This is a genomic window from Pseudothioclava arenosa, from assembly GCF_002358085.1.
GTDB lineage: Bacteria > Pseudomonadota > Alphaproteobacteria > Rhodobacterales > Rhodobacteraceae > Pseudothioclava > Pseudothioclava arenosa.
In genome coordinates, this window is record NZ_NTJD01000005.1 from 167923 (window position 1) to 222679 (window position 54757).

The 54757-nt window shown below is 63.9% G+C and carries 54 protein-coding genes and 2 tRNA genes (1 of these 56 cut by a window edge); 30 read left to right on the forward strand and 26 right to left on the reverse strand.

Translation table 11 applies throughout. The features are described from left to right. Positions 1-9 carry the start of a class I SAM-dependent methyltransferase gene (locus CLN94_RS08505; RefSeq protein WP_143598892.1) on the reverse strand. It extends 1734 nt beyond the left edge of the window, so the window shows 9 of its 1743 coding nt (coding positions 1-9); the start codon lies at positions 7-9; its stop codon lies beyond the left edge, outside the window. Between the two features lie 62 nt (positions 10-71). On the opposite strand from CLN94_RS08505, the gene CLN94_RS08510 reads away from it, so the two are divergent. The 4 genes from CLN94_RS08510 to CLN94_RS08525 all read left to right on the forward strand — a co-directional run bounded on the left by CLN94_RS08510 (position 72) and on the right by CLN94_RS08525 (position 5093). After that, positions 72-2336 carry a glycosyltransferase gene (locus CLN94_RS08510; protein ID WP_096433171.1) on the forward strand — a complete coding sequence of 755 codons (2265 nt, stop codon included), beginning with the start codon at positions 72-74 and terminating at the stop codon, positions 2334-2336. Beyond that, complete coding sequence (locus CLN94_RS08515; protein ID WP_096433173.1) at positions 2333-4042, forward strand: hypothetical protein; 1710 nt, start codon at positions 2333-2335, stop codon at positions 4040-4042. The genes CLN94_RS08510 and CLN94_RS08515 overlap by 4 nt, the downstream gene beginning before the upstream one ends. Further along, complete coding sequence (locus CLN94_RS08520; protein WP_096433175.1) at positions 4039-4605, forward strand: hypothetical protein; 567 nt, start codon at positions 4039-4041, stop codon at positions 4603-4605. The genes CLN94_RS08515 and CLN94_RS08520 overlap by 4 nt, the downstream gene beginning before the upstream one ends. A 173-nt stretch (positions 4606-4778) precedes the next feature. Then, positions 4779-5093, forward strand: a complete 315-nt coding sequence (locus CLN94_RS08525; RefSeq protein WP_096433177.1) for a hypothetical protein — start codon at positions 4779-4781, stop codon at positions 5091-5093. 80 nt (positions 5094-5173) lie between these two features. Here CLN94_RS08525 and CLN94_RS08530 read toward each other — a convergent pair whose 3' ends face one another. The 6 genes from CLN94_RS08530 to CLN94_RS08555 all read right to left on the reverse strand — a co-directional run bounded on the left by CLN94_RS08530 (position 5174) and on the right by CLN94_RS08555 (position 10816). Continuing rightward, positions 5174-5689, reverse strand: a complete 516-nt coding sequence (locus tag CLN94_RS08530) for a hypothetical protein (RefSeq protein WP_096433179.1) — start codon at positions 5687-5689, stop codon at positions 5174-5176. Next, entirely contained in the window at positions 5686-6657 is a 972-nt protein-coding gene (locus CLN94_RS08535; protein ID WP_143598893.1) for a hypothetical protein, read from the reverse strand. Before CLN94_RS08535 ends, CLN94_RS08530 begins: the two co-directional genes overlap by 4 nt. A 481-nt stretch (positions 6658-7138) precedes the next feature. Next, a tRNA-Thr gene (locus CLN94_RS08540) sits at positions 7139-7214 on the reverse strand. Positions 7215-7290: 76 nt separating this feature from the next. Then, positions 7291-8787, reverse strand: coding sequence for a heme biosynthesis protein HemY (locus CLN94_RS08545; RefSeq protein WP_096433183.1), 1497 nt, complete (start codon positions 8785-8787; stop codon positions 7291-7293). Positions 8788-8797: 10 nt separating this feature from the next. Beyond that, a complete protein-coding gene (locus CLN94_RS08550; protein ID WP_096433185.1) occupies positions 8798-10033 on the reverse strand; it encodes a COG4223 family protein in 1236 nt (411 codons plus the stop codon). Positions 10034-10102: 69 nt separating this feature from the next. Continuing rightward, entirely contained in the window at positions 10103-10816 is a 714-nt protein-coding gene (locus tag CLN94_RS08555; protein ID WP_096433187.1) for a uroporphyrinogen-III synthase, read from the reverse strand. A gap of 71 nt (positions 10817-10887) precedes the next feature. Here CLN94_RS08555 and tsaD point away from each other — a divergent pair, with 71 nt between their 5' ends. The 6 genes from tsaD to phoB all read left to right on the forward strand — a co-directional run bounded on the left by tsaD (position 10888) and on the right by phoB (position 15382). After that, positions 10888-11982, forward strand: coding sequence for a tRNA (adenosine(37)-N6)-threonylcarbamoyltransferase complex transferase subunit TsaD (gene tsaD, locus CLN94_RS08560; protein WP_096433189.1), 1095 nt, complete (start codon positions 10888-10890; stop codon positions 11980-11982). After that, the gene (locus CLN94_RS08565; RefSeq protein ID WP_096433191.1) at positions 11979-12935 is read left to right on the forward strand and encodes an NAD(P)H-dependent glycerol-3-phosphate dehydrogenase; all 957 of its coding nucleotides are present in this window, start codon (positions 11979-11981) and stop codon (positions 12933-12935) included. The genes tsaD and CLN94_RS08565 overlap by 4 nt, the downstream gene beginning before the upstream one ends. 3 nt (positions 12936-12938) lie before the next feature. Beyond that, on the forward strand, positions 12939-13208 hold the full coding sequence (locus CLN94_RS08570; protein ID WP_096433193.1) for a YciI family protein: 270 nt from the start codon (positions 12939-12941) through the stop codon (positions 13206-13208). Beyond that, positions 13208-13627: an EVE domain-containing protein gene (locus CLN94_RS08575; RefSeq protein WP_096433195.1), complete on the forward strand. Its 420-nt coding sequence runs from the start codon at positions 13208-13210 to the stop codon at positions 13625-13627. The genes CLN94_RS08570 and CLN94_RS08575 overlap by 1 nt, the downstream gene beginning before the upstream one ends. Positions 13628-13975: 348 nt before the next feature. Next, positions 13976-14686 (forward strand): phosphate signaling complex protein PhoU, encoded by a 711-nt coding sequence (phoU, locus tag CLN94_RS08580; RefSeq protein ID WP_096433197.1) that lies wholly within the window; start codon positions 13976-13978, stop codon positions 14684-14686. A 3-nt stretch (positions 14687-14689) separates the two neighbouring features. Continuing rightward, on the forward strand, positions 14690-15382 hold the full coding sequence (gene phoB / locus CLN94_RS08585; RefSeq protein WP_096433199.1) for a phosphate regulon transcriptional regulator PhoB: 693 nt from the start codon (positions 14690-14692) through the stop codon (positions 15380-15382). Here phoB and CLN94_RS08590 read toward each other — a convergent pair. Then, a complete protein-coding gene (locus CLN94_RS08590) occupies positions 15371-16261 on the reverse strand; it encodes a ribokinase (protein ID WP_096433201.1) in 891 nt (296 codons plus the stop codon). The two genes, phoB and CLN94_RS08590, sit on opposite strands and share 12 nt — an antisense overlap. A gap of 57 nt (positions 16262-16318) precedes the next feature. Then, positions 16319-18586: an NADP-dependent malic enzyme gene (locus tag CLN94_RS08595; RefSeq protein ID WP_096433203.1), complete on the reverse strand. Its 2268-nt coding sequence runs from the start codon at positions 18584-18586 to the stop codon at positions 16319-16321. Positions 18587-18704: 118 nt separating this feature from the next. On the opposite strand from CLN94_RS08595, the gene mutS reads away from it, so the two are divergent. After that, positions 18705-21350, forward strand: a complete 2646-nt coding sequence (gene mutS, locus CLN94_RS08600; protein WP_096433205.1) for a DNA mismatch repair protein MutS — start codon at positions 18705-18707, stop codon at positions 21348-21350. On the opposite strand, the gene CLN94_RS08605 is transcribed toward mutS, so the two are convergent. After that, positions 21351-21899: a nucleotide exchange factor GrpE gene (locus CLN94_RS08605; RefSeq protein ID WP_096433207.1), complete on the reverse strand. Its 549-nt coding sequence runs from the start codon at positions 21897-21899 to the stop codon at positions 21351-21353. 5 nt (positions 21900-21904) lie between these two features. Then, positions 21905-22969, reverse strand: a complete 1065-nt coding sequence (gene hrcA, locus CLN94_RS08610) for a heat-inducible transcriptional repressor HrcA (protein ID WP_096433209.1) — start codon at positions 22967-22969, stop codon at positions 21905-21907. A 118-nt stretch (positions 22970-23087) separates the two neighbouring features. On the opposite strand from hrcA, the gene rph reads away from it, so the two are divergent. From rph to CLN94_RS08635, 5 genes are read left to right on the forward strand one after another with little or no spacing between them, the layout of a single operon-like run. Next, entirely contained in the window at positions 23088-23801 is a 714-nt protein-coding gene (gene rph, locus CLN94_RS08615) for a ribonuclease PH (protein WP_096433211.1), read from the forward strand. Then, a complete protein-coding gene (gene rdgB / locus CLN94_RS08620; protein WP_096433213.1) occupies positions 23798-24406 on the forward strand; it encodes an RdgB/HAM1 family non-canonical purine NTP pyrophosphatase in 609 nt (202 codons plus the stop codon). The genes rph and rdgB overlap by 4 nt, the downstream gene beginning before the upstream one ends. A 2-nt stretch (positions 24407-24408) precedes the next feature. Beyond that, positions 24409-24792 carry a RidA family protein gene (locus CLN94_RS08625; RefSeq protein ID WP_096433215.1) on the forward strand — a complete coding sequence of 128 codons (384 nt, stop codon included), beginning with the start codon at positions 24409-24411 and terminating at the stop codon, positions 24790-24792. Between the two features lie 2 nt (positions 24793-24794). Continuing rightward, positions 24795-25949, forward strand: coding sequence for a radical SAM family heme chaperone HemW (hemW, locus tag CLN94_RS08630; RefSeq protein WP_096433217.1), 1155 nt, complete (start codon positions 24795-24797; stop codon positions 25947-25949). Beyond that, positions 25949-26302 carry a YbaN family protein gene (locus tag CLN94_RS08635; RefSeq protein WP_096433219.1) on the forward strand — a complete coding sequence of 118 codons (354 nt, stop codon included), beginning with the start codon at positions 25949-25951 and terminating at the stop codon, positions 26300-26302. The genes hemW and CLN94_RS08635 overlap by 1 nt, the downstream gene beginning before the upstream one ends. A 1-nt stretch (position 26303) precedes the next feature. Here CLN94_RS08635 and CLN94_RS08640 read toward each other — a convergent pair whose 3' ends face one another. From CLN94_RS08640 to CLN94_RS08670, 7 genes are all read right to left on the reverse strand, one after another. Further along, positions 26304-27194 (reverse strand): ParB/RepB/Spo0J family partition protein, encoded by an 891-nt coding sequence (locus tag CLN94_RS08640; RefSeq protein ID WP_096433221.1) that lies wholly within the window; start codon positions 27192-27194, stop codon positions 26304-26306. A gap of 1 nt (position 27195) precedes the next feature. Then, positions 27196-28011: a ParA family protein gene (locus tag CLN94_RS08645; RefSeq protein ID WP_096433223.1), complete on the reverse strand. Its 816-nt coding sequence runs from the start codon at positions 28009-28011 to the stop codon at positions 27196-27198. Next, positions 28004-28624 (reverse strand): 16S rRNA (guanine(527)-N(7))-methyltransferase RsmG, encoded by a 621-nt coding sequence (gene rsmG, locus CLN94_RS08650; RefSeq protein WP_096433225.1) that lies wholly within the window; start codon positions 28622-28624, stop codon positions 28004-28006. The genes CLN94_RS08645 and rsmG overlap by 8 nt, the downstream gene beginning before the upstream one ends. Next, positions 28621-30492 (reverse strand): tRNA uridine-5-carboxymethylaminomethyl(34) synthesis enzyme MnmG, encoded by a 1872-nt coding sequence (gene mnmG, locus CLN94_RS08655; protein ID WP_096433227.1) that lies wholly within the window; start codon positions 30490-30492, stop codon positions 28621-28623. The genes rsmG and mnmG overlap by 4 nt, the downstream gene beginning before the upstream one ends. A gap of 3 nt (positions 30493-30495) precedes the next feature. Beyond that, positions 30496-31779 carry a tRNA uridine-5-carboxymethylaminomethyl(34) synthesis GTPase MnmE gene (mnmE, locus tag CLN94_RS08660; protein WP_096433229.1) on the reverse strand — a complete coding sequence of 428 codons (1284 nt, stop codon included), beginning with the start codon at positions 31777-31779 and terminating at the stop codon, positions 30496-30498. A 33-nt stretch (positions 31780-31812) separates the two neighbouring features. Then, positions 31813-33081: a transcription termination factor Rho gene (gene rho / locus CLN94_RS08665; protein ID WP_096433231.1), complete on the reverse strand. Its 1269-nt coding sequence runs from the start codon at positions 33079-33081 to the stop codon at positions 31813-31815. 138 nt (positions 33082-33219) lie between these two features. Next, positions 33220-33684: a CopD family protein gene (locus CLN94_RS08670; RefSeq protein WP_096433233.1), complete on the reverse strand. Its 465-nt coding sequence runs from the start codon at positions 33682-33684 to the stop codon at positions 33220-33222. Positions 33685-34069: 385 nt separating this feature from the next. Between CLN94_RS08670 and CLN94_RS08675 the strand changes: the two genes are divergently transcribed. From CLN94_RS08675 to nadC, 7 genes are all read left to right on the forward strand, one after another. Continuing rightward, entirely contained in the window at positions 34070-34669 is a 600-nt protein-coding gene (locus tag CLN94_RS08675) for a Maf family protein (protein WP_096433235.1), read from the forward strand. Next, positions 34666-35505 carry a shikimate dehydrogenase gene (locus CLN94_RS08680; protein ID WP_096433237.1) on the forward strand — a complete coding sequence of 280 codons (840 nt, stop codon included), beginning with the start codon at positions 34666-34668 and terminating at the stop codon, positions 35503-35505. The genes CLN94_RS08675 and CLN94_RS08680 overlap by 4 nt, the downstream gene beginning before the upstream one ends. Continuing rightward, positions 35502-36089: a dephospho-CoA kinase gene (gene coaE / locus CLN94_RS08685; protein WP_096433239.1), complete on the forward strand. Its 588-nt coding sequence runs from the start codon at positions 35502-35504 to the stop codon at positions 36087-36089. Before CLN94_RS08680 ends, coaE begins: the two co-directional genes overlap by 4 nt. Position 36090: 1 nt before the next feature. After that, on the forward strand, positions 36091-36786 hold the full coding sequence (gene dnaQ, locus CLN94_RS08690; protein WP_096433241.1) for a DNA polymerase III subunit epsilon: 696 nt from the start codon (positions 36091-36093) through the stop codon (positions 36784-36786). A gap of 134 nt (positions 36787-36920) precedes the next feature. Further along, positions 36921-37973 (forward strand): quinolinate synthase NadA, encoded by a 1053-nt coding sequence (nadA, locus tag CLN94_RS08695; protein ID WP_096433243.1) that lies wholly within the window; start codon positions 36921-36923, stop codon positions 37971-37973. Between the two features lie 2 nt (positions 37974-37975). Further along, positions 37976-39526 carry an L-aspartate oxidase gene (locus CLN94_RS08700; protein WP_096433245.1) on the forward strand — a complete coding sequence of 517 codons (1551 nt, stop codon included), beginning with the start codon at positions 37976-37978 and terminating at the stop codon, positions 39524-39526. Position 39527: 1 nt separating this feature from the next. Further along, complete coding sequence (gene nadC / locus CLN94_RS08705; protein WP_096433247.1) at positions 39528-40373, forward strand: carboxylating nicotinate-nucleotide diphosphorylase; 846 nt, start codon at positions 39528-39530, stop codon at positions 40371-40373. A 3-nt stretch (positions 40374-40376) separates the two neighbouring features. Here nadC and CLN94_RS08710 read toward each other — a convergent pair whose 3' ends face one another. The 6 genes from CLN94_RS08710 to rsfS all read right to left on the reverse strand — a co-directional run bounded on the left by CLN94_RS08710 (position 40377) and on the right by rsfS (position 45863). After that, a complete protein-coding gene (locus CLN94_RS08710; protein WP_096433249.1) occupies positions 40377-40865 on the reverse strand; it encodes an RNA pyrophosphohydrolase in 489 nt (162 codons plus the stop codon). Between the two features lie 10 nt (positions 40866-40875). After that, a complete protein-coding gene (locus CLN94_RS08715) occupies positions 40876-42240 on the reverse strand; it encodes a S41 family peptidase (RefSeq protein WP_096433251.1) in 1365 nt (454 codons plus the stop codon). Positions 42241-42252: 12 nt separating this feature from the next. Then, positions 42253-43386 carry a murein hydrolase activator EnvC family protein gene (locus tag CLN94_RS08720; protein ID WP_096433253.1) on the reverse strand — a complete coding sequence of 378 codons (1134 nt, stop codon included), beginning with the start codon at positions 43384-43386 and terminating at the stop codon, positions 42253-42255. After that, positions 43383-44906, reverse strand: a complete 1524-nt coding sequence (gene gpmI / locus CLN94_RS08725; protein ID WP_096433255.1) for a 2,3-bisphosphoglycerate-independent phosphoglycerate mutase — start codon at positions 44904-44906, stop codon at positions 43383-43385. Before gpmI ends, CLN94_RS08720 begins: the two co-directional genes overlap by 4 nt. Before the next feature lie 129 nt (positions 44907-45035). Next, entirely contained in the window at positions 45036-45503 is a 468-nt protein-coding gene (gene rlmH / locus CLN94_RS08730) for a 23S rRNA (pseudouridine(1915)-N(3))-methyltransferase RlmH (protein ID WP_096433257.1), read from the reverse strand. 3 nt (positions 45504-45506) lie between these two features. Then, positions 45507-45863 carry a ribosome silencing factor gene (gene rsfS / locus CLN94_RS08735; RefSeq protein ID WP_096433259.1) on the reverse strand — a complete coding sequence of 119 codons (357 nt, stop codon included), beginning with the start codon at positions 45861-45863 and terminating at the stop codon, positions 45507-45509. Between the two features lie 440 nt (positions 45864-46303). Here rsfS and leuC point away from each other — a divergent pair, with 440 nt between their 5' ends. The 4 genes from leuC to CLN94_RS08755 all read left to right on the forward strand — a co-directional run bounded on the left by leuC (position 46304) and on the right by CLN94_RS08755 (position 50566). Beyond that, on the forward strand, positions 46304-47731 hold the full coding sequence (gene leuC, locus CLN94_RS08740) for a 3-isopropylmalate dehydratase large subunit (RefSeq protein ID WP_096433261.1): 1428 nt from the start codon (positions 46304-46306) through the stop codon (positions 47729-47731). Positions 47732-47820: 89 nt separating this feature from the next. Continuing rightward, complete coding sequence (gene leuD, locus CLN94_RS08745) at positions 47821-48426, forward strand: 3-isopropylmalate dehydratase small subunit (RefSeq protein WP_096433263.1); 606 nt, start codon at positions 47821-47823, stop codon at positions 48424-48426. Between the two features lie 302 nt (positions 48427-48728). Then, on the forward strand, positions 48729-49529 hold the full coding sequence (locus CLN94_RS08750; RefSeq protein ID WP_342744540.1) for a hypothetical protein: 801 nt from the start codon (positions 48729-48731) through the stop codon (positions 49527-49529). After that, positions 49415-50566, forward strand: coding sequence for an endonuclease/exonuclease/phosphatase family protein (locus tag CLN94_RS08755; protein ID WP_096433265.1), 1152 nt, complete (start codon positions 49415-49417; stop codon positions 50564-50566). The genes CLN94_RS08750 and CLN94_RS08755 overlap by 115 nt, the downstream gene beginning before the upstream one ends. Here CLN94_RS08755 and CLN94_RS08760 read toward each other — a convergent pair. After that, on the reverse strand, positions 50563-51444 hold the full coding sequence (locus CLN94_RS08760) for a Rossmann-fold NAD(P)-binding domain-containing protein (protein ID WP_096433267.1): 882 nt from the start codon (positions 51442-51444) through the stop codon (positions 50563-50565). The genes CLN94_RS08755 and CLN94_RS08760 overlap by 4 nt on opposite strands. Positions 51445-51660: 216 nt before the next feature. Here CLN94_RS08760 and leuB point away from each other — a divergent pair, with 216 nt between their 5' ends. Then, complete coding sequence (leuB, locus tag CLN94_RS08765; RefSeq protein ID WP_096433269.1) at positions 51661-52767, forward strand: 3-isopropylmalate dehydrogenase; 1107 nt, start codon at positions 51661-51663, stop codon at positions 52765-52767. A 139-nt stretch (positions 52768-52906) separates the two neighbouring features. After that, positions 52907-52983 (forward strand) — tRNA-Pro (locus tag CLN94_RS08770). A 1072-nt stretch (positions 52984-54055) separates the two neighbouring features. On the opposite strand, the gene CLN94_RS08780 is transcribed toward CLN94_RS08770, so the two are convergent. Next, complete coding sequence (locus CLN94_RS08780) at positions 54056-54283, reverse strand: hypothetical protein (RefSeq protein WP_096433273.1); 228 nt, start codon at positions 54281-54283, stop codon at positions 54056-54058. A gap of 327 nt (positions 54284-54610) precedes the next feature. Between CLN94_RS08780 and CLN94_RS08790 the strand changes: the two genes are divergently transcribed. After that, positions 54611-54757 (forward strand): transposase (locus CLN94_RS08790; RefSeq protein ID WP_143598895.1); only part of this gene is annotated, 147 nt, incomplete at its 3' end.

A 54757-nucleotide genomic window follows, 5' to 3' on the forward strand; every position in this document is an offset into this window, starting at 1 on the left:
GGCGGTCATAGTTAATTCTACCTATTAAATCTCGGAAGGTATTCTTGCTTTACGATAGTTCGGCCCCCTCAGTGGCGCAAGTTCGCTCGCGGATTCTGCAGCTCTGTCAGAAGGGCGATCATCTTCTGGCTTATGCCGCGCTGTCGGGATCGCCCTATGATGCCGAGAACCACCCTGGACTTTGGGAGCTTCTGGCCCGCCAATGCGAAGCTGCAGGCGCCGGCGATCTTGCGCGCCGTGCGCGCGAGGCGCTTTTGTCGGCCGGAACCCTGCACGGCGGGCAGGCCCTGGCGCATACGGCCTACCTGATCGAAATCGGGGACTTCGTCTCCGCCACAACCCTGATCGAGGCCCAGTTCGGCACCGACCCGCAGGATGAAACCGCCCGGATCATCTATGGCAAGGCCCTTCTGGGAACGGACCCCGCGAAGGGCCTGCGCCTGCTTGAGGGGCTCGAGACCGACGATCTTATCTTGTCGCTACGCATCGTCGATGCCCTGCGCCAGAACAGCCGGTTTCAGGCCGCCGCGCGCCGGCTTGCGGATCTGGCCGAACGTCATCCCGGCGAAGCCCGGATCGCCACGCGTCAGGCACGCGTTCAGGAACAGCAAGGCGGCTGGGCCGAAGCGATCCAGAGCTGGCTGAAGATCGTTGACGAAATCCCCTCGCAACGCGTGCCCGGTCTGCTCAAGGTCGCCTTCCTGCAAAAGCGGTTTGAGAACACCGAGAACGCAACCGAAAGCGCGGCGGAACTGCTCACGCTAGAAAATCCCACGCGTTCAGCCAGCGAGTTGGCGGCCCAGATCGAGTTGCTCGACATGCTTGGACAGGAACGCGCGATGCTTGCTGCGATGCACCGGCTGGCCCGAGAAAGCGCGCACGGCACGGTTTCACCAGCCCTTTGGGAACAGATCGCGGCAAGCCAGGTCGATGCCGGGCGGATCGGCCTCGTCGACTGGATGGCGAAGCTCGGCCTGCCGATCGGCGTAACGGCGCACGCCCTGCTGGAGGCCGCGCGCGACTACCTGCCCGATCTTGGCCGCGCCGCGCGCGATATCCATGCGGCGGCACAGATCAAGAGCCCCGAAATCCTGTTGCCCGCCTTCAAGGCCATGGCGCCCGAGCGCGCCCGTCCGGTTTCCGGCCTTGGCAATATCCTTCTGGTCAATGCGACCCTTGCCGCGGGCGGGGCGGAGCGGCAGTTCGTGATGCTGATCCGCGCCTTGCTGAAATCCGGCCTCCCGGCCGATCGGATTTCCGTCGCGCTGTTTTCAACAGCGGAAGAGCGCGGGCACGCGCATTTCCTGTCGGAGCTGACTGCGCTGGGCGTGCGCATTCACGATCTCGACGCGATCTCCGACACCCCGACGTTGCGCCCCGAGGTGCAGCAAGTGCTGGCGCTTCTGCCCGCGCGCATCCGGGCCGACCTGCTGCCGCTGATTACGCTATGCCAATCCGAGCGACCGATGGCCATTCACGGCTGGCAGGATCGCTCCTCCGTTGCCGCCGGTCTTGCCGGTCTGCTGACCGATATCCCGCGCATCGTGATGAGCGCGCGCAACATGGAACCCGCCAAACGCGCAGATCCGAACCTGCCTATGCTGCGAGGTCTGTATCGCACGCTCTGCGCGATGCCGCAGGTAACGCTTACGGTCAATTCCGAGGCCGGCGCGCGTGGCTACGAAGACTGGCTGGATCTGGGGCACAATCAAGCGAAAGTCATCCATAATGCGATCGACGGCGCGGCCTTTCCGCTCCTGCCGCAGGCCAATGATGCGCAATCCGCGCCGCTGCGCATTCTGGGCGTCTTCCGCTTTGCCGCGAACAAACGGCCCGAGCTATGGCTGCGGACGATCGCGGCCCTGCGCGCAAAATCCTCTCGTCCGATTCAGGCGCGGCTTGTCGGTAGCGGCCCGTTCCTCGACCGGATCATCGAGCTGCGCAATGAGCTTGGCCTGCACGACATCGAGATCGCGCAGAGCCTTTCGCGCCCCGATGAAATCTATTGCGAGGCTGATGTCCTGCTCTTGATGTCGCGGGTCGAGGGCACGCCGAATGTGGTGATCGAGGCGCAGTGCAGCGGGCTTGCCGTTGCCGCCTGCGATGTCGGCGGTGTGCGCGAGGCGCTGCATGATGACGGTCTGGCCCTGCCTGCCGAGATCGGGCCTGACATGGCCGCCGATCAGATCCTCGACTGGCTCGACACGCGCGCCCTTTCGAACCCTGAGGTTCGGCGCGCGGCGATCCTTGGAAAATACGATATGGCGTCTCTGGCAATGCTGACCCTCGGGCTTTACGGGGTCGTCGAGGCCGAAGGCGAGGAGCCCGACGCATGACGTTTCCCGAGAAGACCGTCGCGATCGGCGCCGAGCCGAACGACCCGCTGGCCACCATTCTGGGCTGCGATCTGGCCGCCGAGGGCTGGAACCCGATGCCGCTTGAGCGGGCCGAAGCGCCCGCAAGTGTGCTGTTCACCAGCCAGACCGCGTTTCTTGGCAGCCTCCTTTTCGACCTGCCCGAAACCGCCCCGATCGAGATCGTTCTGCGCCGTGCGACCGCGACCCAAAGCGCCAGCGAATGGGCCACCGGCCTGCATCTGCTGCGTCAGGTTCTGCGCAGGCATGGTGACCGGCCGATCACCCTCAGCGCGCTCAGCGACACCGCCGCGCGTGAGGCAGGCGCGATCCTGCAAAGGGATGTGGGCCTGCGCAGCGACGGGCTCGACCCCGAGATTCGCCTGGCTCATGGCGTAATCCACGAAGCCCGCGACGAGATCGTCTTTCCGCAGGGCCGCATGCAGGCCAGCGCGTGGAACTGGGCACGGCTGCGGCGCCGCGCCAATCTGAATGTGGCAACCGGCGCCTCGGACGACCTGCATGATCTGGTCAGCTTCATGAATTTAGCCCGGTCCGAACCGGAGCCGCGCGCGCCGCGCTTCCTGTTCGTCGTGCCGAACGGGGTCGGGCTTGGGCATCTTACGCGGATGCTGGCCATCGCCGACAGCCTGCGTGCGCAAGGCGCGGGCGAAGTCCGGTTCTGGTGTTTTTCGCAGGGCGCCGGGATCATTCAGGCGGCCGGCTACGGGGTGCATTACCGGATGACCGCCCGCCACCTGCAATGCCCGCCGGGCGACTGGCACGGCTGGGAAGTCGCCGCCTTGCAGGCGGTGCTCGAACAATTGCGCCCCGAGGCCGTGGTGCTGGATGGCAGCGCGATTGACCTTGCCGTGACCGAGGCGCTGCGCGGCACCCTCTGTTGCGCGCCGGAGCTGATCTGGATCCGCCGCGCGATGTGGCAAAAGGGCGGAGCGGCGGAGGGGCTCGAGGGCGGGCAGTTCGCCTCCCTCATCCTTGAACCGGGCGATCTCGCGGCCGAGGATGATACCGGCGCGACCGTCACCTACAAACCCGCGCGCACTGGCCTCTCGAAGTTCAGCGTGACACCACCCGTCACCCTGACCCTCGGCAACACACCGCTACCCCGGCGCGAGGCGCGGCGCGCACTTGGCCTGCGCAGCTTCACGCGCAAGCTCTGCCTCGTCAGCCTCGGTGGCGACGCCTTCAGTCGCCAGCAGACCGCGGTCGAGCAGATCCTCGCCGCCGCCCGGCGTGCGAATGTCCGGCTGATCTGGGCCCGCTCACCGCTTGCGCGGATCCCGAGCGACCTAATCGACGATACCGATATGCTCCATGTCTATCCGCTTGGCCGGTTCTTCGAGGCCTTCGACGGCGCGATCTCGGCCTGCGGCTACAACAGCTTTCACGAGCTGCTGCAGAACACGACCTACCCGCTGATGTTCGTGCCCGTGCAGCACCAGAAGCTCGACGATCAGGCGGCGCGCGCGCGATATGCGGCCAAGCAAGGCTGGGCCGACTGTCTTGAGGCCGAGAGCCCGCAGGCCATGGCCGCGCAGCTCGACGCGTTTTTCGCGCAGTTCAAAGCCTCGGCAACGGCAACGACCCGGCCGCGCGTGCGCAACGGTTCGGTCGAGATGGCCGAGCGGATCATGGCGCTGGTCGAACCCGCGGAGGTGCTGGCATGAACGCAAAGGGACCTCAGGACACCGCATCGCTCAACCTGCTCCGGGAGTTGGCGGATGAGCTGACGATCGTCGGGCCGCGTCTGGCGATTTATGAATATCGCGCTTTTTGCAGCGAGCTGCGTTCGGGCAAGGCTTTTGCCCTCGATTTGCGCTTTGGCCCCCGCGATACAGCCCCGGCCAAGCCCCTGATCGCCCCCGAATGCCTTGCGGACGCCTGGGGGCTGCCCGAGACAGCCCTGCCGCTCGGGCGGATTTCCTGGACGGAATCGCCCGAACGTTTGCCCGCAACGGCGATCTGGTTACCCGACTCATCCGACTCGAATCTGGCGGCGATTCTGCTCAAGTTCGCCGCTGAACATCATCGAGACCCGTTTTTACGTCCATTATTTCTGTGTGAAAGCTTTCGGGCGCTGCCAATTCTGTCGCGCTACGGATTTTCTGCCCTGCAATGTCAGGCGCCAGATTTAATGCTTTTGACAGAGGCACTTGCCCCTCGTTTCGGGCTGACACAGCTCCGTCACGCCGCCTCCGGAGAGCGACTTTGGCCAATAAATATTGGCTAATTCGCATCTGACGGCCGCATTTCTCCATTTCCGCGCCGCATTCGCGCCCGAATCTCAGAGCATACCCAATCACCGGGGGCAGAAGGCAGTCTTCGGGTTTCTGGACAGGCGTATGCGTGACGAGGGCCCGGTGTTTAACGCCAGAAGTCTGGCTAACTGGAATGAGGTTGGAAATGAAATCGAAGGCATGGACCGCCGCAGTCCTTATCGCGGCTCAAACGATCGGTGCAGGCTCGGTGTTCGCGGCTCAGTGCGCGAGCAGCAACCACGTGGAAGCGCGTCTGCAAGAACGGTTTAACGAAACGCTCGCGTTCGAAGGCGCGGCCCGCGAAGAGCACAGCGTGCTTGTCTACGCGTCGCCGAAAGCTGAAAGCTGGACGATGGTCGTCGCGACCCCGGACGGCATGAGCTGCCTGATGGCGACGGGTCATGGCCGTGGCCAGCTCGAAGCGAGCCTCGGCTCCAAAACGGTTCTGGCGCTCCGCTAACGCGGAGCCCCTTACTTGGCTACAGAAATTTTAATGGCGGCGCTCATCAAATGATAAGCGCCGCCATAAATCCTTAAATCCTACGGTTTGCCAGGCCCGACGCCACCACCCTCGTTCGGGGTGCCGTTGCCGCCTCCATTACCAACGCCTTCACCGCAGTTACCGCCGCAGTCATACGCACCGCCGGTTTTGTAGAGCCAATCCTTGAGATATTGCTCACGGGTGCGAGGCGCGGACATATCCATGGCGCCGCGCACTTCGAGGAACATCGCGATCATCGACGCATCGCCGCGCGCGCGGATCAGTTCCATCCAGAACGTATCGACCTCTTCGGCATTTTCCATGCCGGCGACCTGATAGCTCTGCTCGATCGCGTCACGCAGGGCGAGGTTATGACCGTCATTACCGATCCAGTGCTGCAGTGCGGCACGAACGGTGGACGGCTCACGCGATTCCATCTCGCGGCGCATGTTGGTCCAGGTGTCGCCCGAGCCCGACTTCGGATCGTGCATCGGCACCACCGAGGCCACCGCGCGGGACGCGATCACCGACCCGAGGACAACATGTTTGAAGATCGTAAAAATACCACGTTTCATTTGGACACCACCAATCCGGCAACCGAATAATCGTTGCTCGTGCCAAAGGGCGCGCTGAACACGAGCGTGTCCGCACTCACTGCCTGCGGCAGATCGCCCGAGATTTCACCGTTCGAGACGTTGCCGGTTTTCCGCAGCACCTTGCCCGTCTCCCGCAGCTTCATCAGACCGTCGCGAGTCGCGGCAACGCGCTCGACCTGGTCCGCATTGACCTTGCCGACGGCATAAAGCGTCACTCCGTCGATCAGGGCGAGCAGCCGGTCGGTTTCGACTTCATAGGTCTGAGCACCGTCGAAGATCGCGGCTTTCTTGGCCGCATCGACGCCCTCCGCGCTCGGCTGAAGCGCCGCCGAGCGGTAACCGCTGCCGCTTTGGATCGAGATCTTGCCGCTGCGCACCATCACGCGCTGCAGAAGGTCACCGTTATCCTGGAAGCGACGCGACACCATCGTGTTGAAGTTGCGCGACGGCAGCGAGGCATCGCCGTTGAGCACGAGTTGCGCAGCAGCCTTGCCATCGCGGCTCAGGGAGACCACGGCCGTTTCGCTGTCCGAACCACCCGCCGCAGCAGCACCGTAATGCGCAGCCTCAGACAGGAAGAGATCGCTGATCCAGACCGACGTGATCGCGCTCGGCTTGGCAAGCTTGACGATCAGCTGTTCATCAAAGTCGATTTCGTCATTCTGACCGCCGCCCTTCACGCCGATCCCGTCGATCGGATCCCAGTAAAGGGTCGCGGCCGAGCTGGCGCCGTCCGGCCCCTGGCGGGTCGCCGAGAGGGTAACCCCGTTCACGGTGCAGGTCGTTGCGTCGAGGCAGGCCTCGAACTCGAGCGAGCGAAAATCAATCTGGCCCGTCAGGGCATCGTCGATTTGCGCTTGTGCCGCGATCGCGGCGACCGCGGTCATTGATACGGCACAAAATGCACCGGTCACGAGCGAACTCGTGCGCTTCATAACTTGTTCCATTACGAACTCCCCTGCGCGATCTTCCCTGCGCAAACGTTCAGACTTCAAACTTGCTTTGTTCATGTGGCGCCGAATTTTCACAGCAACACACGTCTTCAATTAGGTTCATGGTCCCGCTGCGCCTTAATTTTGTCAATGAATTACCCAATTTGGCCTTAATTTGGCCAGATTTTCAATTGAAGGGCGAGTAGTTCCGCAAGGTTATACCACCTAAGGTTGCTTATGGCGCGAGATCGAGGACAGTTGCATCATACTGTCTCTCTCTGGGAACAGATGCCTCGAATCGTCTTGGCCGAGAATCGCGCGCCAGCAACCTCAAAAACGACGCCCGACGTAAAATATGACGTATTTATAACAGCTTCCCAGCAGGCGACGGAACCAGTTGCGCGATCGCCTGCAGAAAGTGCCGTTGCGAACACTCCCTTGCCGGGGAGTCGGATGCGTCAAAACACGAGATTTTCTGAACCACCCTGGAAGGGGGTGGTGCCGGTGAAGGGACTCGAACCCCCGACCCCATCATTACGAATGACGTGCTCTACCAGCTGAGCTACACCGGCGCTGTGGCGCGCCGATTAGCATGCCCGTGCAGCGATGTGTAGCCCCAAATTGCAACTATTTGGCGCGATTGGCAGACTAGTCTTTTGCCTTGTCGGCCGGCTCTTCGATCAGGTCCGCCTCAAGCGCCGGATCGGCATCCGCAGAGACCGGCACATCCTCATCCGAGACCTCGGCCTCCTCGACCGGTTCGGCAGGCACCTGCCCAACGATCAGCGGCAACATCTCGGCGCCATGCGGCAGCGGCATCGCATCCTGCGTCGGCTCGCGCCAGCTCAGCGTATCGAAGCCGCCACAGTTGTTGCAGACCGGGCTCCACTCCGACTGGATATTCTGGCATTTGTCGCAGCACCATTGCGGCCCGCGCGGCGCGCTCAGCGCGCGCGCCAGCCAGCCCCGCACAACCGCATCATCCGCGCCTTCGCCGCGCTCGATCGCCGCCATGATCGTCAGAACACGCGCGGTCGGATGAACCTCCGGCAGATCGCCCAGCGCGCGCCGCGCCTCGGGGAAATCTTCGGCGGCAATCGCGAGCTCAGCCTGCAAGAGGCGCGTTTCCTCGTGATCGGGGCGCTCTTTTAGCAGCGGACGGAAACGTTTCATCCGTGCGGTCGCGCTTTCATCGGGCTCAATCTCGGCAAAGGCGGCGGCGATTTCCGGGTGCGGCTGCGCCCCCCACGCCTTCAGCAGCACACGGCTCGCGTGGCGCTTCTTGCCTTTCAGAATATAGGCCCGCGCCGCCATCACGGCCGCCGGGATCAGGTCTGGCGAAGATTTGTTCGCGGCGATCGCCGCCTCCTGCGCCTCGATCGACGCGCCTTCGGCCAGAATATCCTTGGCCTCCTGCAGCGCCATCACCGCATCGCGGCGCCGATGCACATCCTTGGGCAGCGCACCCTGACGCATCTTGGACTGCAACACGCCGCGCGCGTCTTTCCAGTGACCCGCCTTGGTTTGCAGCTCCAGCAAAGTATCCTGAACCTCGGCATGGCGCGGCTTCAGCGCATAGGCCTTCTCGGCCAGTTTCAGCGCGGTGGCGGTATCGCCCGCGGCCAGCTTCTGCGCCATCAGCCCGCGCACACCGATAAACCGGGTCCGTTCATCACCCAAAAGGCGCTTGTAGGCCGCCTCGGCTTTCTTGGTCTCGCCTGCAGTTTCGGCCGCCTGCGCCAGGAGCAGGTTGGTCAACTCGGGGCGATGCAGGAACTTCTCGGCCCGCGCGGCCTTGGTCAGCGCCAGACGCCCCTCGCCGGACGCCACCGCCATCAGCCCCTCGGCCAGCGCCTCATAGCCTTTGCGCTCACGATTACGGTCGAAATAGCGGCTGATCGCAGTCTCGTCGCCATTGAGGAAGCGCAGGAACGCCACCGCCAGACCGATCAGCCGGATCAAAACCCAGATCGCGATGAACAGAAGCGCCGCGCCAATCACCGCCACCAGCGGCGGCGGCGTGAATTCATAACCGAAGGCCTGCAGCAAGATGCCGCCCTTCATCTCGGTCAGATAGGTGGCCCCCATCGTCGCCCCCGCAACCAGCAGGAGGAACAGAGCAACTTTCACGAATGTCCAGATCATCTCTGCCTCCTCAGTTCAGGGTTTCGGCCAGCGCCGCAAGCGCGGTGCTCGCGTCGATCCGGCGCTGCGCCAGCACGGCCCAGCCCGCCATCGGAGCCTGACCGGCCTCGGGCAAAGCCCCGATTTCCGCCAGCGCGGTCGCAAGATCGCCAGCATCTACGGCGGCCTGCGCGCGCGACAGGATCGCGTCGGGGCCATCGCCATCCTTGGCCTCAAGCGAGCGCGCTCCGGTCTGCGCCAGAAGATACGACCCGATCTTGCCGGTGATCGTATCGCCACTGTCCGCGATCCGCACGGCGCGCAGCGCTTCACGCGCAGCTTCGGCGAAGGCCGCCTGAACCGCACCCATCGCGGGGATTTCCCCGTGAAGCTCCGTCGGAACCGAGACGCCTTGCGCCGAAAGATCGTCCAGGATCGGGCCAAGCGGCTGCCCGGCATCGAAGGCCGCAACCAGACGCGTCAGACCGGCCTGTGCCTTGGTCTTGCGCGCAGCCGCTTCGGCTTCGGCGCGCATCGCCTCGGCCTGCGCCTGCACCGCCTCGAGCGCGGCGCTTGTATCTGGTTTCTCGGAGGCAACCTGATCAATCCGGCCACGCAGCGCCTCAATCTCGGCCTGCAGACCCGAGAGCGCCGCATCCGGCACGCCACCTTCGGCCACCGGGCGCGCCTCAAGGCTGGCCAGACGATCAGCCAGCGCGGCGATCTGGGCCTGCCCCCCCTCGGCCTGCGCGGCATCGGCTTTGGTTGCCTCAAGCGCAGCGGTCAGCTCGGCCAACTTCCCGTCTTGCGCCTCAAGCGCGGATTTCAGCGCAGCAATCTCGGCCTGCGCCTCGGCGCCCTGTTGCGGCAAAAGCCCGGCCAGTTGCGGCGGAAGGTTCGGCAGCGCGAAAAGCACCGCCCCCGCCCCGATCGCAGCCGCACAGACGCCACCCAGAAGCATCGCCCCAAAGCCACCACCGCGCTTTTCCGGCGCCGGCGATGCGGCCATAGGAGCCGCCGGCTCCTCGACAGAGGAGGCGGCCTCTTCGGCCTCATCCTTGGGTTCTTCAAGCGCCACGGGCATCTCGGCGTCGCCCTCATTGGCCGGATCGCCTTCGGGCTCAGTCGCCTCCTCGGCGTCTTCAACCACGGCTTCTTCCGGCGCCTTCTCCTCGGAGGTCTCCTCGATCACGCCATCAACCGGGATAATCTCGACCTTGGGCGTTGCCTCGGATTCGTTGTTCTCGCCGGATTTCGCTTTCGCCATGACCACCCCTCCAGACGTGCCGCAGAAAATGCGCTGTCTTTGGTAACTTAGTGAGCGGCGCCGAATTGCTCAACCCGGCATAGGCGTGGCAAGCTGGCGCAAAACCGCCGATGTCATCGCCTCGCCATCGGGCGACGCGGCGATCGAAACCGCCTTCATCCCCGCATCCGAGCAGATTCGCGCCACAGCCTCGCTGATCGCAACGATTTCGAGACGCGCCGACGCGCCCTGAGACTCAGCAAGAAAGTGCCGCGCGCTTTCCGGCGAGAACAGGGGCACGACAACCCGATCAGTCGTCGTCAAAACCGCGCCCGCCTCCGGCGTCAACGGCTGTGGTCTTTGGCGGTAAACCACCTGCTCATGCGTCTCGATTCCAGCCTGATTGAGCCGCTCCGCCAGCGGGAAGGCCAGCTTGTCGCCTCGCAGATGCAAAAGCGGCCCGGTCTCGCCCGCTGCGACGATCTGCGCCAGAAGCGCCTCGGCGGTGGGTGCAACCGCGCGCACCTCCAACCCCGCGCGCTCGGCCGCAGCCGCCGTGCGCGGCCCGACGCACCAAGCCGACAGGCCCGCGCCGGACGCGAGCCGCGCAACGGCATTTTGCGAAGTCAGGATAACGCTCTGTTCCGGCGTGATATGGCCCCCAACGGCCTCGATTTCGAGCAGCGGAGAGACGATTACGCGGACCCCTGCGGGAAGCCCAGCGCCCAGCGCCGCAGCAAAGCGCCGACTCGCCTCCGCAGGGCGGGTCAGCAGCAGAACGGGCGGATCATCAGGGGCGGACATGCGGGCCTCGGGATTGTCTGAGGGCTAACGTGGTGTTACCTGCGAAGAAACCCTATCGCAACCGGAGCAGCATGTCTCACACCCTGACCTTCCTCGGCCTCGAATCGAGCTGCGACGATACCGCCGCGGCGGTCGTGCGCGTTGAGGGCGACCGGGCCGAGATCCTGTCCTCCGTCGTCGCGGGCCAGACCGAGCTGCACGCGGCCTTTGGCGGGGTCGTGCCCGAGATCGCCGCGCGCGCCCATGCCGAAAAGCTCGACCTTTGCGTCGAAGAGGCGCTTGCCGCATCCGGGATGACGCTGACCCAGCTGGATGGGGTTGCGGTAACGGCCGGGCCCGGGCTGATCGGGGGCGTGATATCGGGCGTGATGTGCGCCAAGGGCATCGCCGCCGGCGCCGGGCTGCCGCTCATCGGGGTGAACCATCTGGCCGGGCACGCTCTGACGCCGCGCCTGACCGATGGGCTCGCGTTTCCCTATCTGATGCTGCTGGTTTCGGGCGGACATTGCCAGTTCCTGCTGGTGCGCGGGCCTGAAGACTTCTCGCGGCTGGGCGGCACGATCGACGACGCGCCCGGCGAAGCCTTTGACAAGACCGCCAAGCTTCTGGGCCTGCCGCAACCCGGAGGCCCTGCCGTCGAGGCCGAAGCGAAAAAGGGCGACCCCAAGGCGTTTCGCTTTCCGCGCCCGCTGCTGGACCGACCCGGCTGCGATTTTTCCTTCTCAGGGCTGAAAACCGCAATCCTGCGCGCCCGCGACGAGGTCGTGGCCGAGCATGGCGGGCTGCCGCGCCAGATCCGTTCGGACCTTTGCGCAGGCTTCCAGGCCGCCGTCAGCGATGTGCTGGCGGAAAAATCCCGCCGCGCCCTGGCGATCTACCTGGCAGAGGAACCCGCGACCCCCGCCTTTGCCGTCGCAGGTGGTGTCGCGGCAAATTCGGCCATTCGGGCTGCATTAGAGACTGTTTCGGCCGAAGTCGGGGCGCGTTTCCTTGCGCCGCCCTTGCGTCTTTGCACCGACAATGCCGCGATGATCGCCTTTGCCGGGATCGAGCGCTACCGGCTCGGCGCGCGTGACGATCTGGCGCTGTCGGCCCGGCCGCGCTGGCCGCTTGACCAATCCGCCAACCCGCTTCTGGGTTCGGGCAAGAAAGGAGCCAAGGCATGAGTATCTCGGTCCTTGGAGCCGGCGCTTTTGGCACGGCCCTCGCCATCACCCTCGCGCAGAACGGGCCCGTCACGCTTTGGGCGCGCGACGCAGACCATGCCGAGGAAATGCAGCGCACGCGCGAGAACAGCCGCCGCCTGAAGGGGCCGCGCCTGCCCGAAAACATCTCTGTTACAGCCGAAATCGCGCTTGCGGCGCGGTCCGAGACCGCGCTTCTGGCGGTTCCGATGCAACGAACCGGCGCCTTTCTGGCCGAGCATGCCGGGCTGCTTCAGAGCAAGACGCTGGTGTCGTGCTCGAAGGGGATCGACCTGCAAACCCTGCAGGGCCCGAGCGCGCTGATCCGGCAGTTTTGCCCCGATGCCGTGCCTGCCCTGCTGACCGGCCCGAGCTTTGCCGCCGATATCGCGCGCGGGCTGCCGACCGCGCTGACGCTGGCGACGCCCGAGGATGACGAGGCGCTGCAACAGGCGCTTTCGACACCGAGCCTGCGGCTTTATCGCACCACCGACCTCACCGGCGCCGAGCTGGGCGGGGCGCTCAAGAATGTCTATGCGATCGGCGCGGGTGTGGTGATCGGCGCAGGCTTGGGCGACTCGGCGCGCGCCGCGCTGATGACCCGCAGCTTTGCCGAGATGGTGCGCTTTGCCGTCGCTCAGGGCGCCCGCCCCGAGACGCTTTCGGGCCTGTCCGGTTTCGGTGACCTCGTGCTGACCTGCACCTCGCCGCTGTCGCGCAACTTCCGCTTTGGCCTGGCGCTTGGCGCGGGCGAGGCCTTTGACCCGAGCGTGACCGTCGAAGGCGTTGCCACCGCCAAAGCAGTCTCTATTCTGGCTGAAAAGCGTAAAATCGACATGCCCGTCGCCTCGATGATCGCAGCGCTGACCGAAGCCCGCATCTCGGTGCCCGAAGCCGTTCTAACCTTGCTCGCACGCCCCCTGAAACAGGAGTAACCCATGCTGTATGCCGTCATCTGCCGCGACAAACCCGGCCAACTTCAGACCCGCCTCGACACGCGCGCCGCGCATCTCGCCTATATCGAGGAAACCGGCATCGTCGCGATGGCCGGCCCGTTTCTGGAAGACGGCCAGATGTGCGGCTCGCTGGTGATCCTTGATGCCGACAGCCTCGACGCCGCCAAGGCCTGGGCTGCGGGCGATCCCTATGCGCATGCCGGGCTGTTTGAATCGGTCTCGGTGCAGGAATGGAAGAAGGTGATCGGCTGATGGCCTATTGGTTGTTCAAATCCGAGCCCGATGTCTGGTCCTGGGACGATCAGGTCGCCAAGGGCGATGTCGGCGAGGAATGGAACGGGGTGCGCAACTACCTCGCCCGGAACAACATGCGCGCGATGAAGATCGGCGACCTCGGGTTCTTCTATCACTCGAACTTGGGCAAGGAGATCGTCGGCATCGTCGAGGTCTGCGCCGAGTCGCACCCGGATTCGACCACCGAGGATCCGCGCTGGGATTGCGTGGATATCAAGGCGGTGCGCCCGCTGAAGACGCCGGTAACGCTGGCGCAGGTCAAATCCGATCCGCGCCTGACCGAGATGTCCTTGGTAAAATCCATGCGCCTGTCCGTGCAGCCGGTCACGGAAGAGGAGTGGAAGATCGTCTGCGATCTGGGCGGCGTCGATCCCTGATCCGAGCATAAATGGAGGGCCCCGGCACCCCTACCAGGACCCTCCGTCACCCACGTGCTCCCCTACGCACCACACGTGAAACTAAATCTGGGTCCTGGCCATACTGGCCGGTTCGTTATGGATACGCCCGGACCCGAGTCGCTTCAACGATTTGCTTTTGAAAATTTGACGCAAACTCAATCGTTAACGCCTGCAGGGCGGCGCTTCATGCCCCTGTCACATTTCCCTGCCAAAGCGGTGAGCCGAGCCGACAGGGTTATCTGGCCCGGTCCGACGGAAAATGGGGGCTGTAAGCCCGGCGGTGGCCTCATATGATGCCAGAATCCGGCCTCGCCCAAGGAGACACGCATGAGCAAGCATATCGTTTCATCCTACGATCAAGATCTGGAGTCGGTTCAGGCGCTTGTGATGAAGATGGGCGGGCTGGTCGAGCAACAGATCCTCGATGCCGCGCGCGCCCTTGCCGAGCGCGACGAAGAACTGGCTGCCGCCGTGCGCCTCAACGACCGCGCCGTCGATGCGCTTGAGGAAAAGATCAACGAACAGGCTGCCCTGCTGATCGCGCTGCGCTCTCCGACCGCGGGCGATCTGCGCCTCGCACTGTCGGTCATCAAGATCTCGGCCAGCCTCGAACGGGTCGGCGATTACGCCAAGAACATCGCGAAGCGATCGCTTGTGCTGATGCAGATGCCCGAGATTGCCGGCTCGACCGGGGCAATCCGGCGCATGGCGATTGCGGTGGAGTCGATGCTGCAGGACGTGCTTGATAGCTACATTCAGCGCGACGTCGGCCTTGCCGGCGATGTGCGCGAGCGCGACCTTGAGGTCGACCAGATGTATAACGCGCTGTTTCGCGAATTCCTGACCTACATGCTCGAAGATCCGCGCAACATCACGCCCTGCATGCACCTGCATTTCATCGCCAAGAACATCGAGCGCATGGGCGACCATGCAACCTCGATCGCCGAGCAGGTGATTTACCTCGTTTCGGGCGGGATGCCGGACGAGCCGCGCCCGAAAACCGAAAGCGTGCCGACCTCGGACGCTCAAGGGGCCTGATTTATGGCGACGCCCCGGCCCCCCTGTATCCTCGTCGTCGAAGACGAGGCCGCCCAGCGAGAGGTTCTGCGCTACAACCTCGAAGCCGAGGGCTTTCGTGTCGTCATGGCCGAAAACGGCGACGAGGCGCTGATGATGGTGCGCGAGGAGGAGCCCGACCTGATCATCCTCGACTGGATGCTGCCCAATGTCTCGGGGATCGAGATTTGCCGCCGCGTGAAATCCAACCCCGAGACGCGCGCGATCCCGATCATCATGCTCTCAGCCCGCTCCGAAGAGGCCGACCGGGTGCGCGGCCTCGAAACCGGCGCGGATGATTACGTCGTCAAACCCTATTCCGTGCTCGAACTGCTGGCGCGACTGCGCACACAGCTTCGCCGCACCCGGCCCGCCGCTATGGGCGAACGTCTGAGCTACGACGACATCACCCTCGATACCGAGGAACACCGCGTCTATCGCAATGGCGAGCTGCTCAAGCTCGGCCCGACCGAGTTCCGCCTGCTCGCCACGCTGATGGAGAAACCGGGTCGCGTCTGGACCCGCGAGCAATTGCTGGATCGGGTCTGGGGTCGCGATATCTACGTCGATAGCCGCACCATCGACGTGCATGTCGGTCGCCTGCGCAAGGCCCTGAAGGCGGCGGGCGGCGAAGACCCCGTGCGCACCGTCCGCGGCGCGGGATATTCACTCGGATAGGCTCTGTTCTTGCAGAAAAGCCTCGGTTTCCGCCGCCGACGGGATTGCCTCGGCGGTGCCCTGCCGCGTCACCTTGAGCGCCGCCGCCGCCGAAGCGCGCCGCATTGCGCTCGCCGGGTCGAGCCCCTGCGAAAGCCCCGCCACGAGATATCCGGCGAAGGTATCGCCTGCGCCTGTGGTATCGACCGGGGTGACACGAAACGCCGGCGCCTCAATCCGCCGCCCGGCCTCGGGCTCAAGCCACAACGCGCCTTGCGCGCCACGCGTCATGCAAATCGCGGGCACCGGCAGCGATTCAAGCGACACCTCGAGCGCCGCGCAAAGTTGCGCGGCTTCGATCTCGTTCAGCAGCAAAAGCGAGACATGCGGCAGCACCGCAAGCGCCGCATCCGCCTCGAAAGGTGCTGCGGAATAGACCACAAAAAGACCCTGTTCCTGCGCAAAGCGGGCCGTTTCGACCTGAAGCGAGGTCTCGTTTTGCAAGATCAGAACATCGCCCGGACCCGCGCCCGCCAAGGCCTCGCGCGCAAGCGCCTCGGGAATGGCACGGTTTGCACCGGGCACGATCACGATCGCATTTTCACCCGCCGCGTCGATATTGATGATCGCGTGGCCGGATACGGTTTCAAGCTGCGCAACATGACGGCAATCGACGCCCAGCGCGGTGAGTCGCTCGACCATCCAGCCGCCCTCGGGCCCGATCGCGCCAATATGGCGCACCTCGGCCCCTGCGCACGCCGCCGCAACGGACTGGTTCGCGCCCTTGCCGCCCAAACCCCGCGCATAGCTTTGCGCGGCCAGCGTTTCACCGGGCGCGGGCAGATGCGCGAGCCGATAGAAATGGTCTGTGTTGATCGAGCCCAGATTGAAGACGGTCACGGCAGCCTCCCGGAGTTTCCGGGAGACTAGCGCGTGAAACCGTTCAGGCGAAAGCGCTTACTTCGACTGGCCGATGCGGCACGCCGCCAGCGCCGCCATGTTCAGGATATCGCTGACCGTCGAGGTCTTGGAGCAGATCTGGATCGGATCGGCGATGCCGGTCAGGATCGGGCCGATCACCGTGGCGCCAGCCAGTTCCTGCAGCATCTTGACCGAGATCGAGGCCGAGTGCCGCGCCGGAACCACAAGAATATTCGCCGGGCCGGTCAAGCGGCAGAACGGATATTGCTTCATCTGTTCCATGTTCAGCGCCACGTCGACGGTCATCTCGCCATCATATTCGAAATCGACGCCCCGCTCATCGAGCACATGCGGCGCGATATGCATCTTGGTCGCGCGCTCCGAGACCGGATAGCCGAAGGTCGAGAAGGAACAGAACGCCACGCGCGGCTCGAGACCCAGCGCGCGGGCAACCTGCGCACCCCGCGTCGCGATGTCTGCCAGGTCATGCTCGTCGGGCCATTCCTGCACCAACGTGTCGCCCATCAGAACAATCCGGCCCTTGATCAGCACGGCGGTGATCCCGACCGCGCCATCTGACGGCGCCGCGTCATAGACCTTGTTGATGAGCTCCAGCACATGCGCCGATTTCCGCGTGGCGCCGGTGATCATGCCATCGGCGTGACCATGCGCCAGCATCAGTGCCGAGAACACATGCCGGTCGCGCGTCGCCAGCTTATGCGCGTCTTCACGGTCGACGCCCTTGCGCTGCAGCCGCTTGTAAAGAAAATCGCGATAGGCATCGAGATGGCGGGTGTTGGCGGCGTTGACGATGGTCAGCTCGCGATAGGCGTCGCCGATCCCGGCGGCCTCAAGCTTTTCCTTGACGTCCGTATCACGCCCGACAACCAGCGCCTGACCCATGCCGGCCCGCTGATAGGCAACCGCCGCCCGCAGCACGCGCGGATCGTCGCCCTCGGCAAAGACCATCCGGGCCTGCGCCTGACGCGCGCGGGCGTGAATGCCCTGCAGGATCGACGCCGTCGGGTCCATCCGCGCCTTGAGGCTGAGCGTATAGGCCTCCATGTCGATGATCGGCCGACGCGCCACGCCGGTATCCATGCCCGCCTTGGCCACCGCCGGCGGAATCACATGGATCAGCCGCGGGTCGAAAGGCGTCGGAATGATGTAATCGCGGCCAAAGCTGAGCTTGCGGCCATAGGCCATCGCAACCTCGTCGGGCACGTCTTCGCGCGCCAGCTCGGCCAGCGCCTTGGCGCAGGCGATCTTCATCTCGTCGTTGATTGCGCGCGCGTTGATGTCGAGCGCACCGCGGAACAGGTAGGGGAAGCCCAGAACGTTGTTCACCTGGTTCGGATAATCCGACCGGCCCGTCGCCACGATCGCGTCTTCGCGCACTTCGTGGGCCTCTTCGGGGGTGATTTCCGGGTCCGGGTTCGCCATCGCGAAGATCACCGGATTATCGCCCATCGAGGCGACCATTTCCGGCGTCACCGCGCCCTTGGCCGAGACGCCAAGGAACACATCCGCGCCCACCATCGCCTCTTCGAGGGTGCGCGCTTCGGTCACCGCCGCATGGGCCGATTTCCACTGGTTCATGCCCTCGGTGCGGCCCTGATAGATCACACCCTTGGTGTCGCACATGATGCAATTGTCGTGCTTGGCGCCCATCGCCTTGACCAGCTCGAGGCAGGCGATCCCCGCCGCGCCCGCGCCGTTCAGCACGATCTTGCAGTCTTCGATCTTCTTGCCCGAAATTTCGAGCGCGTTGATAAGCCCCGCCGCGCAGATCACCGCCGTGCCGTGCTGGTCGTCATGGAACACCGGAATGTCCATGATTTCCTTCAGCCGCTGTTCGATGATGAAGCACTCGGGCGCCTTGATGTCTTCGAGGTTGATACCGCCGAAGGTCGGGCCCATCAGGCTCACGGCCTTGATGATTTCCTCGGGGTCCTCGGTGTCCAGCTCGATGTCGATGGCGTTGACGTCGGCAAAGCGCTTGAACAGCACCGCCTTGCCTTCCATCACCGGTTTCGACGCCAGCGCGCCAAGGTTGCCCAGCCCGAGGATCGCCGTGCCGTTCGACACAACCGCCACCATGTTGCCCTTGACCGTGTAGTCATAAGCCGTCTCGGGATTGGCCGCGATCGCCTCGACCGGAACCGCTACGCCGGGGCTGTAGGCCAGCGACAGGTCGCGCTGGGTGCTCATCGCCTTGGAGGCGACGATGTCGTATTTCCCCGGACGAGGATCGAGGTGATAAGCCAGCGCCTCTTCGGGCGTGATGCGGTTCTTGCTGGACATGGGGCCAAGTTCCTCCTGAAAGCCCGCCCCTCTTAGCGAGTGTGACGAAATCCCTCAATGGATTTGCACGTCTTTTCGCCCTTTTGTAGGCTCGCGCGCGAAGAACAGGGGGACAGACATGGCCGAGCCGACCGTCACGCCGATGATGGCGCAATTTCTGGAGATCAAAGAGGCCAACCCCGGCGCGCTTCTGTTCTACCGGATGGGTGATTTCTACGAGATGTTCTTTGATGACGCGGTGGCAGCGGCGGCGGCGCTCGATATCGCGCTGACCAAGCGCGGCCAACATCTTGGCCAGGATATCCCGATGTGCGGTGTCCCGGTTCATGCCGCCGAGGGCTATCTGCTCACGCTGATCCGCAAAGGGTTCCGCGTTGCCATCGCCGAGCAGCTCGAAGACCCCGCCGAGGCGAAGAAGCGCGGCTCGAAATCGGTGGTGAAACGCGACGTGGTGCGGCTGGTCACCCCCGGCACGTTGACCGAGGAAAGCCTGCTCGAAGCCCGTCGCCACAATTTCCTCGCCGCCTGGTCCGAGGTACGCGACGAAGCCGCGCTGGCCTGGGTCGATATCTCGACTGGCGATTTTCGCGTGATGCCCTGCCCGCTTTCGCGGCTTGGGCCCGAACTCGCGCGGCTTGCCCCGCGCGAGGTGCTTGTCAGCGAAGTGAAAGAGCCTGATTGTGCCGAAATAGTCTCTGATCTGCGTGCGGCGCTTACGCCGATGGCGCGTGCAAGCTTTGACAGCCAGGGCGCCGAAAGCCGGCTTTGCGGGCTGTTTTCGGTGGGCTCTCTGGATGCCTTCGGCACGTTTTCGCGCGCCGAAGTGTCCGCCATGGGCGCGATCGTCGACTACCTCGACCTGACCCAACGCGGGAAACTGCCGCTCTTGCGCCGCCCGGTGCGCGAAGAGGCGGGCGGCCTGATGCAAATCGACGCCGCGACGCGCCGGAACCTTGAGCTGACGCAGGCACTGTCCGGCGGGCGCGAAGGCTCGCTCTTGCACGCGATCGACCGCACCGTGACCGCCGGTGGCGCACGGCTGCTTGAACGCCGGATCTCGGCGCCCTCACGCAACCTGCCGCAGATCCACGCGCGCCATGAATCTGTGCGTTTTCTGCTGGAACAGAGCCTATTCGCCTCGGATCTGCGCAGCGATCTCAAGCGCTGCCCCGACATGGATCGCGCCCTTGGCCGCCTTGCGCTTGATCGCGGCGGCCCGCGCGACATGGCCGCGATCCGCAACGGGCTTGGGCAGGCGCTCTTGATTGCCCAAAAGCTTGAACGCAACGATACACCCGCGCTTTTGGCCAATGGCGCCAAGGCGCTGACCGGCCATGACGAGCTGGTCGCGCTCCTCGACGCTGCGTTGGTGGCCGAACCGCCCCTTTTGGCGCGCGACGGCGGGTTCATCGCGCCCGGCTATCACGAAGAACTCGACGAAACCCGTAAGCTGCGCGACGAAGGCCGCGGTGTAATCGCCCGGCTTCAGGCGGAATATGTCGAGCAGACGGGGATTTCGTCGCTCAAGATCAAGCATAACAACGTGCTGGGCTATTTCATCGAATGCACGTCGACCCATGCCGATAAGATGCTGGCCGCGCCGCTGTCGGAAACCTTCATCCACCGTCAGACCACCGCGAACCAGGTGCGCTTTACCACCGTCGTGCTGAGCGAGCTGGAAACGCGCATCCTGAACGCGGGCAACCATGCGCTTGAGATCGAAAAACGGCTCTATAACAGCCTGAAACGTGAAATTATGAACCACGCAGCCAGCGTCAACGAGGCCTCGCGTGCGCTCGCCGAGATTGACCTTGCAGCGGCCTTTGCCGATCTGGCGGCGGCCGAAAGCTGGGTCGAACCGCAGGTCGATGCCTCGCGCGCCTTTGAGATCGAGGCCGGGCGGCACCCGGTCGTGGAGCTTGCGCTGAAACGCTCGGGCGAGCCTTTCATTGCGAATGACTGTGCGCTGACCCCGGGCGAAACGCCCGCGATCTGGCTGCTGACTGGCCCGAACATGGCAGGTAAATCGACCTTCCTGCGGCAAAACGCGATCATCGCGCTTCTGGCACAGGCGGGCAGCTTTGTTCCGGCGCGGCGCGCGCATATCGGTCTGGTCAGTCAGCTGTTCAGCCGCGTCGGCGCCGCCGATGACCTTGCGCGCGGTCGCTCGACCTTCATGGTCGAGATGGTCGAAACCGCCGCGATCCTCAATCAGGCGGATGACCGGGCGCTGGTGATCCTGGATGAAATCGGGCGCGGCACGGCGACCTATGACGGGCTCTCGATCGCCTGGGCGGTGATGGAGCATCTGCACGGCGCGAACCGTTGCCGCGCGCTGTTTGCCACGCATTACCACGAAATGACCGCACTTTCGGCCAAGCTGGACGGGGTGGAAAACGCGACCGTCGCCGTCAAGGAATGGGATGGCGAGGTGATTTTCCTTCACGAGGTCCACAAGGGCGCGGCCGATCGCAGCTATGGCGTTCAGGTCGCGCGGCTGGCGGGGCTGCCGCAATCGGTCGTCGAACGCGCGCGCGTTGTGCTGGATGCGCTGGAGAAGGGCGAGCGGGAATCGGGGAGCCAGAAACAGGCGATCATCGACGATCTGCCCTTGTTTTCAGTCTCTAACACGCCTCAACCGGCGCAAAAGCCGACTGGCCCCTCGGCGGTCGAACTGCGCCTGCAAGAGCTGATCCCGGATGAAATGACGCCGCGAGAAGCTCTCGCGGCGCTCTATGATCTTCGGGGGTTGTTAGCCGAATGATCAGCCCTTCGGCATCGAGCTGACACCGACCTTCGCCGGGCGCAGCAGCCGATCGTGCAGCAGGAAGCCCTGCTCCATCACCTGGATGATGTCGCCCGCGACGGTGTTCGGCACGGGCGCCTCGAACATCGCCTCGTGGATCTGCGGGTCGAATTTATCGCCCACTTTCGGCATGACCGCGGTGATCCCATGACGCGAGAACACGTTCAGCAGTTCACGCTGGGTCAGCTCGACGCCCTCGATCATCGGGCCCGCCTGAGCGCGCAGCTCATCGGTCGCAACCTCAAGCGCGCGATGCAGCGCATCAAACACCGGCAGCATGTCGCGCGCGAGCTTGGACCCGCCGTATTGCTCGGCCTCGCGGCGTTCGCGGTCGGCGCGCTTGCGCGAGTTTTCGGCATCGGCCAGCGCGCGCATGAAACGGTCTTTCAGCTCATCGCGCTCGGCCCGGAGGGCTTCGATCTCGGCGAAATCCTGCTCCAGAATATCTTCGACGGTCTCGGTTGCCTGTGCTTGCTCTTCGAGAATTTCGTCTTTCTTGTCGCTCATGCGTCTCATCCTTTGCCCCGGCCGGACAGCATTCGCCCGACCAGCTGCGCTGTATAGTCCACGATCGGCACGATCCGCCCATAATTGAGCCGCGTGGGGCCGATCACCCCGACCGCACCGATAATCTTTCGATCAGCGTTCATATAGGGAGAGACAACCAAAGAGGAACCCGAAAGTGAGAAGAGTTTGTTCTCGGAGCCGATAAAAACGCGCACCCCGTCGCCCTCTTCGGTCAGATCGAGGAACTCCGCGATGTCGCGCTTGCGTTCGAGGTCATCAAAGAGCGTGCGGATGCGTTCAAGGTCCTGCGCCTCGCTGCCCAGGAGGTTCGCGCGACCACGCACGATCAATCGTTCATAGGATTCGCCCGGCCCCTCCCATTGCGCCAGCCCGCTTTCGACCAGATCGGCGGCAAGCGCGTCGATTTCCTGACGCCGCGCGCCGATCTCGCGGGCCATGTGGCCGCGCAGCTCGCTCAGCGTGCGCCCCTCGGCCAGCGCATTGACGAAATTCGCCGCCTCGCGCATGGACGACGGCGTTTGGCCGGGCGGCGGCGTGAACACGCGGTTTTCCACCTGACCATCGGCAAAGACCAGAACCACAAGCGCGCGATCGGCAGAAAGCGAAACAAACTCAATATGTTTCACGGCGGCTTCGTGCTTTGGCGTCAGCACGAGGCTCGCGCCATGCGTCATCCCCGACAGCGCCGAGCCAACCCGGTCCAGCAGGCTCGCCACATCGCTTTCGTTCGAGCCGACTGTCCCCTCAAGTGCCGCGCGATCATTGGCGTCGATATGCGCGACCTCCATGAAGCCGTCGACAAACATCCGCAAGCCCAGCTGCGTCGGCACGCGCCCGGCGCTGACATGCGGGCTGTCCAGGAGACCCATCAGCTCAAGGTCCTGCATCACGTTGCGCACCGTCGCCGCCGAGAGCTTTTCGTTCAGCGTGCGCGTCAGCGTGCGCGAGCCGACCGGCTCGCCGCTGTCCAGATAGCCCTCGACCACCCGACGGAACACTTCGCGCGACCGGTCGTTCAGCTCTGAGAGAATTTTCGCCCGATCTTCCATTCCACGCCTGTCCCGGCCCAAAAAACCTTGCCACTTCGGCGGTAGTCCGCCTTCGGGGTTGCATCCTGACCGCCCCGGCCTCAAATGGACGCCAAACACCCGAGAAAGGAACTTTGGCATGCGTCCCTCTGGCCGGAATTTAAGCGAACTTCGCCCGATTTCAATCGAGACCGGGGTTACGAAACACGCGGAAGGCTCTTGCCTGATCAAGATGGGCGATACGCACGTGCTCTGCACCGCCACCATCGAAGACCGCCCGCCGTCGTTCCTCAAGGGTACGGGGCTTGGTTGGGTCACTGCCGAATACGGCATGCTGCCGCGCGCGACCAACACCCGCAACCGCCGCGAAGCCGCGACCGGCAAGCAAGGTGGGCGCACCGTGGAAATCCAGCGCCTGATTGGCCGCGCGCTGCGGGCGGGCGTTGACCGCGTCGCTTTGGGCGAGCGTCAGATCGTCGTCGATTGTGATGTGATTCAGGCCGATGGCGGCACGCGCTGCGCCTCGATCACCGGCGGCTGGGTCGCGCTGCGCCTTGCGGTGAACAAACTGATGAAGGCCGGGGTTTGCACCTCGGACCCGCTGCTGGATCATGTCGCGGCGATTTCCTGCGGGATTTATGCGGGTCAGCCGGTTTGCGACCTCGATTATGCCGAAGACAGCGAGGCGGGCACCGATGGCAACTTCATCATGACCGGCGCTGGCAAGCTGATCGAGGTGCAAATGTCGGCCGAGGGCGCGACCTTCTCGCGCGGGCAGATGAACGAGCTGCTGGATCTGGCCGAAGCAGGCGTCGCCGAGCTGGTGAAAGCGCAAAAGGCCGCCACGGAATGAGGAAATTCCGCGAAAAGACGCTGTTGGTGGCGACGCATAACGCGGGCAAGCTCGAGGAAATCTCGGCGCTGCTCGCGCCTTTCGGCATCACCTGCGTCGGCGCCAAGGAAAAGGGCCTTGTCGAGCCCGAAGAGACCGAAAATACCTTCGTCGGAAACGCCCGGATCAAGGCGCATGCCGCAGCTAAGGCGACCGGCCTGCCCGCTCTGGCCGATGATTCCGGGATCGAGGTCGATTGCCTTGGCGGCGCGCCGGGCGTTTACACCGCCGATTGGGCCGAAACGCCGAACGGGCGCGATTTCGCGATGGCGATGGAAAAGACCTGGGTCGCCTGCGAACAGGCCAATGCCCCCGAGCCGCGCACCGCCCGGTTCCGCTCGACCCTCGTTCTGGCCTGGCCCGATGGTCGCGACGAGGTTTTCGAAGGCAAGGTCGAGGGTCAGCTGGTCTGGCCGATGCGCGGGGCCCAAGGCCACGGCTATGATCCGATGTTCCAACCCGAAGGCTACGACATCACCTTCGCCGAAATGGACCCGGCAAAAAAGAACGAGATTTCCCACCGCGCCGACGCTTTTCGCAAGCTCGTCGCCTGCTTTGAGGCTTGATCATGTCTGAACGCAAAAACATCTCGGGCGGCTCGCCCTACGAGCCGAAGCTGGGTTATTCCCGCGCGGTGGCGCAGGGCGACTGGTGCTTTGTCGCCGGCACCACCGGCGCCGATCCCGAGACCAAAACCTTCCCCGAAAGCGCGCTGGATCAGGCCCGCAACACCTTCGCCACGATCAAGAAGGCGCTGGATGAGGCGGGGTTTGGCTTCGAGCACACCGTGCGCGCCAATTACATCATCACCGACCCCGCCTATATGGAAGAAATCATCCCCGCGCTCTCGGAAATCTTCGGTGAGATTCGCCCCGCCGCGACCATGGTCGTCGCCGGGCTGGTCAATCCGGCGATGAAGATCGAGATCGAACTGACGCTCTTCAAAGGCTGACGATGGACGACTGGCGGCACGGAGGATTCGGGCTTTACCTGCACTGGCCCTTCTGTGCCGCCAAATGCCCCTATTGCGATTTCAACTCGCATGTTGCGGCAGAAATCGACCAATCACGCTGGAATAGAGCCTATTTATCCGAGATCGAGCGGCTTGGGGCGGAAACCAAAGGCCGCGTTCTGAACTCCATCTTTTTCGGCGGCGGCACCCCTTCGCTGATGGCGCCAGAGCTTGTTCAGGCAATCCTCGATAAGGTGCGCGCCACCTGGACCTTGGCGAACGACGTCGAGATCACGCTGGAAGCCAACCCGACAAGTATCGAATCCGGCCGGTTCAGAGCCTATTCCGAGGCGGGCGTGAACCGCATCTCAATGGGGATGCAAGCGCTGAACGATGCCGACCTGAAGCGGCTCGGCCGGATGCATTCGGCCGCCGAGGGTCGCGCCGCATTCGACATCGCGCGCAAGCATTTCGACCGCGTCAGCTTTGACCTGATCTATGCCCGGCAAGATCAGTCGCTTAACGCCTGGAAGGCCGAGCTGCACGAAGCCCTCGCGATGGCTGTCGATCATTTCTCGCTCTACCAACTCACGATCGAGGACGGCACCGCTTTTGGCCTCCGCCACGCGGCAGGAAAGCTTCATGGCCTGCCAGATGATGCGTTGGCATCCGATATGTATCTGATAACACAAGATATTTGTTCGTCTCACGGGCTTCCGGCCTATGAGATTTCCAACCACGCTCGCCCTGGCGCCGAGTCGCGTCACAACCTCGTCTATTGGCGCTATGGTGACTATCTCGGGATCGGGCCCGGGGCGCATGGGCGGCTGACACTGGACGGAACCCGCCACGCAACCGATACCCCGCGTGCGCCAGAGGCCTGGCTGCGTGCAGTCGAGGCGGCTGGCAACGGCGAGCTTCCGCGCGAAGCATTGCCTCTATCCGAGCAAGCGACCGAGTATCTGCTTTTCAGCCTCCGGCTTTCCGAAGGGATGGATTTGGCGCGCTACGAGGCACTTTCTGGCCAGCCGGTGGATCGCGCGAAGCTCCGTCACCTGGAAGAAATAGGCATGATTACGCTGGAACAGGGTCGAATTTGTCCGACGGATGCCGGCCGGGCGGTACTGAATGCCTTGATCGTGGAGCTCATGCCCTGATGCGGATCATCTGGCTGATATGCGGCCTGATCTCGCTCGGGCTTGGGATCGTGGGAGCCTTCGTGCCGCTACTTCCAACGGTGCCCTTGGTGCTACTGGCGGCGTTCTTCTTTGCGCGATCCTCGGAACGCCTCCACCAATGGCTGCTCAATCACCCTCAGTTTGGCCCCGCCATCGCGGATTGGAGTGAACGCGGCGCGATCTCGAAGCGTGGGAAATGGGCTGCAACAGTGTCGATTCTGGCGACTTTCGCAATCACGCTATTCCTTGGAATCGGCTGGAAAATCATCCTGATCCAGGCCGCCGCGCTTGGCGCGGTCAGCCTGTTCATCTGGACGCGTCCATCCGTCTAAATCAGCGGAAATTCGACAGAAGCTGGCAAAGCTGATCGAGCTGATCGAGGTCCTTGTAAGAAATCGACACACGGCCCGCGCCATCCGGCTGATGATCAATGGCTACGCTCATCCCCATTGCCGCCGACAGATCCGCTTCGAGCGCGCGGGTATCGGCGTCTTTCTCGGTCGGACGCGGCGAGCGCGTGGATTTCTTGGTCGATTCGCCGCCTTTTTTCGCCAATCGCTCGGTTTCACGCACCGAAAGCCCGTTTGCGACGATCTGGCGCGCGAGCCCGTGCGGATCATCGGCCGTCAAAAGCGCGCGCGCGTGGCCGGCCGTCAGGCGACCCTCACGCAGCATTTCCTGCAGTTCATCGGGCAGCTGCAGGAGTCGCAGCAGGTTGGCGATATGCGAGCGGCTCTTCGAGAGCGCCTCGGCCAGCTTTTCCTGGGTATGACCAAAGCGATCCATCAGCTGACGATAGCCAAGCGCCTCTTCCAGCGGGTTCAGATCGGCCCGCTGAATATTTTCGATGATCGCGACCTCAAGGACCTCGGTATCACTGAAATCCCGCACGATGACGGGCAGCTCATGCACCTGCGCCATCTGCGCCGCGCGCCAACGGCGCTCCCCGGCGACAATTTCGTAGTGCTCGGCGCGGCCCGGATGCTTGCGCACGATCAGGGGCTGAATCACCCCCTTCTCGCGGATTGAAGCGGCAAGCTCCTGGAGCGCCTCGGGCGCGAAAGTGCGGCGCGGCTGATCGGGATTCGGCTCGATCTTTTCGATCGGAACATAGAAATCGGCGCGGCGCGGCGCATTTTCCTGCGGCGCGGCCCCGAGATTCACATCGGCCATCAGCGCAGACAGCCCGCGCCCAAGACCCCGACGTTCTTTTTTCTCGCTCATATCAGCCCTTCCTGCCCGTCATTGCATGTCGCGCCAGCATTTCCTGCGCCAGCGCACGATAGGCCTGCGCCCCGCGCGAGCCGCCATCATAGCTCAGCACCGGAAGCGCATAGGACGGCGCCTCGGAAACGCGGACATTTCGCGGGATCATCGTGCGGAACACCAACTCGCCCAAGGTCGCGCGCGCATCCGCCTCGACCTGCTGCGACAGGTTGTTGCGCACATCATACATCGTCAGCACGACACCCTCGATCCGCAGCTGGTTATTCGCACTTTGGCGCACCTCGCGGATCGTCAGCATCAGCTGCGAGAGGCCTTCAAGCGCGAAAAACTCGGCCTGAAGCGGCACTAGGACCGATTGCGACGCCACCATCGCATTGATCGTCAGAAGCGAAAGCGAGGGCGGGCAGTCGATCAGGATGTAATCAAAGCGGAATTTGTCGATATCGGGCTGGCGCAGCGCGTCATGAAGCAGAAAACTGCGCTTTTCGTTCGCCATCAGCTCGATATCGGCGGAAGACAGGTCGGTCGTCGCCGGGCAGATCCAGAGCCCGTCGACATCGCTTTGCAGCAAGATATCTTCAAGCGGCATATCCTCGAGCAAGAGATCATAGGTCGAGAACTTGCGGTCTTCGGGGTCGATGCCGAGACCGGTCGAGGCATTGCCCTGCGGATCGAGGTCGACCAGAAGCACGCGCTGCCCCTGCTCGGCCAGCGCGGCCGCGAGGTTGATCGCGGTGGTGGTCTTGCCGACGCCGCCCTTCTGATTGGTAATCGAGATGATGCGGGGCGCCGGGGGTCGGGTTGGATCAGACACGCGAAACCTCTGCGAAAGTCAGGATTGCCGCCTCGGGATCGGTGAGGCTGGGATAGGTTTGAACCGAGAAAGACCAGTTTTTCTGCGCCTCTGCAAGCTCCTCGCGCCAGGATGCACCCTTCGGGAAAACCGCCAGGCCCGAGCTGGCCAAATGTCGGGCAGCAAAGCCCAAAAGCCGATCAAGCGGCGCAAGGGCGCGCGCGCTGAGAACCTCGGCATTCAGCGGATCGACCTCCTCGATTCGCTGTGCGCGCACCTCGACCGACAGGCCAAGCTCGCGCGCGACCGTCATCAGAAAGGTCGATTTACGTCGGTCACTTTCAACGAGGACAAACTTCTGCGCGGGGCGCTTTTCCCTGGCCAGGATCGCCAGAACCAACCCCGGAAAGCCTCCGCCCGAACCCAGATCGGCCCAAAGCCCCTCCCGACCCTCGGCCAGATCGAAAAGCTGCGCCGAATCGAGGAAATGGCGCGTCCAAAGCTGGGACAGCGTGGCCGGAGACACGAGGTTGATCGCCGGATTCCACTTGTTCAGTAGCGCATCATAGGCCTCAAGGCGCTCCAATGTTTCACGTGAAACATCGAAGCCGGGCAGCCGGTCCTGTTGTGTCATGCGCTTTTAGCCCGCCGCATCTGCTTGAGTTTCGCCAGAATCAGCGTCAATGCCGCCGGGGTGACCCCTTCGACCTTCGCCGCATGGCCAAGCGTTTGCGGAAGCGCGCGCTTGAGCTTGCCGCGCAGCTCGTTCGACAGGCTGGGCAGCGCGTCATAATCGAAGCCCGCCGGAATCTCCCAAGCCTCATCGCGCCGAATCGCGGCTGCGTCTTCTTCCTGCCGCTGGACATAATTGGCGTAAAGCGCATCAATCGCGAGTTGCTCGGCCGTCTCGGCCTCAATAGCCGCCAGCTCCGGCAGAGCCGCGACAAGCTGGTCGAACTCGATATTCGCGAAGGACAGAAGGGCAAAAGCGCTGCGCTTCTCTCCATCCTGGTTCACCATCATCCCATGCTCCCGCGCCTGCTTGGGTGTCAGGATCGAGTGCTCCAGCAGATCGCGCCCTGCTGTGAGCTTCTCCATCTTCTCGCCGAAGGCCCGCTGACGGGTTTCGCCAACGCAGCCCAATTCGATACCGACGCCAGTCAGACGCTGATCAGCATTATCCGCGCGCAGAGACAGCCGGAACTCAGCACGCGACGTGAACATGCGGTAAGGCTCGGACACCCCGCGCGTTATCAGGTCGTCGATCATCACGCCGATATAGCTGTTGGCACGGCTGAAGTGATGGGGTGCCTCATCACGCGCAGCGCGCGCGGCGCTTAGCCCAGCCACAAGCCCCTGAGCTGCGGCCTCTTCATAACCGGTCGTGCCGTTGATCTGCCCGGCAAGATACAGCCCAGGCACTTCACGCAGCTCAAGCGCCGCCGTCAGGGCGCGCGGATCGACATAGTCATATTCAATCGCGTAGCCCGGCTGCAGGATGCGGACCTCCTCGAGGCCATAGATCGAGCGAACGTATTCCTCCTGTACCTCCTCGGGCAGCGAGGTCGAAATACCGTTCGGATAGACGGTATCGTCATCAAGCCCCTCTGGCTCCAGGAACACCTGATGCGCGGATTTGTCGGCAAAGCGCACGACCTTATCCTCAATCGAGGGGCAATAGCGCGGCCCCACCCCCTCGATATGCCCGCCATACATGGCCGAGCGCGACAGGTTCGCGCGTATGACCTCATGCGTCTTTTCGTTGGTATGGGTGATCCCGCAGGCGATCTGGCGCGCGAAGGGTTTGCGATGCAGGAAGGAAAACACGACCGGATCTTCATCGCCCGGCTGCTCGTCCAGCAGATCCCAGCGGATCGTGCGCCCGTCCAGCCGCGGCGGCGTCCCGGTTTTCAGCCGCCCAAGCGGCAGCTCCAGCGCCTTCAGGCGTTCAGCCAGCGCAACCGAGGGCTTATCGCCAATCCGCCCGCCGGGCCGCTTCTTATCGCCGATATGGATCAGCCCGTTAAGGAATGTGCCCGAGGTCAGGATCACGGCGCGCGACGGCAGCTCCGAGCCATCGGCCAGGATAACCCCGGCAATACGCCTGCCATCCATCCGGAAATCGGCAACCTCGCCCTCGATCACCTCGAGGTTCGGCTGCAATGCCGTCTCGCGCTGCATCGCCTCGCGATAAAGCTTGCGGTCGGCTTGCGCGCGCGGCCCACGCACCGCCGGCCCTTTGCGACGGTTCAGCAGGCGAAACTGGATGCCCGCCATATCGGCCACCCGCCCCATCACGCCGTCCAGCGCATCGATCTCACGCACGAGGTGGCCCTTGCCAAGCCCGCCAATCGCCGGGTTGCACGACATCACGCCAATCGCATCGGCGCGCAGCGTTATCAGTGCGGTCTGCGCACCCATTCGGGCCGCCGCATGGGCCGCCTCGGTCCCGGCGTGACCGCCGCCAACAACGATGACGTCAAAATGTTTCACGTGAAACACTCCTCACTTGCCGATGCAGAAGCTCGCAAAGATCTCGTCCAGCAGGTGCTCCACATCGACCCGCCCGACCAACGATTCCAAGGCCCGGGCCGCCGTCCGAAGATCTTCGGCAGCCAGCTCCGCGCGCTCGGACCCCGCCAATACCTCATTTCGCGCCGATTCCATAGCCCTCTGAGCACGCATCAGCGAAATCCTGTGCCGCTCATGCGACATGACGCTGGCGCCCGCAGCAAGCCCTTCGAGCCGCGCAGTCACCTGCGCGATCAGCGTATCGATCCCCGCGCCGGTCTTGCCGGACACGCAAAGCCCGTCGCGCGGCGCAAGGTCTGCCTTGCCTTGCGCGACAATATCGCCGGGCTCTGGCGCAATCAGCGGCACCTCATCGCCATCCAGCAGGAACACCCGCAGGTCCGCCGCCTTCGCGCGCGAAATCGCCCGCTCGATCCCGATGCTTTCGACGACATCCTCGGTCTCGCGCAGGCCAGCGGTATCCAGGAGCGTCACGGCCAGCCCGGCCAGATCCATGCGCACTTCGATCACATCGCGCGTCGTGCCTGCGATCTCCGACGTAATCGCCGCCTCGCGCCCCGCCAGCGCATTCAAAAGCGTCGATTTCCCCGCATTCGGCCGTCCGACGATCGCCACCTCAAAGCCTTCACGCACCCGCTCACCTGCCGAGATCCCGCGCAGCTCGGCCGCAATACCGCCGCTCACGCGCCCGATCAGTTCGAGCACCTCGGGCGAGACATCGACAGGAACATCTTCATCGGCAAAATCAATCGTCGCCTCGATCAGCGCGGCAGCGCGCACCAAATCCGTGCGCCAGGCATCGACCTTGGAACCAACAGCGCCCGATAGAACCCGCAGCGCCTGCTTGCGCTGCGCCTCGGTCTCGGCCTCGATCAGATCGGCCAACCCCTCGACCTGCGCCAGATCGAGCCGCCCGTTTTCCAGCGCCCGCCGCGTGAACTCTCCGGGCTCCGCCAAACGCAACCCGTCCAAGCCGCCAAGGGCACGCAGCACCGCTGAAACCGTGGCGACCGCCCCGTGGATATGCAGCTCCACCACCTCTTCGCCGGTAAAGCTCGCGCCTTCCTCGAAGACCAGAACGACCGCTTCATCCAGCTCTTCACCGGCAAGCCGCAGCTTGCGCAACCCGGCCTGACGTGGCGCGGGCAGCGTGCCGCAAAGTGCGCCTGCACCCGCCTTCGCCTGCGGGCCGGAAATGCGGATAACCGCCACCCCCGCCTTGCCGCGGGCGGTAGCCAAAGCAAAGATCGTATCCATCGCCAGCCCTCGCGGCGCGTCGGTCAGCCCGACTTAGCCGTTCATCGAATCGAAGAATTCGCTGTTGGTCTTGGTCTGCTTGAGCTTCGAGATCAGGAACTCGATCGCGTCCGTCGTGCCCATCGGGTTCAGGATGCGGCGCAGCAGATAGGTCTTTTGCAGGTCCTTCGCGTCGACCAGCAGGTCCTCTTTCCGGGTGCCGGACTTGAGGATATCCATCGCCGGGAAGACGCGCTTGTCGGCCACCTTGCGGTCGAGCACGATTTCCGAGTTACCCGTGCCCTTGAACTCCTCAAAGATCACCTCGTCCATCCGCGAGCCGGTATCGATCAGCGCGGTCGCGATGATGGTGAGCGAGCCACCCTCTTCGATGTTACGCGCGGCACCGAAAAAGCGCTTCGGACGTTGCAGCGCGTTCGCATCCACACCACCCGTCAGCACCTTGCCCGAGCTCGGCACGACGGTGTTATAGGCGCGGCCCAGGCGCGTGATCGAGTCGAGCAAGATCACCACGTCGCGCTTGTGCTCAACCAGACGCTTGGCCTTTTCGATCACCATCTCGGCCACCGCTACGTGCCGCGTCGCCGGTTCGTCGAAGGTCGAGGAAATCACCTCCCCCTTCACCGAGCGCTGCATGTCGGTCACCTCTTCCGGGCGCTCGTCGATCAACAGAACGATCAGGTAGCACTCGGGGTGGTTGGTCTCGATCGAATGGGCGATGTTCTGCAACAGAACCGTCTTACCCGTGCGCGGCGGCGCCACGATCAGCGAACGCTGGCCCTTCCCGATCGGGGACACGAGGTCGATGATCCGGGCCGAGCGATCCTTGATCGTCGGATCTTCGATTTCCATCTTCAGCCGCTCGTCGGGATAGAGCGGCGTCAGGTTGTCGAAGCTCACCTTGTGGCGCGCTTTCTCCGGGTCTTCGAAGTTGATGCTCTCGACCTTGGTCAGCGCGAAATACCGCTCGTTCTCGCCCGGCGCGCGGATCACGCCCGAAACGGTATCGCCGGTGCGCAGGCTGTGCTGACGGATCATGTCGGGCGAAACATAGATGTCATCGGGGCCCGGCAGGTAGTTCGCCTCGGGCGAGCGCAGGAAGCCAAAGCCGTCTTGCAGCACTTCCAGCACGCCATCCCCGCCGATCTCTATATCGTCCTCGGCATGCTCCTTCAGGATCGAGAACATCATCTCGCCCTTGCGCATCGTCGAGGCGTTCTCAATTTCCCATTCCTCGGCCAGCGCCAGCAGCTCTTTCGGGCTTTTGACTTTCAGGTCGGCAAGGTTCAGGCGTTCGCTCATGGGGATCCCCGTCAAATACCGCGCCACCCGAAACCCGGGCCGCGCGTGCTGTCATCTCATATCAGAAAAACCGGTCGGCCAGGACGGCCGGGGCTTGGGCTGCAGATACGCGCGAATGCGCGCTGAGTCAATGAATGCTCAGAATTTCAGGATCACCGAGAGAACGATTACCACCATGAAGATCGTCGGCACCTCGTTCATCATCCGGTACTGCCGACCCGTCAGCGTGCTGGTGCCCTCGGCGAGCGCGACGCGCTGCTTGCCGCACCACATGTGAAACCAGGTCATGCCGAGGATCGAAGCGCCCTTGGTCCAGGGCCAGATGCTCGTCCAGTCGACGATGCCGGGGGTGAACACCAGCATCAACCCAAACAGCCAGCTCGATATCATCGCCGGATTCATGATCGCCTTGAGCAAGAGCCGCTCCTGATGCCGGAACAAGAGATCCATGTCCGAGTCGCGCACCACGCCCTGCTTCTTCAGCCCTTCGACGTGATAGACAAAGAGCCGCGGCAGATAGAACAGCCCCGCCATCCAGGCGAGCACGGACATCACGTGAAAGCTTTTGGTCCAGAAGTAGAAGTCAGCGAGAAAATCGGTCATGGCACGCCCTTTCGTTCCCAACCTCAATATAAAAATAAAAGAAAATAAAAAAGATGATGATGATGTAGGCCCTGTGGAGACTGTGGATTAATGACCTATCCACATCCGTCAGAGCTTCAGGCAGATTTACCTCACAGCTGCGCATGAAACCTAAATAAAAACAATTATTTCAATATGTTAGAAGAATTTCAGCTGTGGAGAAATACCGGGATAACCCAAGGATGATCTGCGGCGATGCGCCTCTCTTTCACAAGCCCGACTTTCGGGTTCCACAGGTGGACAAACCTTCACCTTTCTTGAGAAAACGTTAAGAAATACCCACAGGCATCGTCAGCCCCTCGCATCTCACCGATTTCCCCCCAAGCAAATCCGCCCGGTTATCCCCATGTCTGTCCCCGTCCTTCTCGCCTCGGCTTCGGAAATCCGCGCGCAGCTTCTGCGCAACGCGGGGCTGTCCGTGACCGTCCAGCCCGCGCGCCTCGACGAAGAGGCGATCCGCGCCGCGCTCGAGGCCGAGGGCGCCAATCCCCGCGACGTGGCCGATGCGCTGGCCGAAGCCAAGGCCGCCAAGCTTTCGGGCAAGACGCCGGGCGCCCTTGTTCTAGGCGCCGATCAGGTGCTTGACCTCAACGGCCGCGTCTTTTCCAAGCCCGAAACCCCCGAAGACGCCAAGGCCCAGCTTCGCGCCCTCTCGGGGCAGACCCATCGCCTGCTCTCAGCGCTTGTCGTTGTCCGCGACGGCGAGCCGCTCTGGCGCCATGTTGGGCAGGTACGGCTGACCATGCATACGCTCTCGGAGGCGTTCATCGACGATTACATCGCCCGCAACTGGGATAGCATCCGCTGGGCCGTCGGCTGCTACAAGCTCGAAGAGGAAGGCGCGCGGCTTTTCTCTCGCATCGAAGGCGATTATTTCTCGGTCCTGGGCCTGCCGCTGATCGAATTCCTGAACTGGCTCCGCGCAAGAGGAGAGCTGCCGACATGACCGACCATCCCAAGATCCCGCTTGCAGGCGTGATCGGATCACCGATCGCGCATTCCAAATCCCCCGCGCTGCAGCGCTATTGGCTGGAAAGCTACGGGATCAAGGGGTTCTACGTGCCGATGGATGTCGCAGCAGAGGATCTGGAAGCCGTGCTGCGCACGCTGCCCAAGGCGGGGTTTGTGGGCTGCAACGTGACAATCCCGCACAAAGAGGCGGTGCTGCGTTTGGCCGATGTCGTCACCGATCGTGCGGCACTGATCGGGGCCGCGAATACGCTGGTCTTCCTGCCGGATGGGCGGATTCAGGCCGATAATACAGATGGTTACGGCTTCATGGCGAACTTGCGTCAGCACCTGCCCGACTGGTCCGCGGCGACTGGCCCGGCGGCGGTGTTTGGCGCGGGCGGTGCATGTCGCGCCATCCTCGCCTCGCTGCTTGAGGCCGGCTGCCCTGAAATCCGGCTCTCGAACCGCTCGCGCGAGCGTGCCGACCAGCTTCGCGCCGAGTTCGGCGCCCGCGTCGTTGTCCATGACTGGGTGCGGGCCGGCAATATGCTGGAAGGCGCAGCCACCGTGGTCAACACCACCGCACTCGGCATGGTTGGCAAGCCCGAGTTCCGCGTGCCGCTCGATGCGCTTTCGCCCGAGGCGGTGGTGACTGATATCGTCTACACGCCGCTGGAAACCGATCTGCTGAAATCCGCCAAAGCCGTCGGCTGCCACACGGTCGATGGGCTCGGCATGCTCTTGCATCAGGCGGTGCCGGGGTTCGAGGCCTGGTTCGGCCGCCGCCCCGAGGTCACCCCCGAGCTGCGCGACCTGGTGCTGAGCCTATGAGCCGGCCGTATCTGCTGGGCCTGACCGGCTCGATCGGGATGGGCAAATCGACCACCGCCAAGATGTTCGCCGAGCTGGGCGTGCCGGTCTGGGATGCCGATGCAACCGTCTATGCGCTTTACGCCAAGGGCGGTGCGGCGGTGGCGCCGATCGGGGCGATCTACCCCGAGGCGATCCGTGATGGCGCGGTTGATCGCGCGGCACTGCGCAAGGTGGTGACCAGCGATAAACAGGCTCTATCCCGCCTTGAATCGATCGTTCACCCGCTGACGACGCAATCGCGCGAGGCCTTTATTTCGGCCCATTCCGATGCGCCGCTTTTGCTGCTGGATATCCCGCTCATGTATGAAACGGGCGCCGAGAAATCCTGCGACGCGGTGCTTGTCGTGACCGCCCCGCCCGAGGTGCAGCGCGCGCGCGTGCTTGAACGCGGCACGATGGATGCGGCCGAGCTTGAACTGATCCTCTCGCGGCAGATGCCTGACGCCGAAAAACGGGCCCGCGCCGATTACATCATCGAGACGCTGACGCTTGAGCAAACCCGCGCCGCTGTGCAAGAACTGGTGGCGGAGCTGGGGGGCTGAGATGCGCGAGATCGTTCTGGATACCGAAACCACGGGGTTTGAGCCCTCGGAAGGCCACCGGATCGTGGAAATCGGCGCCGTCGAGCTGTTCAACCACGTGCCAACCGGGCGCACCTATCACCAATATATCAACCCCGAGCGCGAGATGCCGAAAGAGGCCTTCGAAGTGCACGGGCTGGGCGATGAATTTCTCTCGGACAAGCCGAAATTCCGCGAAATCGCGCAGGATTTCCTCGATTTCATTGGCGGCGACGCGAAGCTGGTGATCCATAACGCAGCCTTCGACATGAAGTTCCTCAATGCCGAGTTGGGCTGGGTGAACAAGCCGCTGATCGCGAATGACCGCGCGCTTGATACGCTGATGATGGCGCGGCGCAAGTTTCCGGGCTCGCCCGCCTCGCTCGATGCGCTGTGCCGGCGGTTCAGCATCGACAATTCCTCGCGGACGCTGCACGGGGCGTTGCTCGACTCCGAGATCCTGGCCGAGGTTTATCTTGAGCTGATCGGCGGACGGCAGCCGGGCTTTGGCCTCTCAATCGACCCTGTTCCGGCGAAAAACGCCTCTTCCGGCGCGAGCGAAGAGTGGCGCCCGCGCCCGCGCCCTGTGCCCCTGCCCTCGCGCCTGACCGAGGCCGAGGCTGCCGCGCATGCCGCGATGATCGAGAAGATGGGTGACAAGGCGATCTGGCGGCGCTGATCGCGGGCAATAATGCTGCGCGAACCTGACACAAAAGCGCAACAAATGCAGCCTTGCGCCCATTTTTCCCATTTAACCCCCGGGGCATTGGCCTTAAATGACCCCCTGTTCCGGGTTTTACGGGGGGACTGCCCATGCTGGACCTGACTGAAATGCGCTCGAACCTGGCCGAGACCTTCGATCTCGCGCCGTCGATGACGCTGGCCGAAGAGATGCGCGACATCCACGCACGGATGGATCGCGTCATCCCGCTGCCGGATTTCGCGCGCTACGCGCCCTATATCCGCGAGATCAACCGTCTCAAGCGCGAAAAGAACGCGGTGATCCTTGCGCATAACTACATGACGCCCGAGATTTACCATGGCGTGGCCGATGTCGTGGGCGACAGCCTCCAGCTGGCCATTGAGGCGACCAAGGTCGAGGCCGAGACGATCGTGCAATGCGGTGTGCATTTCATGGCCGAGACCTCGAAGATCCTGAACCCCTCGAAGCGCGTCCTGATCCCCGACATGGCGGCGGGTTGCTCGCTGGCGGAGTCGATCACCGCCGAGGGTATCGCCGAGATGCGCGCGAAATATCCGGGCGCGCCGGTGGTGAGCTACGTCAACACCACGGCCGAGGTGAAAGCCGCCTCTGACATTTGCTGCACCTCGTCCAACGCCGCGCAGATCGTCGCCGCGATGGAGAGCGACACCGTCATCATGACGCCCGACCAGTATCTGGCGCAGAACGTGGCGCGCGACGTGCCGCAGAAAAAGGTCGTCTGGTGGGCGGGCTCGTGCATCGTGCACGAACAATACACCCCGGCCGACATTAACGACTTCCGCGCGCTGCATCCGGGCGTCGAGATCATCGCGCATCCCGAATGCCCCCCGAACGTGGTCGAGGCCTGCGATTTCTCGGGCTCCACCTCGGGCATCATCAAATACGTGGCCGAGCACAAACCCAAGCAGGCGATGCTGGTCACCGAATGCTCGATGGCCTCGAATATCGCCGACGCCCTGCCCGAGGTCGAATTCATGGGCCCGTGCAACATGTGCCCCTACATGAAGAAGATCACGCTCGAGAAAATCCTGTGGTCGCTGCACACCGGCCGCGAAGAGGTGATCGTCGATCTGGCCGTGGCCGAAAAGGCGCGCGTCGCGGTCGAGCGGATGATCGACCTGTCCAAGAAACTGGGCCTCTGATCGTGATTGAGACCGATCGCGTCATCATCGTCGGTGCCGGTCTGGGCGCGCTTTATGCCGCGCTGAAACTGGCGCCGCGCCCGGTTCTGGTGATCTCGCCCGAGCATCTGGGCGAAGGCGCGTCTTCGGCCTGGGCGCAGGGCGGCGTTGCGGCGGCGATGGCCAAGGGCGATACGCCGACAAGCCACGCGGTTGATACCGTCAATGCGGGCGCAGGCACCGTCGACCCCGAGATCGCGCGGATGGTCACCGCCGAGGCCGCGCAGCACATTCTTGATCTGACGACGCTCGGCACGCCCTTCGATCGCGATGCCGGGGGTGGCTATGTGATGTCGCGCGAGGCGGCCCATTCGGCGGCGCGCGTGGTGCGGGTCAAGGGCGATCAGGCCGGGCGCGAGATCATGCAATCGCTGATCGGTGCCGTGCGGCAAACTCCTTCGGTGCAAGTGGCCGAGGGCGTTCTGGCCTCGGGGCTCGAGGTGCAGAACGGCACCGCAACCGGCGTCTGGCTTGAGAAATCCGGCGCGCCCTCGGGGCGTGTTCTGGTGCGGGCGCCCGCTATTTTGCTGGCGGGCGGTGGCTCGGGCGGGCTGTTTGCCGTGACGACGAACCCCCCGCGTATCCGTGGTCAGGTGATCGGCATGGCGGCGCGCGCGGGCGCCCGCATCGCCGACCCGGAATTCGTGCAATTCCACCCGACCGCCATTGCGACCGGCGAAGACCCCGCACCGCTGGCGACCGAGGCGCTGCGTGGCGAAGGCGCGGTTCTGATGAACAACCGTGGTGAGCGGTTCATGCTGGCCGTCCATCCCGATGCCGAACTGGCACCGCGCGACATCGTTGCCCGCGCTGTCTACCTTGAACGGCAAGAGGGCCGCGCGCCGGTTCTCGATACCCGCGCCGCACTCAGCGCCGAGGTGCTCACGCGCTTTCCGGCCGTGGCCGAGGCCTGCACGCGCGCGGGCATCGACCCCTCGCAACAGCCGATCCCGGTCGCGCCCGCCGCGCATTACCACATGGGCGGGATCGACACCGATGCGCATGGCCGCGCGAGCCTCGACAATCTCTGGATCTGCGGCGAGGCCTCGTCGACGGGGCTGCACGGTGCGAACCGGCTGGCCTCGAACGGGCTTCTGGAGGCGCTGGTCTATGCCCGCATCTGCGCGCTGGGCATCGCCGAAAAGCTGGGCCGCATCCACGAAGCCCCTGATGTTACGCTGGAATTTCCGACTGGCGGAGAGGTCGTCGATGAAGGCGCCGTGAACCGCTTGCGTCAGGCGATGACCGATGGCGTGGGTGTCGTGCGCACGGCGTCGGGTCTGCGCAAGGCGTTGGCCACGATCGCCGGGATCGAGGCCGCCAACCCGCAAGAGGCGATGCGCAACATGACCGCCACTGCCACGCTGATCGCCGCCGCCGCGTTGATGCGCGAGGAAAGCCGCGGCGGCCATTACCGCTCCGATTTCCCGCAGGCCGATCCGGCGCAGGCGGAGCGCACCCATATCACTTTGGCCGAGGCGCTGGAGATCCGCGCCAAGGCGCTGGAGGGCTGAGATGAACGCCACGCTTCCCGATTTCATCCTTGAACCGCTGGTCCGCGCCGCGCTGACCGAAGACCTCGCGCCGATGGGCGATGTCACGACCCGCGCGGTGATCCCGCCGGGCACGCGCTATACCGCCCGGCTGAATGCGCGCGAGGCGGGCGTGGTTTCGGGGATGCAGATCGCGGCAATGGCGTTCCGGCTGGTCGATTCGGGCCTGAAGGTTGACACGCTCGTGGCCGATGGCAGCCCCTGCACGCCCGGCGATGTCTTGATGACGATCGAGGGCGATGCCGGCGCGATCCTGATGGGCGAGCGCGTCGCGCTGAATTTCGCGGGCCGCCTGACCGGGATTGCGACGAAAACCGCAGGCTTCGTGGCCGAGACCCGCGGCACCAACTGCAAGATCACCTGCACGCGCAAGACCACGCCGGGCCTGCGCGCGGTGGAAAAGCTGGCAGTGCTGCATGGTGGCGGCTCGAACCACCGTTATGGCCTCTCGGATGCGATCCTGATCAAAGACAACCACATCGCGGCCGCGGGCGGCATTACCGCCGTGCTGAGTGCTGCGAAGGCCGCGCGCAGCCACATGATGCGCATCGAACTGGAGGTCGACCGCCTCGATCAGCTCGAAGAGGCACTGTCGGTTGGCGGGGCTGATGTGATCTTGCTCGACAACATGGACACGCCGACGCTGATCCGCGCGGTCGAGATCACCGCCGGGCGCGCCGTGCTGGAGGCCTCGGGCAATATGAAGCTGGAGCGTATCGCCGAAGTGGCCGCGACCGGGGTGGATTACATCTCGTCGGGGGCGCTGACGCATTCGGCGCGCACCCTCGATCTGGGGCTCGATTTCTGAGCCTCAGTCGAAGTGCTGGCCAAAGGCGTCGAACACGGCCTCGTAGACCGAGCGTTTGAACGGCACGATCTTTTCCACCACGTCGCGATACGGCATCCAGGACCAGACCGAGAATTCGGGATGCTCGGTCTGGATGTTCACCTGCGCATCTTCGCCCAGATAGCGGAACAGGAACCATTTCTGCCGCTGCCCGCGATAGCGCCCCTTCCAGATCTTGCCGACCAGTTCATCGGGCAGATCATAATTGATCCAGCCCTTTGTTTTATCGACAAATTCAACAAGATCCTTGTTGATCCCGGTCTCTTCCCAAAGCTCGCGCAGCGCGGCCTTGCGGGGCTTTTCGCCCTCGTCGATCCCACCTTGCGGCATCTGCCAGGCGGCGCCCGGATTGTCGATGCGCTGACCGGTAAAGATCAGCCCGTCGCGGTTCATCAGCACCACGCCCACGCAGGGGCGATAAGGCAGCGCCTCGATCTCGTCACGCGTCAGCATCGCGAAGCCCTTATTCCGCCTTCGCCGGTTCGGCAGCCGCAGGAGCCTCGGGCGCAATCGCCGAAAGCCCACGCAGGATGTCGAGCGCATAGGCGAGCTGATAGTCATCCTTGCGCAGCTTGGCGGCGTCTTCGGCCCGCTTGCGTTCTTCCTCGGCCTGACGCAGCTCGTCTTCGGTCATCGAGTCATTGGTGATCGCGCCGCGCAGATCCGCCTCCGAGCGGCGATCGTGCGGCGCCTCCTCCTCGGCTTCGGGCGTGGCTTCGCGCGGCGGCTGCTCGACAAAAATGTCGGGCGAGATGCCAAGCGCCTGAATCGAGCGGCCCGAGGGCGTGTAATAGCGCGCGGTGGTCAGGCGCATCGCGCCCTCGCCCCGGATCGGCATCACCGTCTGCACCGAGCCTTTGCCAAAGCTCTGGGTGCCGACAACGATGGCGCGGCGATGATCTTGCAGCGCGCCGGTGACGATTTCCGAGGCCGAGGCCGAGCCGCCGTTGATCAGCACGACCATCGGTTTTCCCTGCGCCAGATCGCCCGGCTCGGCGTTGAAACGCTCGCTTTCCTCGGGGTTGCGGCCGCGGGTAGAGACGATCTCGCCCTTGTCGAGGAAGGCGTCCGACACCGCGATCGCCTGATCCAGAAGACCGCCGGGGTTGTTGCGCAGGTCGATCACGAAGCCCGCCACCTGGTCGATGCCGCCAGCCTCTTCCACCTGCTTGTCGAGCGAGTCCTTCAGCACCGGATAGGTCTGATCGTTGAAGGCGCTGATCCGCAGCACCACGACCTTGCCCTCAAGGCGCCCGCGCACCACGGTCAGCTTGATCGTGTCGCGGATGATCGAAACGTCGAAGGGCTCGGGCGTGCCTTCGCGCACCACGGTGATCACGATTTCCGAGCCCACCGGCCCGCGCATCATGTCCACCGCCTGATCGAGCGTCAGGCCCAGCACGCTTTCGCCATCGACCTGGGTGATGTAATCGCCCGCCTGAATGCCCGCAGCCGCAGCCGGGGTGCCATCCATCGGCGAAACGACCTTGACCAGCCCGTCTTCCTGCGTGACCTCGATGCCGAGCCCGCCAAAGGTGCCGCGCGTCTGCACTTTCATGTCGTCGAAATCGTCGGGCGGCAGGTAGCTCGAATGCGGATCGAGCGAGCTGAGCATGCCGTTGATCGCGGCCTCGATCAGGTCCTTCTCGTTGACCTCCTCGACATATTGCGCGCGGATGCGCTCAAAAATATCGCCAAACAGGTCCAGCTGTTCATAGACCGAAGTCGGCTTTGCCGCCTCTTCTGCCAGCAACGGGGCCGCGAATTGCGCCGCGATGACGGCGCCCGCGATGGTGCCGCCCATCGCCGCGAAGAGAAACTTTTTCATGCCAAACCTGCGTCAGTCTTTCGTCTGCGCGAACCACCCGCTTGGGTCTACGGGCTTGCCGCTTTGTCTAAGTTCCAAATAAAGCGTTTCCGTTCGCCCTGCGCCACCGCCAAGTTGCGCCGCTCGTACGAATTCCGCCCCGAATTCATTCGCGCCGGGTTCAACGCCCCCCATCAGCCCGACCGCGTCGCCCGCATTGAGGACGTCGCCGGTCTCACCATAGACCGTCCCCAGCCCTGCCAGAACCAGAAGATAGCCTTCTGCGGGCTCGAGGATCATCACATTTGCGTAGTCGAGCAGCGGACCGCGGTAGCGAATGGTCGCAGGCCAGGGCGTGCGCACCAGCGCGGCGGGCGCGGTGGCGATCACAAGCCCCGGACGACGGATGCCCGCGGCATCGGCCTCGCCCGCGCGGCGCAGCACCGCGCCCAGAACCGGTAGCGGCAGCGACCCTTTGGCGGCGTCGAAATCCTCAAGCGGCGCGCCGATGTCAGTATCAAGCTCCGAGAGGCCAAGCGCGAAACCTTCGAGCGTGTCGGCGCTTTCGACCAGACGGCGCAGATCCTCGGGCTCGTCGATATAGCGCCCGGGCAGCGCGGTGCGTTCGGCCACGGCCTGGCTCAGCGCGGTGCGCGCCTGCTGCACCGATTTGAGCCCCGCATTCAGCACCCGCGCCGCATTTTCCTGCAGGTCGCGCAGCGTCTGGATTTCGTTCAGATCGACATGCAGCGCCTCGGCCTCGGCCTGAAGCGCGGGCGTCACCGAGGACAGCACCATGCCCGAGCGTGCCGAGCCTTCGGGTCCCGCTGGATGCAACAGCAACAGCGGCCCGTCCGAGCGCTCCATCGTGCTCATCACGCCCAGAAGCCGGCCGATTTCCTCGCGCTTGGCGTCGAAACTTTCACGGATCTCGCGCTCGCGGATGGCCGCGCGGCGCAACCCGTCGCGCAGCGCGCCCAGCCCGGTTTCATAGGCACCAATGGTCTCGGTCAGCGCCTCGACCTGGTCGGCCTTGGTCTGCGCGGCCTCAAGTGCCCCGATCGCCGCGCGCAAATCGTCTGCGGCCTGCAGCGCGCTATCGGCAGCGGGGCTTGCCAGCACCGCCCCGGCCGAAAGCAGAAAGGCTGCGAGCGCGGCGCGCATCAGCCCCGCACGATCAGGGTTTCGCCGGTCATTTCCGGCGGCTTCGGCAGGTTCATCAGGTCAAGCAGCGTCGGCGCGATGTCCGCCAGCCGCCCCTTGCGCAGGCTCACCCCCGCCGGCCCGCCAATCAGGCCCACCGGCACCAGATTAGTGGTATGCGCGGTATGTGGCCCGCCGGTTTCCGGGTCGATCATGGTTTCGCAATTGCCGTGGTCCGCAGTCAGGATCATCGCGCCCCCGGCCTTTTCCAGAGCCGCCAGAACCCGGCCCAGATCGCGGTCGATCTCTTCGCAGGCAGCGATCGCGGCGGGCAGGCTGCCGGTATGGCCGACCATGTCGGGGTTGGCGAAATTCACCACGATCAGGTCATAGCCATGCTCGATCGCGGCGATGAAACGGTCGGTCACCTCGGGCGCCGACATCTCGGGCTGGAGGTCATAGGTCGCCACTTTCGGCGACTTCGGCATGAAGCGATCCTCGCCGCTCTCGGGCGTTTCCTTGCCGCCGTTGAGGAAGAAGGTCACATGCGGATATTTCTCGGTCTCGGCCAGGCGGTATTGCGTAAGCCCTTGTTTTGCGACCCATTCGCCCAGCGTGTTGACGATCTCGCGCTTGGGATAGGCGGTGGTCATATAGGCGTTGTGGCCTTCGGAATACTCGACCATGCCCAGCATCGCGGCCCAGGCGGGGCGGCGACCGGTATCGAACTCGGCAAAGCCCGGCTCGCCCAGCGCGCGCAGAATCTCGCGGGCGCGGTCGGCGCGGAAGTTCAGGCAAAAGAACCCGTCGCCGTCCTTGGCGCCGGCAAAGCCGTCGATCACGGTGGGGGCGATGAACTCGTCCATCTCCTTCAGCGCATAGGATTGCGTGACCGCCGTCACCGGGTCGGGCGCAGTTTCGCCCTTGGCATGGACCATCGCCTCATAGGCGCGGCCCACACGCTCCCAGCGGTTGTCGCGGTCCATCGCCCAGTAGCGGCCGATCACCGTGCCGACCTCGCAGCCTTCGGGCAGGCGCGCGACCAGTTGCTCGACGAAATGGCGGGCGCTGTCGGGGGCGACATCGCGCCCGTCGGTGATCGCATGCAGGACCACCGGCACGCCCGCGCCCGATATCATCTTGCAGGCCGCCAGCACGTGCTCGATATGGCCATGCACGCCGCCATCCGAGACCACACCCATCAGGTGCGCCGCCCCGCCCGAGGCCTTCAGCGCCGCGATAAACTCGAGGATCGCCTCATTCTGGAAGAACGCGCCATCCTCGATCGCGAGGTCGATCTGGCCAAGATCCATCGCCACCACGCGCCCCGCGCCGATATTGGTGTGGCCGACTTCCGAATTGCCCATCTGCCCGGTCGGCAGGCCGACATCGGGCCCGTGCGTGATCAGCGTCGCCTTCGGACAGCTCGCCCAGACCTTGTCGATATTCGGCGTCTGCGCCAGCGCGGGCGCGTTGCCCTCGGTCTCGGCGCGTTCGCCCCAGCCATCGAGAATGCACAGAACAACGGGTTTCGGGGTGGTCATCGGGGCCTCCAGACAGTGTTGCCCCCTCTTACGCGCCTGTCACGCGCGCGGCAACTCCGCGCCCGGCCCGATAGCGCAATCTTGTTTCATCGAGCTGGAAATACTCCGGGGTTCGGGGCGGAGCCCCGATTACACACGGTGATAGGGCGTACCCGCGATAATCTGCCCGGCGCGATAGATTTGCTCCGAGAGCATCACCCGCACCAGCATATGCGGCCAGACCATCTTGCCGAAGGAAATCGAGTAATCGGCCCTGGCGCGCAGCGCGGGGGCGATCCCGTCGGCGCCGCCGATGACAAAGGCCACATCGCGCGCGCCATCGCGCCAGCCGGCCAGCTTCTGCGCGAAATCGGGGCTGGAGATCACCTCGCCGCGCTCATCGAGCGTGACCAGCACGGCACCGGTGGGCAAGGCGCGCTCAATCAGCGCAGCCTCTGCTTCCATGCCAAGGTTCTTCTTGTCCTCGACCTCGATGATCTGCGCAGGCCCCAGCCCAAAGCTGCGGCCCGCCTTGTTGAAACGGTCGAGATAGTCGTCGATCAGGCTCAGCTCGGGGCTCTTGCGCAGCCGCCCCACCGCCACCACCGTGATCTTCATTGATCAGACCGGGGCGCCCGAGGGCATCCACATCTTCTCGAGCTGGTAGAACTCGCGCACTTCGGGGCGGAACACGTGGACGATCACGTCGGCGGTGTCGATCAACACCCAGTCGCCCTGCTCCTTGCCCTCGATGCGGCATTGCCGCCCGAAGTCTTCCTTCAGCCGTTCCATCAGCTTTTCGGCGATGGCGCCGACCTGACGCGAGCTGCGGCCCGAGCAGATCACCATGTAATCTGCAATCGACGAACGCCCGCGCAGATCGATGGTCACGATCTCTTCGGCCTTGTCATCTTCGAGAGAGGAGATCACGCGTTCCAGAATCTGGTCGCTGGTCGGCTCCGTGGCGGTAGCGCTCATTGAAGCCTCCGGTGATGCCGCATCGGCGGCAGAATGCTCAGACAGGACATAGTCCTCCAGGGGTTGCGCGCCGCTCCCGCCCCGGCGCAGGGCATGATTTCAAGGTAGCACTCGTGTCACGAAATCTCAACGACCGGGCCACCGTATCCCGCCCCGGTCGTTGAAACCGCGCGGATTGTCAAGCATGCAAGCCTTTCGGGGGCCGGATTTCCTTGCGGGACTCAGTTCAATCCCCTATATCGCGCCCCATGATGAGCTTGTTCGACATGGATGACCGCGCCCGCCTGCGCGAGCGGTTCTACGGCGAAAGCCGTTCCATCCTCGCCCGACTTTGATGTCGGCGCGGGGGCGAAGCCTTCGTCCCTGTCGCCCGGCGCGGCCCCTTCATCGGCGCCGCCCGACCGCCAGAATTCCAACAGCTATCCGAAAGTGAGAGAGCCATGTCCGCTCCCAAAACCCTCTATGATAAAATCTGGGATGCCCACGTCGTTTCCCAAGACGAAGACGGCACCTGCCTGCTCTATATCGACCGCCACCTGGTCCACGAAGTGACCTCGCCGCAGGCTTTCGAAGGCCTGCGCATGGCGGGCCGCCCGGTGCGCGCCCCCGAAAAGACCATCGCCGTGCCGGACCACAACGTTCCGACCACGACCGACCGCGTCTCGGGCGTGATCGCCAACGAGGAAAGCCGCATCCAGGTCGAGGCGCTCGACAAGAACGCCAAGGATTTCGGCATCAACTACTACCCGGTGAACGACATCCGTCAGGGCATCGTGCATATCGTCGGCCCGGAACAGGGCTGGACCCTGCCCGGCATGACCGTCGTTTGCGGTGACAGCCACACCGCGACCCACGGCGCCTTTGGTGCGCTGGCGCACGGCATCGGCACCTCGGAAGTGGAGCACGTTCTGGCCACCCAGACGCTGATCCAGAAGAAATCGAAGAACATGAAGGTGGAAATCACCGGCAAGCTGCGTCCGGGCGTCACCGCCAAGGACATCACGCTGGCGGTGATCGGCGCCACCGGCACCGGCGGCGGCACCGGCTATGTCATCGAATATTGCGGCGAAGCGATCCGCGATCTCTCGATGGAAGGCCGCATGACCGTCTGTAACATGGCGATCGAAGGCGGCGCCCGCGCCGGTCTGATCGCGCCGGACGAAAAGACCTTTGAATACGTGAAAGGCCGCCCGCACGCCCCGAAAGGCGCGCAGTTCGAGGCCGCGCTGCACTGGTGGAAGACGCTTTACACCGACGAGGGCGCGCATTTCGACAAGGTCGTCACCCTGAAGGCCGAAGAGATCGAGCCGGTTGTGACCTGGGGCACCTCGCCCGAGGACGTGCTGCCGATCTCGGGCGTCGTTCCCGCCCCCGAGGATTTCAAGGGCGGCAAGGTCGAGGCTGCGCGCCGCTCGCTGGATTACATGGGGCTGACCCCGGGCCAGAAACTGACCGACATTCAGATCGACACCGTCTTTATCGGGTCCTGCACCAACGGCCGCATCGAAGACCTGCGCGCCGCCGCCGAGATCCTGAAGGGCAAAAAGATCAAGGACGGCATGCGCGCCATGGTCGTTCCGGGTTCGGGCCTCGTGCGTGCGCAGGCGGAAGAAGAGGGCCTCGCCCAGATCTTCATCGACGCCGGTTTCGAATGGCGCATGGCGGGCTGCTCGATGTGCCTCGCGATGAACCCCGACCAGCTGTCGGAAGGTGAGCGTTGCGCCTCGACCTCGAACCGCAACTTCGAGGGGCGCCAGGGCTACAAGGGCCGCACCCACCTCGTCTCGCCCGCGATGGCGGCGGCGGCGGCCCTCACCGGCCACCTGACCGACGTGCGCGAGATGATGGCGGAATCGGTTGACGCCTGAGCAATGAAATCCCGGGTTCGGGGGAATTTGGCAACGTGTAGGAAACACGGCCGGAATTGCCCCGAACACAAGATATAGGGTCCAGAAAGATGGAAAAATTTACCAAATTCACCGGGATCGCGGCGCCCATGCCGCTGGTCAACATCGACACCGACATGATCATCCCGAAAATCTTCCTCAAGACGATCAAGCGTTCGGGCCTCGGCGTGAACCTGTTCGACGAGATGCGCTATGACCGCGAAGGCAACGAGATTGCCGATTTCGTGCTGAACAAGCCGCAATACCGCGAAGCCTCGATCCTGATTGCGGGCGACAACTTCGGCTGTGGCTCGTCGCGCGAGCACGCGCCCTGGGCGCTCGCCGATTTCGGCATCAAGGTCATCGTTTCGACCTCCTTCGCCGACATCTTCTTCAATAACTCGTTCAAAAACGGGATGTTGCCGATCGTCCTGCCGCAAGAGCAGGTCGATATCCTGATGAAGGATGCCGAGAAGGGCTCGAACGCGCGGATGACCGTGGATCTCGAAAGCCAGGAGATCACCACCTCGGACGGCACCGTGATCAAGTTCGACGTCGATCCCTTCAAGAAACACTGCCTGCTGGAAGGCCTCGACGATATCGGCCTGACGCTGGAGAAGGCTTCGGCGATCGACAGCTTTGAGACGCAGATGGCGCAAGCCCGTCCGTGGATCTGATCAGGGGGCCCTTAGTGGCATTAACCCTTTGAAACACAATATATTGGCCGCCTGTCTAGGCGGCCTTTTTTTTGCACCAATTTTGATGCAACTCCGCACCAGTTCCTCCCCGAAATGGCCGGAAACCCATCGTTAGTCTTAAGAATACATTGCCACGACTGATGAAAGTGGGCAAATTCATGGCAAGAATAAGGCAGTCCGCCACAATTGGCGAGAAAAGCAAGAATAGTCGGGGTGCGGACGCGCCGCAACCGATGCAGGCAAGGGGCAGCTCTGTGTTTTCACGGCTGGTAGGAGCGTTGGTGCGCGCGGTCCTGGTGATGTTCGTCATCGCCGTTCCCTCGCTGATGCTTCAGGGCGTGACCGCTGACACGGCGCAAATCGTTGCTCTGGTTGCCTTTTTTGCCGGCGCGCTGACTTTCTTCGAATATGCCTCCGTCTATCCCGGCCTGATCGAGTTTCGGGACGCGCCGCCCTTCAACCGGATCCGCTTCATCGCGCTTCTGCTGACGGTGTGGCTGCTGTCGGTGGTGGTGCAGTCGAGCTACGAGACCTCGACCCTCACCCGTTTTGTCAGCGTTCTGGGCGGTGCGATGGCGCGCTCTGTGGACCTGCCCTTTAGTCCCGTGCGCCTGCTGCAGATGATGCTGCCCGGAGATGCCAGCCCCGAGCACCTCTCGCAGGTGCGCACCGCTGCCGGCATCGCCTATATGATCTCGTTGATTTCGCTCGCGTATTTCGTGGTGATCCTGCGGACGCTGGGCTGGCCGCATTCGATCGGCGGGTTCAACGTCTGGGTCAACCTGCCGACCTTTGACCCGACCGCCGGTGGCGACGTGGTCGGGCGCCTGCGTCGCGATGGCATGTTCAACATTGTGCTTGGGTTCTTGCTTCCCTTCGTCATTCCGGGCTTGCTGAAGGCGATTTCGTCGAGCTTCGCCATGGTGACGCTTGAAAACCCGCATACGATGATCTGGACGGTAACGGCATGGGCATTCCTTCCGGCAAGCCTCTTCATGCGCGGCATCGCGATGGGGCGGATCGCCAGCATGATCGAGGAAAAGCGGCGGCACAGCGAAGTCTCCGAATTTATCCCGGCCTGATCGCGGCGCTGTTCTGGGCGCTGCCTGCCGGGGCCGAGACCCTGCGCATCGCCAGCTTCGACCCGGAGCTGAGCCGCAAGGGGCCGGGGCTTCTGCTGCAAGACATTCGAAAGCAAGATGCCCAGGTCGAGGCCGTTGTCGCGGTGATTTCCGAGACGCGTCCGGATATCCTTCTGCTGACCAACTTCGATTGGGACCACGAAGGGCTGGCGCTGGCGGCCTTCGAGGCGCGTTTGCGCGAGGAGGGTCTAGATTACGGCTATAGTTTCGCGCCGCGCCCGAATGCGGGGCTGGAAACCGGGCTTGATCTGGATGGAAACGGCGCCACCGGCGAGCCGCGTGATGCGCAGGGCTATGGCCGGTTCACCGGCGATGGCGGGCTGGCGCTTTTGTCGCGGTTGCCGATCGACGCGGCGGGCGCGCGCGATTTTTCCGGATTTCTCTGGGCTGACCTGCCTGATGCGCAGCTCGACGGTGCGGGGCTCTCGGATACCGCGCGCGCGGCACAACGGCTCTCGAGCACCGCGCATTGGGATGTGCCCTTGCGCCTGCCGGGCGGCGAGGCGCTGCACCTCTGGGCCTTTGCCGCGACGCCGCCGCTTTTTGACGGGCCCGAAGACCGAAACGGTCGGCGCAACCATGATGAGGCGGCGTTTTGGCTTCGCTATCTTGACGGAGATTTACCTGTGCAGCCGGCGGCCGAGCGCTTCGTTCTGCTGGGCAATTTCAACACCGATCCGGTGGATGGCGAGGGTCGCCGCGGTGCCCTGACGGCCCTTCTGGCCGACCCGCGGCTGCAAGATCCCGCGCCGCGCAGCGCAGGCGGCGCGCTGGCCGCCAACCCCGATCAAGCCGGAGATCCGGCGCTGGATACGGCAGCGTTCGGCGGGAATTCGGGCAACCTCCGGCTCGACTACGTGCTGCCCTCTGCGGGGTTGGAGGTGGTCGATGCGGGCGTTTTCTGGCCCGCCGAAGAGGGCATCGCCACGCAGGCTTCGCGCCATCACCTGGTCTGGGTTGATATCGCGCTGCCCTAGCTGGCCGGGATCATACCGCGCCGCCAGAGGTGTTCGAACACGATCCGTTCCAGCGGCTTGGCCTGAAACTCCGGGAACAGGGCGACAAAGTTACTGTCTTCGAAATCCTGTTCCTGATCAAAGAGATAGCGCGTCTCCAGCGCTTCACGCGCGGCGTTGCGCCAAAGCGCGGTCAGCCGCAGCACCGCCCAGGGAAAGCGCGCGATATCCATCTTACGCCGGGCCTGGCGCTGCACCTCGTCGGCCAGCTCGCGGGTCGAGAACCGCGTGCCCGGAAAGCCCAGTTCCAGAAAACCGGGCATGGTGTCGGCGGTGTCGGCAAGCCCCATCGCGATCTCACAGTAGTCTTCGATATCGGCATGGACGCGGGGCAGGTCGGGCGGGCCGGGTGCGATGATCCGCCCGCGCTCCACCTCGCTCAGGATCAGCCGGTTCAGAAGCGGATGCGGGCTTTCGGCCATCACCAGCTCGCCCGCGCGCAACAGCACGATCGTGCGATCCAGTTCGGCGGCCTTGTCGCGCAGCCGGGCCTCCATCACCGCCAGTTGCCGGCCCAGATCGCAGCAAGGCGCGTGCGGTGTGGCGATGGTCCAGGGCGCGGGCGCCTTGCCGTAAACCAGCAGGTCGCCGCGCTGCAGGATCGAGGCGCCGTTCTGCCCCGCCGCCGCCAGCATCGCATGGGTCAGCTCGCTCATCCCGGCGCGGCGGGCCTCGGCGGGGTCGAGCGCATTCACGATCCAGCGCACACCGCGCGCCGCGATCACCATGTCGGAGCCGGGATGATAGCGGTCGGCGTTCCAGCCAGCCTGCCGGAATCCCCGCGCCAGGGCGGCGCCCAGAACGCCCTCCGCCCCCAAAATCAGCACCCTGTTCGACATCCTGCCTCCGACCCTTTTGTTTTGCCCCATGTTAGGCCGGGCGCCGGTGAAGGCGAGACTTTCCGTGCGCGGAAACCGCAGGCGCGCGAAACCCCGCCGATCCATCGGCGAGGCCCCGCCAATCACCGTGGCGGGGCGGCTTTCGCTTGGCCGCGCTTGACCCCGCGCCGCCCTTTGGATAGGCCGCTTGCAACCCTTTTTTCGTTGGAGATACCCATGGCCAATCCTTCCATTCTCATCCTCCCCGGCGACGGCATCGGCCCCGAAGTCATGGCCGAGGTGAAAAAGATCATCTCGTGGTATGGCGACAAGCGCGAGCTGGCGTTCGACGTCAGCGAAGACCTCGTGGGGGGCGCGGCCTATGACGTGCACGGCGTTCCGCTGGCCGACGAGACGATGGCCAAGGCGCAAGAGGTGGACGCGGTGCTGCTGGGCGCCGTGGGTGGGCCGAAATACGACGTGCTCGACTTCTCGGTGAAGCCCGAGCGCGGCCTGCTGCGCCTGCGCAAGGAAATGGACCTGTTCGCCAACCTGCGTCCGGCGCAATGCTTCGACGCGCTGGCCGATTTCTCGTCGCTGAAAAAGGACGTGGTCGCCGGGCTCGACATCATGATCGTGCGCGAGCTGACCTCGGGCGTCTATTTCGGCACGCCGCGCGGGATCTTTGAAGAGAACGGCGAGCGTTACGGCGTCAACACCCAGCGCTACACCGAGAGCGAGATCGAGCGCGTCGCGCGGTCGGCCTTCGAGCTGGCCAAGCGTCGCGGCAACAAGGTCTGCTCGATGGAGAAGGCCAACGTGATGGAATCGGGCATCCTGTGGCGCGAAGTCGTCCAGCGCGTCCATGACGAGGAATACCCCGAGGTCGAGCTGTCGCACATGTATGCCGACAACGGCGCGATGCAGCTGGTGCGCTGGCCGAAGCAGTTCGACGTGATCGTCACCGACAACCTGTTCGGCGATATCCTCTCGGATTGTGCGGCGATGCTGACCGGCTCGCTGGGCATGCTGCCCTCGGCCTCGCTTGGCGCGCCGATGGAGAACGGCCGCCCGAAAGCGATGTACGAACCCGTGCACGGCTCGGCCCCCGACATCGCGGGCCAGGGCAAGGCCAACCCGATCGCCTGCATCCTCAGCTTCGCGATGGCGCTGCGCTACTCGTTCGACCAGGGCGACGAGGCGACCCGCCTCGAGCAGGCAATCGAGAAGGTGCTGGCCGATGGCGTGCGCACCGCAGACCTGATGGGCCCCGAGGGCGGCACCCCGGTCTCGACCGCCGAGATGGGCGACAAGATCATCGCGGCGCTCGACGCCTCGCTCTGATCCCCGGTCTTTCCGGTTCAACGGCGCGGCTCTGTCCGCGCCGTTTTTCTTTGCCTTGGGCGAAGTTCGCGAAAGCGGAGTTTTCTCTGCAAACCCTCTTGCAAAAGGCGCCCAAGGAGTCTAATCCCCCGCGCACGGTCGGAGCGTAGCGCAGCCTGGTAGCGCACCTGCTTCGGGAGCAGGGGGTCGGAGGTTCGAATCCTCTCGCTCCGACCAATTTTCCCGCTAGTTAGAATCGCTTAACCACCCCTGGCAGGGTGGCAGGTGGCGTTTGGACCTATTCAGTAAGCAAATAGCTAGCAAAGCAGGTCGCCTGACGACTCACGTGTAATTTAGTTGGCTTGAATGCGTGACTTAGCCGGAGCCTACGAGTCCTCTGCGCTGAAACTCGCGAAAGATCGGCCGTTGGTAAAGGTATTTGGTCGTATCAAAGTTGAAGACACCGCCGCGACATGATCTGATCCCGTTGTCTCGAAATGCTATGTACAGGCGAACTATAGTGTCATGGTCCCACTTGTAACCCGCCTCATGGTACAACAAGCATAAGTCCGTTGAAGCAGAGACAAACTCGTTTGAGTAGGTCGTAGCCCAGCTACCCGGCCCATGGTGACTTGGAAGGTATTCGCCTGACCACTTCGCGCACGTGGCAATGAGGTCCGCCTCTCGTTTTAACTGACCCTTGGAAAATTCCTTCATCTGCATCTCGTAAGGTTGTGGTTGCCCATAACATGGCAGAAATATTCACTGAGTACGAGTTGCACGAATCAACAGTAAAGCGCCCCGGACGCATGTCCCGAGGCGCTTCTACGGTTGCGAGCGACAAGGAGTAGTCACTGACGGCTGGCTCCGTTGGATTTACGAGGGACGGTTGCCTACGTCTTGCGCGGCTGGCGAGGCCGCGTGCCGCTGCTCTGCCACTCCTGCGGCAGCGGCTAGGGTGTTCGTCTCTGCCCCTTCGGGGGCGCTTTGCACTCGCCACACATCCTCACCCTGACCACATCGTCAGAGAAGAATGACGTCGAGCACCTCATGCAGATGCGCCAACCGACCATGCGGACGACGCGCGGCGGGTTGTGGTCAAGGTCGAGGACAGGTTCCCTTCGCTTGCATCCGTCAAACTTCCACTCCCTTGGTTCCCTGAACCCCGAGGCCTCCCTACCAGCGCCGTTTGCAGCGCGGGCTTTGCGGGTGCCCCCCTTACCCCCTTGGCCCGGTGCGGCCTGCGGCTGTGGGGGCGGCTGTAGCGGCGGCTCGCCCCGGCGCCATCGCACCAGCCAGTCGGGGTCCGTCACCGCCACAAGCGCCAGACCTCATCGCGTGCCCACCGCTTGAGGCAGGCCAGCACCCCGCCATTGCCGTTCTCGCCGAACATGTCCGTGCGGTCGAGGTTGTTCGCTTCAACCGACTCCCGAAACTCAGCCTCGAACTCGGGTGTCCCGAACCGCGCGATAGGATGGTTGTCACGCGCATCCTTCAGCGTCCTGGCCTGACGGAGGAGTTGGCGGGCGCTTGGCATGTGGTCAACCCTCGCCCTTCAACACGCGCAACGCTTCACCGAGGCGCAGCGCGGTGGCGAAGTTCGCGTCATTGCGGGCTTGCCGAAACTCGGCCTCTTCCAGTCGGCGCTGGTGCATAACCTTCTGTTCGTCAGGCGTGATGGTATTGTCGGGGTCATGGCGCGAGGTCTCGCGACGATAGGCCCGCCCGTTGGCATAGGTGATGTCGCCATCGTCACTGTGGTCATACCCGACTGGTCGTGCGTTTGAGTATGGGATGTGACCTGCCCCCCGCGAAATCCCTCACTTTAATGCAGAGTCTGCGCCAACTCTGAAGGAGCAGACACATGCGTAAGAGCCGTTTCATCGAGGCGCAGATAATCGGGATGATCAAGGAACAGGAGGCCGGGATGCCGACGGCTGAGGTGTGCCGCAGGCACGGCTTGAGCACCGCGACGTTCTACAAACTGAAGGCCAAGTATGGCGGCATGGAC

Excerpts from the sequence above, each read along its gene's own strand:
- CLN94_RS08515 (WP_096433173.1), top strand. The coding sequence starts at position 2,333 with ATGACGTTTCCCGAGAAGACCGTCGCGATCGGCGCCGAGCCGAACGAC.
- CLN94_RS08520 (WP_096433175.1), top strand. The coding sequence starts at position 4,039 with ATGAACGCAAAGGGACCTCAGGACACCGCATCGCTCAACCTGCTCCGG.
- CLN94_RS08525 (WP_096433177.1), top strand. The coding sequence starts at position 4,779 with ATGAAATCGAAGGCATGGACCGCCGCAGTCCTTATCGCGGCTCAAACG.
- CLN94_RS08530 (WP_096433179.1), bottom strand. The coding sequence starts at position 5,689 with ATGAAACGTGGTATTTTTACGATCTTCAAACATGTTGTCCTCGGGTCG.
- CLN94_RS08535 (WP_143598893.1), bottom strand. The coding sequence starts at position 6,657 with ATGGAACAAGTTATGAAGCGCACGAGTTCGCTCGTGACCGGTGCATTT.
- CLN94_RS08545 (WP_096433183.1), bottom strand. The coding sequence starts at position 8,787 with ATGATCTGGACATTCGTGAAAGTTGCTCTGTTCCTCCTGCTGGTTGCG.
- CLN94_RS08550 (WP_096433185.1), bottom strand. The coding sequence starts at position 10,033 with ATGGCGAAAGCGAAATCCGGCGAGAACAACGAATCCGAGGCAACGCCC.
- CLN94_RS08555 (WP_096433187.1), bottom strand. The coding sequence starts at position 10,816 with ATGTCCGCCCCTGATGATCCGCCCGTTCTGCTGCTGACCCGCCCTGCG.
- tsaD (WP_096433189.1), top strand. The coding sequence starts at position 10,888 with ATGTCTCACACCCTGACCTTCCTCGGCCTCGAATCGAGCTGCGACGAT.
- CLN94_RS08565 (WP_096433191.1), top strand. The coding sequence starts at position 11,979 with ATGAGTATCTCGGTCCTTGGAGCCGGCGCTTTTGGCACGGCCCTCGCC.
- CLN94_RS08570 (WP_096433193.1), top strand. The coding sequence starts at position 12,939 with ATGCTGTATGCCGTCATCTGCCGCGACAAACCCGGCCAACTTCAGACC.
- CLN94_RS08575 (WP_096433195.1), top strand. The coding sequence starts at position 13,208 with ATGGCCTATTGGTTGTTCAAATCCGAGCCCGATGTCTGGTCCTGGGAC.
- phoU (WP_096433197.1), top strand. The coding sequence starts at position 13,976 with ATGAGCAAGCATATCGTTTCATCCTACGATCAAGATCTGGAGTCGGTT.
- phoB (WP_096433199.1), top strand. The coding sequence starts at position 14,690 with ATGGCGACGCCCCGGCCCCCCTGTATCCTCGTCGTCGAAGACGAGGCC.
- CLN94_RS08595 (WP_096433203.1), bottom strand. The coding sequence starts at position 18,586 with ATGTCCAGCAAGAACCGCATCACGCCCGAAGAGGCGCTGGCTTATCAC.
- mutS (WP_096433205.1), top strand. The coding sequence starts at position 18,705 with ATGGCCGAGCCGACCGTCACGCCGATGATGGCGCAATTTCTGGAGATC.
- CLN94_RS08605 (WP_096433207.1), bottom strand. The coding sequence starts at position 21,899 with ATGAGCGACAAGAAAGACGAAATTCTCGAAGAGCAAGCACAGGCAACC.
- hrcA (WP_096433209.1), bottom strand. The coding sequence starts at position 22,969 with ATGGAAGATCGGGCGAAAATTCTCTCAGAGCTGAACGACCGGTCGCGC.
- rph (WP_096433211.1), top strand. The coding sequence starts at position 23,088 with ATGCGTCCCTCTGGCCGGAATTTAAGCGAACTTCGCCCGATTTCAATC.
- rdgB (WP_096433213.1), top strand. The coding sequence starts at position 23,798 with ATGAGGAAATTCCGCGAAAAGACGCTGTTGGTGGCGACGCATAACGCG.
- CLN94_RS08625 (WP_096433215.1), top strand. The coding sequence starts at position 24,409 with ATGTCTGAACGCAAAAACATCTCGGGCGGCTCGCCCTACGAGCCGAAG.
- hemW (WP_096433217.1), top strand. The coding sequence starts at position 24,795 with ATGGACGACTGGCGGCACGGAGGATTCGGGCTTTACCTGCACTGGCCC.
- CLN94_RS08635 (WP_096433219.1), top strand. The coding sequence starts at position 25,949 with ATGCGGATCATCTGGCTGATATGCGGCCTGATCTCGCTCGGGCTTGGG.
- CLN94_RS08640 (WP_096433221.1), bottom strand. The coding sequence starts at position 27,194 with ATGAGCGAGAAAAAAGAACGTCGGGGTCTTGGGCGCGGGCTGTCTGCG.
- rsmG (WP_096433225.1), bottom strand. The coding sequence starts at position 28,624 with ATGACACAACAGGACCGGCTGCCCGGCTTCGATGTTTCACGTGAAACA.
- mnmE (WP_096433229.1), bottom strand. The coding sequence starts at position 31,779 with ATGGATACGATCTTTGCTTTGGCTACCGCCCGCGGCAAGGCGGGGGTG.
- rho (WP_096433231.1), bottom strand. The coding sequence starts at position 33,081 with ATGAGCGAACGCCTGAACCTTGCCGACCTGAAAGTCAAAAGCCCGAAA.
- CLN94_RS08670 (WP_096433233.1), bottom strand. The coding sequence starts at position 33,684 with ATGACCGATTTTCTCGCTGACTTCTACTTCTGGACCAAAAGCTTTCAC.
- CLN94_RS08675 (WP_096433235.1), top strand. The coding sequence starts at position 34,070 with ATGTCTGTCCCCGTCCTTCTCGCCTCGGCTTCGGAAATCCGCGCGCAG.
- CLN94_RS08680 (WP_096433237.1), top strand. The coding sequence starts at position 34,666 with ATGACCGACCATCCCAAGATCCCGCTTGCAGGCGTGATCGGATCACCG.
- coaE (WP_096433239.1), top strand. The coding sequence starts at position 35,502 with ATGAGCCGGCCGTATCTGCTGGGCCTGACCGGCTCGATCGGGATGGGC.
- dnaQ (WP_096433241.1), top strand. The coding sequence starts at position 36,091 with ATGCGCGAGATCGTTCTGGATACCGAAACCACGGGGTTTGAGCCCTCG.
- nadA (WP_096433243.1), top strand. The coding sequence starts at position 36,921 with ATGCTGGACCTGACTGAAATGCGCTCGAACCTGGCCGAGACCTTCGAT.
- nadC (WP_096433247.1), top strand. The coding sequence starts at position 39,528 with ATGAACGCCACGCTTCCCGATTTCATCCTTGAACCGCTGGTCCGCGCC.
- CLN94_RS08710 (WP_096433249.1), bottom strand. The coding sequence starts at position 40,865 with ATGCTGACGCGTGACGAGATCGAGGCGCTGCCTTATCGCCCCTGCGTG.
- CLN94_RS08715 (WP_096433251.1), bottom strand. The coding sequence starts at position 42,240 with ATGAAAAAGTTTCTCTTCGCGGCGATGGGCGGCACCATCGCGGGCGCC.
- gpmI (WP_096433255.1), bottom strand. The coding sequence starts at position 44,906 with ATGACCACCCCGAAACCCGTTGTTCTGTGCATTCTCGATGGCTGGGGC.
- rlmH (WP_096433257.1), bottom strand. The coding sequence starts at position 45,503 with ATGAAGATCACGGTGGTGGCGGTGGGGCGGCTGCGCAAGAGCCCCGAG.
- rsfS (WP_096433259.1), bottom strand. The coding sequence starts at position 45,863 with ATGAGCGCTACCGCCACGGAGCCGACCAGCGACCAGATTCTGGAACGC.
- leuC (WP_096433261.1), top strand. The coding sequence starts at position 46,304 with ATGTCCGCTCCCAAAACCCTCTATGATAAAATCTGGGATGCCCACGTC.
- leuD (WP_096433263.1), top strand. The coding sequence starts at position 47,821 with ATGGAAAAATTTACCAAATTCACCGGGATCGCGGCGCCCATGCCGCTG.
- CLN94_RS08755 (WP_096433265.1), top strand. The coding sequence starts at position 49,415 with ATGGGCATTCCTTCCGGCAAGCCTCTTCATGCGCGGCATCGCGATGGG.
- CLN94_RS08760 (WP_096433267.1), bottom strand. The coding sequence starts at position 51,444 with ATGTCGAACAGGGTGCTGATTTTGGGGGCGGAGGGCGTTCTGGGCGCC.
- leuB (WP_096433269.1), top strand. The coding sequence starts at position 51,661 with ATGGCCAATCCTTCCATTCTCATCCTCCCCGGCGACGGCATCGGCCCC.
- CLN94_RS08780 (WP_096433273.1), bottom strand. The coding sequence starts at position 54,283 with ATGCCAAGCGCCCGCCAACTCCTCCGTCAGGCCAGGACGCTGAAGGAT.